The sequence below is a fragment of the Oceanicella sp. genome (assembly GCF_056449545.1).
The window spans coordinates 1-56,021 of sequence record NZ_JBWOMN010000059.1; the positions used below are offsets into that span (position 1 = coordinate 1).

The 56,021-nt window shown below is 70.7% G+C and carries 53 protein-coding genes (1 of these 53 running past the window's edge); 21 read left to right on the forward strand and 32 right to left on the reverse strand.

All coding sequences use genetic code 11. The annotated features are described in order from the left end of the window. Window positions 1-325 precede the first annotated feature (325 nt). Entirely contained in the window at window positions 326-979 is a 654-nt protein-coding gene (locus AC1HC7_RS07915; RefSeq protein ID WP_479498182.1) for a response regulator, read from the reverse strand. A gap of 382 nt (window positions 980-1,361) precedes the next feature. On the opposite strand from AC1HC7_RS07915, the gene AC1HC7_RS07920 reads away from it, so the two are divergent. Continuing rightward, window positions 1,362-2,150, forward strand: coding sequence for a pentapeptide repeat-containing protein (locus tag AC1HC7_RS07920; RefSeq protein ID WP_479498912.1), 789 nt, complete (start codon window positions 1,362-1,364; stop codon window positions 2,148-2,150). A 55-nt stretch (window positions 2,151-2,205) separates the two neighbouring features. Here the strand turns inward: AC1HC7_RS07920 and AC1HC7_RS07925 are convergent, their stop codons facing one another. The 5 genes from AC1HC7_RS07925 to AC1HC7_RS07945 all read right to left on the reverse strand — a co-directional run bounded on the left by AC1HC7_RS07925 (window position 2,206) and on the right by AC1HC7_RS07945 (window position 6,557). Continuing rightward, the gene (locus AC1HC7_RS07925; protein WP_479498236.1) at window positions 2,206-3,021 is read right to left on the reverse strand and encodes an ABC transporter permease; all 816 of its coding nucleotides are present in this window, start codon (window positions 3,019-3,021) and stop codon (window positions 2,206-2,208) included. Between the two features lie 23 nt (window positions 3,022-3,044). Further along, a complete protein-coding gene (locus AC1HC7_RS07930) occupies window positions 3,045-3,785 on the reverse strand; it encodes an ATP-binding cassette domain-containing protein (RefSeq protein ID WP_479498237.1) in 741 nt (246 codons plus the stop codon). 88 nt (window positions 3,786-3,873) lie between these two features. Beyond that, the gene (locus AC1HC7_RS07935; protein ID WP_479498184.1) at window positions 3,874-4,311 is read right to left on the reverse strand and encodes a cupredoxin domain-containing protein; all 438 of its coding nucleotides are present in this window, start codon (window positions 4,309-4,311) and stop codon (window positions 3,874-3,876) included. A gap of 48 nt (window positions 4,312-4,359) precedes the next feature. After that, complete coding sequence (locus tag AC1HC7_RS07940; RefSeq protein ID WP_479498185.1) at window positions 4,360-5,370, reverse strand: YVTN family beta-propeller repeat protein; 1,011 nt, start codon at window positions 5,368-5,370, stop codon at window positions 4,360-4,362. 20 nt (window positions 5,371-5,390) lie between these two features. Continuing rightward, window positions 5,391-6,557 carry an ABC transporter substrate-binding protein gene (locus AC1HC7_RS07945; RefSeq protein ID WP_479498238.1) on the reverse strand — a complete coding sequence of 389 codons (1,167 nt, stop codon included), beginning with the start codon at window positions 6,555-6,557 and terminating at the stop codon, window positions 5,391-5,393. A 561-nt stretch (window positions 6,558-7,118) separates the two neighbouring features. On the opposite strand from AC1HC7_RS07945, the gene xoxF5 reads away from it, so the two are divergent. From xoxF5 to AC1HC7_RS07965, 4 genes are all read left to right on the forward strand, one after another. Beyond that, window positions 7,119-8,921 (forward strand): lanthanide-dependent methanol dehydrogenase XoxF5, encoded by a 1,803-nt coding sequence (xoxF5, locus tag AC1HC7_RS07950; RefSeq protein ID WP_479498186.1) that lies wholly within the window; start codon window positions 7,119-7,121, stop codon window positions 8,919-8,921. A gap of 201 nt (window positions 8,922-9,122) precedes the next feature. Next, the gene (locus AC1HC7_RS07955; RefSeq protein ID WP_479498239.1) at window positions 9,123-9,593 is read left to right on the forward strand and encodes a c-type cytochrome, methanol metabolism-related; all 471 of its coding nucleotides are present in this window, start codon (window positions 9,123-9,125) and stop codon (window positions 9,591-9,593) included. Next, window positions 9,568-10,413, forward strand: coding sequence for a substrate-binding domain-containing protein (locus tag AC1HC7_RS07960; protein WP_479498187.1), 846 nt, complete (start codon window positions 9,568-9,570; stop codon window positions 10,411-10,413). The genes AC1HC7_RS07955 and AC1HC7_RS07960 overlap by 26 nt, the downstream gene beginning before the upstream one ends. Beyond that, window positions 10,410-10,955, forward strand: a complete 546-nt coding sequence (locus tag AC1HC7_RS07965) for a PQQ-dependent catabolism-associated CXXCW motif protein (RefSeq protein WP_479498188.1) — start codon at window positions 10,410-10,412, stop codon at window positions 10,953-10,955. Before AC1HC7_RS07960 ends, AC1HC7_RS07965 begins: the two co-directional genes overlap by 4 nt. A gap of 85 nt (window positions 10,956-11,040) precedes the next feature. On the opposite strand, the gene AC1HC7_RS07970 is transcribed toward AC1HC7_RS07965, so the two are convergent. From AC1HC7_RS07970 to AC1HC7_RS07995, 6 genes are all read right to left on the reverse strand, one after another. Beyond that, on the reverse strand, window positions 11,041-11,877 hold the full coding sequence (locus AC1HC7_RS07970) for a quinoprotein dehydrogenase-associated SoxYZ-like carrier (RefSeq protein ID WP_479498189.1): 837 nt from the start codon (window positions 11,875-11,877) through the stop codon (window positions 11,041-11,043). A 151-nt stretch (window positions 11,878-12,028) separates the two neighbouring features. Further along, entirely contained in the window at window positions 12,029-13,063 is a 1,035-nt protein-coding gene (locus AC1HC7_RS07975; RefSeq protein WP_479498190.1) for a YVTN family beta-propeller repeat protein, read from the reverse strand. Between the two features lie 29 nt (window positions 13,064-13,092). Beyond that, a complete protein-coding gene (locus AC1HC7_RS07980) occupies window positions 13,093-13,635 on the reverse strand; it encodes an SRPBCC family protein (RefSeq protein WP_479498191.1) in 543 nt (180 codons plus the stop codon). 61 nt (window positions 13,636-13,696) lie between these two features. Then, window positions 13,697-14,239 carry a DUF3280 domain-containing protein gene (locus AC1HC7_RS07985; protein WP_479498192.1) on the reverse strand — a complete coding sequence of 181 codons (543 nt, stop codon included), beginning with the start codon at window positions 14,237-14,239 and terminating at the stop codon, window positions 13,697-13,699. Window positions 14,240-14,295: 56 nt separating this feature from the next. Beyond that, a complete protein-coding gene (locus AC1HC7_RS07990; RefSeq protein WP_479498193.1) occupies window positions 14,296-14,697 on the reverse strand; it encodes an SRPBCC family protein in 402 nt (133 codons plus the stop codon). 31 nt (window positions 14,698-14,728) lie between these two features. Continuing rightward, entirely contained in the window at window positions 14,729-15,838 is a 1,110-nt protein-coding gene (locus AC1HC7_RS07995; protein ID WP_479498194.1) for an S-(hydroxymethyl)glutathione dehydrogenase/class III alcohol dehydrogenase, read from the reverse strand. 356 nt (window positions 15,839-16,194) lie between these two features. On the opposite strand from AC1HC7_RS07995, the gene pqqA reads away from it, so the two are divergent. Continuing rightward, the gene (gene pqqA, locus AC1HC7_RS08000) at window positions 16,195-16,287 is read left to right on the forward strand and encodes a pyrroloquinoline quinone precursor peptide PqqA (protein WP_479498195.1); all 93 of its coding nucleotides are present in this window, start codon (window positions 16,195-16,197) and stop codon (window positions 16,285-16,287) included. A 98-nt stretch (window positions 16,288-16,385) separates the two neighbouring features. Here pqqA and AC1HC7_RS08005 read toward each other — a convergent pair whose 3' ends face one another. Continuing rightward, the gene (locus tag AC1HC7_RS08005) at window positions 16,386-16,592 is read right to left on the reverse strand and encodes a hypothetical protein (RefSeq protein WP_479498196.1); all 207 of its coding nucleotides are present in this window, start codon (window positions 16,590-16,592) and stop codon (window positions 16,386-16,388) included. Window positions 16,593-16,759: 167 nt separating this feature from the next. Here AC1HC7_RS08005 and AC1HC7_RS08010 point away from each other — a divergent pair, with 167 nt between their 5' ends. Beyond that, window positions 16,760-17,401 carry a hypothetical protein gene (locus tag AC1HC7_RS08010; protein WP_479498197.1) on the forward strand — a complete coding sequence of 214 codons (642 nt, stop codon included), beginning with the start codon at window positions 16,760-16,762 and terminating at the stop codon, window positions 17,399-17,401. A 6-nt stretch (window positions 17,402-17,407) separates the two neighbouring features. On the opposite strand, the gene AC1HC7_RS08015 is transcribed toward AC1HC7_RS08010, so the two are convergent. Next, complete coding sequence (locus AC1HC7_RS08015) at window positions 17,408-18,481, reverse strand: quinoprotein relay system zinc metallohydrolase 2 (protein ID WP_479498198.1); 1,074 nt, start codon at window positions 18,479-18,481, stop codon at window positions 17,408-17,410. Window positions 18,482-18,746: 265 nt separating this feature from the next. Here AC1HC7_RS08015 and AC1HC7_RS08020 point away from each other — a divergent pair, with 265 nt between their 5' ends. After that, window positions 18,747-19,592, forward strand: coding sequence for a quinoprotein dehydrogenase-associated SoxYZ-like carrier (locus AC1HC7_RS08020; protein WP_479498240.1), 846 nt, complete (start codon window positions 18,747-18,749; stop codon window positions 19,590-19,592). A 131-nt stretch (window positions 19,593-19,723) separates the two neighbouring features. Here AC1HC7_RS08020 and AC1HC7_RS08025 read toward each other — a convergent pair whose 3' ends face one another. The 5 genes from AC1HC7_RS08025 to AC1HC7_RS08045 form a co-directional block, all read right to left on the reverse strand. After that, window positions 19,724-20,347, reverse strand: coding sequence for a DsbA family protein (locus AC1HC7_RS08025; protein WP_479498199.1), 624 nt, complete (start codon window positions 20,345-20,347; stop codon window positions 19,724-19,726). A gap of 34 nt (window positions 20,348-20,381) precedes the next feature. Then, on the reverse strand, window positions 20,382-22,430 hold the full coding sequence (locus AC1HC7_RS08030; protein ID WP_479498200.1) for a lytic transglycosylase domain-containing protein: 2,049 nt from the start codon (window positions 22,428-22,430) through the stop codon (window positions 20,382-20,384). A 170-nt stretch (window positions 22,431-22,600) separates the two neighbouring features. Next, on the reverse strand, window positions 22,601-23,593 hold the full coding sequence (gene acuI / locus AC1HC7_RS08035; protein WP_479498201.1) for an acryloyl-CoA reductase: 993 nt from the start codon (window positions 23,591-23,593) through the stop codon (window positions 22,601-22,603). A 42-nt stretch (window positions 23,594-23,635) separates the two neighbouring features. Further along, window positions 23,636-24,241: a DUF1326 domain-containing protein gene (locus AC1HC7_RS08040; protein ID WP_479498202.1), complete on the reverse strand. Its 606-nt coding sequence runs from the start codon at window positions 24,239-24,241 to the stop codon at window positions 23,636-23,638. A gap of 48 nt (window positions 24,242-24,289) precedes the next feature. Continuing rightward, window positions 24,290-25,099, reverse strand: coding sequence for a DUF2182 domain-containing protein (locus tag AC1HC7_RS08045; protein WP_479498241.1), 810 nt, complete (start codon window positions 25,097-25,099; stop codon window positions 24,290-24,292). Between the two features lie 231 nt (window positions 25,100-25,330). Here AC1HC7_RS08045 and AC1HC7_RS08050 point away from each other — a divergent pair, with 231 nt between their 5' ends. Continuing rightward, window positions 25,331-26,158, forward strand: coding sequence for a FadR/GntR family transcriptional regulator (locus tag AC1HC7_RS08050; protein ID WP_479498203.1), 828 nt, complete (start codon window positions 25,331-25,333; stop codon window positions 26,156-26,158). Between the two features lie 138 nt (window positions 26,159-26,296). Here AC1HC7_RS08050 and AC1HC7_RS08055 read toward each other — a convergent pair whose 3' ends face one another. The 4 genes from AC1HC7_RS08055 to AC1HC7_RS08070 form a co-directional block, all read right to left on the reverse strand. Beyond that, window positions 26,297-27,718, reverse strand: coding sequence for an amidase (locus AC1HC7_RS08055; RefSeq protein WP_479498204.1), 1,422 nt, complete (start codon window positions 27,716-27,718; stop codon window positions 26,297-26,299). A 27-nt stretch (window positions 27,719-27,745) separates the two neighbouring features. Continuing rightward, complete coding sequence (locus AC1HC7_RS08060; protein ID WP_479498205.1) at window positions 27,746-28,402, reverse strand: glutathione S-transferase family protein; 657 nt, start codon at window positions 28,400-28,402, stop codon at window positions 27,746-27,748. Between the two features lie 159 nt (window positions 28,403-28,561). Next, window positions 28,562-29,119 (reverse strand): MarR family winged helix-turn-helix transcriptional regulator, encoded by a 558-nt coding sequence (locus tag AC1HC7_RS08065; RefSeq protein WP_479498913.1) that lies wholly within the window; start codon window positions 29,117-29,119, stop codon window positions 28,562-28,564. 33 nt (window positions 29,120-29,152) lie between these two features. Then, on the reverse strand, window positions 29,153-30,202 hold the full coding sequence (locus AC1HC7_RS08070; protein ID WP_479498207.1) for a glycosyltransferase family 2 protein: 1,050 nt from the start codon (window positions 30,200-30,202) through the stop codon (window positions 29,153-29,155). A 216-nt stretch (window positions 30,203-30,418) separates the two neighbouring features. Here AC1HC7_RS08070 and fdhF point away from each other — a divergent pair, with 216 nt between their 5' ends. The 3 genes from fdhF (at window position 30,419) to AC1HC7_RS08085 (ending at window position 35,234) form a co-directional block, all read left to right on the forward strand. Then, complete coding sequence (gene fdhF, locus AC1HC7_RS08075; RefSeq protein ID WP_479498914.1) at window positions 30,419-33,199, forward strand: formate dehydrogenase subunit alpha; 2,781 nt, start codon at window positions 30,419-30,421, stop codon at window positions 33,197-33,199. 234 nt (window positions 33,200-33,433) lie between these two features. After that, entirely contained in the window at window positions 33,434-34,570 is a 1,137-nt protein-coding gene (locus AC1HC7_RS08080) for an aromatic ring-hydroxylating oxygenase subunit alpha (RefSeq protein ID WP_479498209.1), read from the forward strand. Between the two features lie 43 nt (window positions 34,571-34,613). Next, window positions 34,614-35,234, forward strand: a complete 621-nt coding sequence (locus tag AC1HC7_RS08085) for a hypothetical protein (protein ID WP_479498915.1) — start codon at window positions 34,614-34,616, stop codon at window positions 35,232-35,234. An 83-nt stretch (window positions 35,235-35,317) separates the two neighbouring features. Here AC1HC7_RS08085 and AC1HC7_RS08090 read toward each other — a convergent pair whose 3' ends face one another. The 5 genes from AC1HC7_RS08090 to AC1HC7_RS08110 all read right to left on the reverse strand — a co-directional run bounded on the left by AC1HC7_RS08090 (window position 35,318) and on the right by AC1HC7_RS08110 (window position 39,280). Then, entirely contained in the window at window positions 35,318-35,911 is a 594-nt protein-coding gene (locus AC1HC7_RS08090; RefSeq protein ID WP_479498211.1) for a LysE family translocator, read from the reverse strand. Next, entirely contained in the window at window positions 35,908-36,141 is a 234-nt protein-coding gene (locus tag AC1HC7_RS08095; protein WP_479498212.1) for a hypothetical protein, read from the reverse strand. The genes AC1HC7_RS08090 and AC1HC7_RS08095 overlap by 4 nt, the downstream gene beginning before the upstream one ends. Before the next feature lie 188 nt (window positions 36,142-36,329). Beyond that, complete coding sequence (locus tag AC1HC7_RS08100; RefSeq protein WP_479498242.1) at window positions 36,330-37,700, reverse strand: CCA tRNA nucleotidyltransferase; 1,371 nt, start codon at window positions 37,698-37,700, stop codon at window positions 36,330-36,332. Between the two features lie 26 nt (window positions 37,701-37,726). After that, entirely contained in the window at window positions 37,727-38,326 is a 600-nt protein-coding gene (locus tag AC1HC7_RS08105) for a CoA pyrophosphatase (protein WP_479498243.1), read from the reverse strand. 303 nt (window positions 38,327-38,629) lie between these two features. Further along, window positions 38,630-39,280: a DUF1285 domain-containing protein gene (locus tag AC1HC7_RS08110; protein WP_479498213.1), complete on the reverse strand. Its 651-nt coding sequence runs from the start codon at window positions 39,278-39,280 to the stop codon at window positions 38,630-38,632. Window positions 39,281-39,535: 255 nt separating this feature from the next. On the opposite strand from AC1HC7_RS08110, the gene AC1HC7_RS08115 reads away from it, so the two are divergent. The 4 genes from AC1HC7_RS08115 to AC1HC7_RS08130 are packed head-to-tail and all read left to right on the forward strand — an operon-like array spanning window position 39,536 to window position 46,621. Further along, the gene (locus AC1HC7_RS08115) at window positions 39,536-40,549 is read left to right on the forward strand and encodes an AAA family ATPase (RefSeq protein WP_479498214.1); all 1,014 of its coding nucleotides are present in this window, start codon (window positions 39,536-39,538) and stop codon (window positions 40,547-40,549) included. Further along, window positions 40,546-41,526, forward strand: a complete 981-nt coding sequence (locus tag AC1HC7_RS08120) for a DUF58 domain-containing protein (protein ID WP_479498916.1) — start codon at window positions 40,546-40,548, stop codon at window positions 41,524-41,526. Before AC1HC7_RS08115 ends, AC1HC7_RS08120 begins: the two co-directional genes overlap by 4 nt. Before the next feature lie 9 nt (window positions 41,527-41,535). Further along, window positions 41,536-44,499 carry a DUF4159 domain-containing protein gene (locus AC1HC7_RS08125; RefSeq protein WP_479498216.1) on the forward strand — a complete coding sequence of 988 codons (2,964 nt, stop codon included), beginning with the start codon at window positions 41,536-41,538 and terminating at the stop codon, window positions 44,497-44,499. Between the two features lie 16 nt (window positions 44,500-44,515). Next, complete coding sequence (locus AC1HC7_RS08130) at window positions 44,516-46,621, forward strand: hypothetical protein (RefSeq protein WP_479498217.1); 2,106 nt, start codon at window positions 44,516-44,518, stop codon at window positions 46,619-46,621. A gap of 300 nt (window positions 46,622-46,921) precedes the next feature. Here AC1HC7_RS08130 and AC1HC7_RS08135 read toward each other — a convergent pair whose 3' ends face one another. Continuing rightward, the gene (locus tag AC1HC7_RS08135; RefSeq protein WP_479498218.1) at window positions 46,922-47,425 is read right to left on the reverse strand and encodes a GNAT family N-acetyltransferase; all 504 of its coding nucleotides are present in this window, start codon (window positions 47,423-47,425) and stop codon (window positions 46,922-46,924) included. A 136-nt stretch (window positions 47,426-47,561) separates the two neighbouring features. Between AC1HC7_RS08135 and AC1HC7_RS08140 the strand changes: the two genes are divergently transcribed. After that, window positions 47,562-48,179 (forward strand): flavin reductase family protein, encoded by a 618-nt coding sequence (locus AC1HC7_RS08140; protein WP_479498917.1) that lies wholly within the window; start codon window positions 47,562-47,564, stop codon window positions 48,177-48,179. 911 nt (window positions 48,180-49,090) lie between these two features. On the opposite strand, the gene AC1HC7_RS08145 is transcribed toward AC1HC7_RS08140, so the two are convergent. Together AC1HC7_RS08145 and AC1HC7_RS08150 are read right to left on the reverse strand one after the other, a co-directional pair. After that, a complete protein-coding gene (locus AC1HC7_RS08145) occupies window positions 49,091-50,530 on the reverse strand; it encodes an FAD-binding oxidoreductase (RefSeq protein ID WP_479498220.1) in 1,440 nt (479 codons plus the stop codon). After that, window positions 50,517-51,566, reverse strand: a complete 1,050-nt coding sequence (locus AC1HC7_RS08150; RefSeq protein WP_479498221.1) for an L-threonylcarbamoyladenylate synthase — start codon at window positions 51,564-51,566, stop codon at window positions 50,517-50,519. Before AC1HC7_RS08150 ends, AC1HC7_RS08145 begins: the two co-directional genes overlap by 14 nt. A 100-nt stretch (window positions 51,567-51,666) precedes the next feature. On the opposite strand from AC1HC7_RS08150, the gene AC1HC7_RS08155 reads away from it, so the two are divergent. From AC1HC7_RS08155 to AC1HC7_RS08170, 4 genes are all read left to right on the forward strand, one after another. After that, entirely contained in the window at window positions 51,667-53,394 is a 1,728-nt protein-coding gene (locus AC1HC7_RS08155) for an acyl-CoA dehydrogenase (protein WP_479498222.1), read from the forward strand. Next, window positions 53,391-54,452: an MBL fold metallo-hydrolase gene (locus AC1HC7_RS08160; protein ID WP_479498918.1), complete on the forward strand. Its 1,062-nt coding sequence runs from the start codon at window positions 53,391-53,393 to the stop codon at window positions 54,450-54,452. The genes AC1HC7_RS08155 and AC1HC7_RS08160 overlap by 4 nt, the downstream gene beginning before the upstream one ends. Before the next feature lie 11 nt (window positions 54,453-54,463). Further along, on the forward strand, window positions 54,464-55,354 hold the full coding sequence (locus tag AC1HC7_RS08165; protein ID WP_479498224.1) for an SDR family oxidoreductase: 891 nt from the start codon (window positions 54,464-54,466) through the stop codon (window positions 55,352-55,354). Between the two features lie 108 nt (window positions 55,355-55,462). Next, complete coding sequence (locus AC1HC7_RS08170; RefSeq protein WP_479498225.1) at window positions 55,463-55,597, forward strand: aa3-type cytochrome c oxidase subunit IV; 135 nt, start codon at window positions 55,463-55,465, stop codon at window positions 55,595-55,597. 136 nt (window positions 55,598-55,733) lie between these two features. Here AC1HC7_RS08170 and AC1HC7_RS08175 read toward each other — a convergent pair whose 3' ends face one another. Continuing rightward, window positions 55,734-56,021: the end of a M48 family metalloprotease gene (locus tag AC1HC7_RS08175; RefSeq protein ID WP_479498226.1), read on the reverse strand. The gene runs 591 nt beyond the window's last position; only the last 288 of its 879 coding nucleotides appear in the window; its start codon lies off the right edge, out of view; it ends in the stop codon at window positions 55,734-55,736.

Here is a 56,021-nt window from a genome sequence, read left to right on the forward strand (position 1 = left end):
GGTGTTTGTGGTTTGCGGCCTACCCCAACCCCACCCCCCCCGCCGCGCCCCCGCCGCCGCCGCGGTTGGGGCGCCCCTGAGCGGCGGCGGCGGCGCGCGAGGTCTTGCGCCTCGACACGCCGCTGAGCAGCTTGTTCCTGAATTTGACCCGTCGCGGCCACAGCTTTGACAGCACGATTCACCCGTCGATCATGTGATGAAACTCCCCACGATGCCCCACTGCGCATTCGCGCGCCCGGCAGTCGCCGAGTAGAGGCCAAAGCCTCCGCCATTGCAATCGCCGCAGCCGCCGTCGCGATGCGTCCGCAAAGCGCCCGCCCCCGCGTCAGCCGGTCTGGAATGACAGCTGCGCCTTGTTGGCGACCAGCACCGCCTGGGTCCGGCTGTGCACCCGCAGCTTGCGCAGGATCGCGGTGACATGGGTCTTCACCGTGGTCTCGGCGATCGACAATTCGTAGGAGATCTGCTTGTTCTGCTGGCCCTTGCAGATCAGTTCCAGGATCCGCGTCTGCTGGGCGGTGAGGCTGGACAGCCGCTTGACCGCGGTCTCCACCGGTTCCTCCTCGCCCTCGTTCTGCAACGGCGAATAGCCCTCGGGGGTGTAGACGTCGCCCTTGCAGATGCGCTGGAAGGCGTCGATCAGGGTTTCGCGCGTGGCGTCCTTGCGGATGAACCCGGCGGCGCCGCCGGACATCACCGCGGAAATCGTCGCGTTGTCCCCGAAGGCCGAAACCACGATCACCGGGGTTCGCGGCGCGGCCGCCTTCAGGCGCAGCAGCCCGTCGACCCCGGACACGTCCGGCAGGTTCAGGTCCAGCACGATGGCGTCGGGTTCGAAATCCAGCGCCAGCCGCCCCAGCGCGCCGGTGAGGTTGTTGGCGGTGCGGATGGTGCTCAGCCCCAACGCGGTCTGCAGCGCGATGGCCAGCGCGTCGCGAAACAGCGGGTGATCGTCCACCACCAGCATCGAGCGGAACATGTCCTCGCCCCCGATCCCGGTGGGCTTGGGGGCGGATGGCCGCTGAACGGGCGGCCTCTGGGCCGATTGTCTTTGCACGCGGAGGCCTCCCGACATTGGCGCGCCGCCCCACAGGGGAACCGCGTGCCGAACGTCCGACGGGGCCGTTCGCGGGCGGGCGCGGCGCAACCGCAAGGACAGGGTAACACGTCAAATTCGCCGGGTCTCTACTGCGTTGGGATGACCCCGCAGGCAAGGCCGTCCGGGGGGCGCAAACGCCGGATTTCGTGATCGGCGCGGGCGATTCGCGGTGATAGTCTGCGCGTGAAACAATCTGTCGCCACACCTGTCGCGCCCCCCATTTCCGCCACCTTGTCGCGCGCGCTTTCGAAAGGCCCGAACCATGCTCCACTGGACCCTTTCCGCCGCGCTGGCGCTGTTGCTGGCCGCATCGCCGCCGCCGCTTCAGGCCCAAGGCGCCATGCGCGGCGTCGATCTGAAGTCCCCCGCCATGACCGAGGCCGAGATGACCCGCGCCGAGGTCGAGGCCGCGCTCGCCGCCCCCGGGCCCGCGGATTTCACCCGCAAGCGCCTGAACGGGCTCGACCTGTCGGGGCTGGATTTTTCCGGCGCCATCCTGCGCGCGGCGCGGCTCAACAACGCCTCCCTGGCGGGCGCGGTGCTGGACGGCGCGGTGCTGGATCAGGCGTGGATGCTGATGGCCGATCTCAGCGGCGCCTCGCTGCGCGGCGCCAGCCTGTTCCAGACCCAGCTGGGCCGCGCCGACCTCACCGGGGCCGACCTCACCAACGCCCGGGCGCCGGCGAATTTCGCCCGCGCCACGCTCATCGGCGCGATCTTTCACAACGCCGACCTGTCGGCGGACATGAAGAACCAGTCCATGGGGCTGATGCGCGGCGATCTGACCAAGGCGAAGCTGCAAGGCGCCGATTTCGAGGGCGCCAACCTGTCCCGCGTGCTGTTCGAATTCGCCGATCTGCGCGGCGCCCGGCTCAACAACGCAAACCTGACGGGCGCCAGCCTCGGCGGGGCCAAGCTGATCGACGCCGACGTCACCGGCGCCGATTTCCGCGAGGCCGACATGGGCGGCGCCACCCTCGCCGGGCTGATCGGCGAGGACGCAAGCAACCTCGACGCCGCCGCCAACATGGACCGCGCATTCCGCCGTTGACTGATCTGCTTCGGGACCCGGTCAGCCCCAAGGCCGGGAAAAACGCCGCGGGCGCTCAGCCCCGGCGCCGACGGCCGATCAGCCCCTTGGACGGATCATAGGCGTAGATCGCCGCGCCCAGAAACACCGCCATCGCCGCCAGCACCACCGCCAGCGCGGTCCAGTTGACCTGCCCGTAAAGCGCGAAGCGGATCAGTTCGACGGCGTAGGTGAACGGATTGTATTTGCAGATATCGTAGAGCAGCGTGCTCGATTCCGCCATGCGCCACAGCGGATACAGCGCCGAAGACGCGAAGAACATTGGAAAAATGACGAAATTCATCACTCCGGCGAAATTTTCGAGCTGCCGGATCGTCGAGGACAGGAACAGCCCCATGGCCCCCAGCATCATCCCCGACAGCACCAGCGCCGGCAGCACCGTGAGATACCCGTAAAGCGGCGGCTCCACCTCCCACAGATAGGCCACGGCGAGAAAGGCGTAGACCTGCACCACGGACACCGCCACCCCGGCCATCAGCTTGGATATCAGCAGGAACCAGCGCGGGAACGGGCTGACCAGCAGGGTGCGCATGGCCCCGGTCTCGCGGTCATGGACCATGGACAGCGACGATTGCATGCCGTTGAACAGCTGGATCATGGCGCATAGGCCCGGGGTCACGTAGACCTCGTAAAGCACATATGTTTCATAGGGTTCTGTGATCGACAGCCCCAGCACGGACCGGAACCCGGCGGCGAAGATGAACAGCCAGACCAGCGGGCGCACCAGCGCCGACAGGAAGCGTTCGCGCTGCCTGGCGAAGCGCAGCGCCTCGCGCCAGACCACGCCGCGCAGCGCGATCAGCCGCCCGCGCCAGCCCAGCCGCCGGGCGATCGAGGCGGCGACGGGCGGGGCGCTCACGCCGGGGCCTCCGCGCCGGTGAGCGCCAGAAACGCGTCCGACAGCGTCGCGGCGCCGGCGATGTCGCCCGCCGCGCCGCGCGCCAGCACCTCGCCCCTGTGCAGCACCACCGTGGCGTCGTCGGGTTCGACTTCGTCGAACAGATGCGTGGCCCAGAGCACGCCGACGCCCTCCTGCGCCGCCAGATCGCGCACATGGCGCACCACCTGGCGGCGGGATTTCACGTCCAGCCCCACCGTCGGTTCGTCCAGCAGCAGCAGGCGGGGTTCATGCATCAGCGCGCGGGCGATCTCGGCGCGCCGCGCCTGCCCGCCCGACAGCGCCGACACCCGCGCGTCCATCTGCGCCGACAGCTCCATGCGCGCGATCAGCGATTCGCCCCGGGCCCGGGTCTCGGCCCGGCTCAGCCCGTGCAGCGCCGCGTGATAGGCGAGGTTCTGGCGGATGGTCAGGTCGCGGTCCAGCGCCTGGCTCTGGAACACCACGCCAAGACTGGCCATGGCCGGACCGGGCCGGCGGCGCACGTCATGGCCGCAGACCAGAATGGCCCCCGAGACGTTGTCGTATAGCCGGGTGATCAGCGAAAACAGCGTTGTCTTGCCGGCGCCGTTGACCCCCAGCAGCGCCACGAACGCGCCCTCGGGCACGCCAAGCGACACGTCGCAAAGCGCCTTGACCCCGCCATAGGCGTGGCTGACGTTCTCGACGTTCAGTGCGTCGCGGGCTGGCGTCAAGATCCGGTCCTCCGTGATGGCCGCGCTGCGCGCCGGGGCGCCGGGGCGCCGGCCCCGGTCATGGGACCAGGGCGGCGGACCGCAAGATCGCTCACTCGATGATGAACAGCGCGCGCAGGCTGTCGCCCCGGGTGCGCAGCACCCGCAGTTCGTAGCGCCCGGGCAAGATGGCGACGAAGGTCATCACCGCCTCGCCCTCGTCGTCGAATTCAAGCGAATACACCCCCATGGGGCGAATTTCGACATCGTTGATGACGATCTGATCGACCCAGACGGCGCGGAAGAAATCAGCGCCGCCGACAGCGATTTCGGCGCTGCCGTCGGCGATGATCCTGATCCGGTAGAAGCCCCCGGATTTCAGCTTGTAGGGCGCCTCGGCCAGCGGCTTGCCCGACCCCAGCGTGATCGGCGCAAGATCGGTGCGGTTGCTTTTGGACAGCAGCCCGGCGAAGCCGAATTCATGGGCCCCGGCGGGGGCGGCGGCAAGCAGGCTCAGCGCGACGGCGCAGGCGGCGACAGATTTCAGCACGGCGGACTCCTTTACTTATTCGCGATCGTGAAACGTCATGCGGGCGGTTCATTCGGGCGAGATCGTCACGCCCCAGGGCTGCATCCCGACCTGGATCGACTTGATCACCTTCAGCCGCGCCACGTCGATGACCGATATGTCGTTGGAATTGCCGTTGGTGGTGACCAGGAATTCTTCGTCCGGGGTGAAGGCCAGCTGCCAGACCCGCTGGCCCACCAGCAGGTATTTCAGCACCTCGTTGGTCTCGCCGTCGATCACCGCCACCCGGTTGGCGGGGCCGAGCGCCACGAAGACCAGCTTGCCGTCGCGCGTCACCCGCAGCCCCACGGGCTGGATCGCCTCGGGCGCGAGGCCGGGGATGTCAAAGTCGATGGTGGTGGTGATCTCGGCCTTGACCGGGTCGATCACCGACACCGTGCCGCCGATCTCGGCGGTGACGTAGAGCTTGCCGCCGTCGGCGGAGAATTCAGCAAAGCGCGGGCGCTGGTCCACCAGCACGTTGGCCACGATCCGATAGCTTTCGGTGTCGATGAAATGCGCCATGTTGGTGGTTTCGGAGGTGTTGACCACGATGCGCCCGTCGGGGCTGGCGCCCAGGCCCTCGGGCTCGACCCCCACGGGAACCTCGGCCACCAGCCGATGGGTGTTCACATCCACCACCGTGACCAGATTGTCGTCCTCGTTGGCGATGTAGAGCGGGTTGCCCGAGGGGTGCAGCACCATCAGCTCCGGGTCCGGCCCCGAGGGCAGGCTGTGGGTCTGCTTCAGCGTTTCCGTCGAAAACACCCGCACCGTGTCGTCGTCGGACACGCAGACATACAGTTCCTTGCCGTCCTTGCTGATCAGGATGCCGCGCGGGCGCTGGCCCACGTCGATGGTCGCCGTCACCTCCCAGGTCTCGCTGTCGAGCACCGATACCGTGTTGCCCTTTTCATTGGTCACATAGACCGTGTAGGCGGCGGCCGGGACCGGCGCGACGCCCGCCGCGAGGCCGGCGACTATTCCCCCCGCCAACAGCGGCGCGGCCAGGGACGCAAGGCGTCGGGTCGATCGGATCATCGGTTCGGCTCCCATTTCAGTCAGCGTTTGCAGGTGGATTCGGGTTCGTCGAAGCCCAGCGTGTCGAGCCGCGACACCCGGTGCAGGAATTCCGCCTGCGGCGACACCGACACCAGCACCCGGTCGCCCACCAGGATGATCGGCTGGCGCAGCTGGCCGTTCCACGGGCGGAAAGTCAGCTTCTGGCCCTTGAAGGCGGCGAGTTCGAAATCCGGGCCAAGCATGAAGTCCCGCAGCGTCGCGGCGTCGGCGGATCCGGTGCGGGTCGCGGCCTCGCCCAGCACCCGGATCGCCGCCCATACCTGATAGTCGATCGGGCGCATGTAGCGCCCCGACTGGCGTTCGAAACGGCGCTGGAACTGGGTGGCGCCCCAGGCCTCCTGCGCCGCGTGCCAGGTGGCCGGGCGCAGCCCGGCGGAGCCTGTCACCGGGCGCGGGTCCCAGGTGTGAAACGGCAGGTAGGCGGCGAACACGTCGGCCTCGTCGGCGACCACCACCACGTCGTGATCCTCGGCGCGCTGGGTGAACACCGGCATCTGCTTTTGCACCTGCACATGCCCGGTGTCGGTGCGCCGCGCGCCGCCGGTGTCCTCGAACACCCGGCTTTCGACGATCTTGGCCCCGAACTTCTCGGCGGCGCGGCGATAGGCGTCGGCCATCAGCCGGTCGCCGTCATGCGACCCCTCGATCAGGAACCATTCGCGCCAGCGCTTCCAGACCAGGAACTGCGCCAGCGCGTCGGCCAGCATCGCCCGGCTCGGCGCCACGTGCAGCAGGTTGCCCCGGCACTGGTCGTTGCGCAGCGCGTCGTCGGGGGCCGAGGCGTTGACGATCAGCGCCCGCGCGCCCGCCGCGTCGGCCAGCGCCAGCGTCACCGGCGCGTCGGCGACGCTGACCACGAAGCCAACCCCGGCGGCGATCAGCTTCTCCAGTTCGGCGACGGCGGTTTCGGGGCTGGCGGCGACCTCGGTCAGTTCGAAATCCTGTCCCAGGAACCGCCCCGTGGTCTGGTTGTCCGCGATCGCCAGCCGCGCCCCGGCGAAGCCCAGGTCATCGGGCTTGAGGTCGAGCCGCGAGATCGGCTGCCGCGGCGGCCCGTCGACCCGGATCACCGCCGCGCGGATGATCTGCGCCGCCGCGCCGTCTTGCGCGGCGATCGCGCCCGGGGCCCCGGCCAGCAGCGCCAGCGACAAGCCCAAGCCCAAGCAGAAGTCAGGGGCGAACCGCGCCGCAAATGCCGAAAATCGCTGCATTATTCAACCCTCCCGCTCCATAGGCCGCATCAGCCGCCGCCCTGAATCCCGGCCCGGTCGCCACCCGCGATCCCGGCGCTTTTTCACCGACCCAACGCTGGTTGGGCGTTGAAACCGGGCCTCAAGCTAGGCATTCCGCCGTGGGGTCGGTCAAGCTGGCGGCGGGGGATTTATCCGCATAAGAACATAATAAGCCCCCTCCGCGCGCCCGCGACTCCAACCCGAGTCCAACTCCTGTACGCCCCGAAGCGGCGCCCGACCGGGCCCATTCTTTCAATCGCCGATTTCGACCCGTCGATACATACTACTTTAGGATCGATTCCCGGCATTGTTCTTGACCATGAGCGGGTCGCGGCCTCTCCTCGATAAATAATAAGAAGCATGGATTGCGCTCTGGGCGCGGATGCCGAGCACCTGTTCCGGCCTCCTGTCCGACTTCGCTGAAGGGCGCCCGCCATCGAGTGAAACAGGCATCCTGAGAAAGGGAGAAAAACGATGAAACACCTTGTTCTAGGCGCGGCGGCGGTCGTGCTGGCGGGAACGTCGGTCATATCGGCCAACCCCAGCCTGACGTCGGCGATGAAGAACCCGAATGACTGGGTCATCCAGACCGGCGACTACGCGAACACGCGCTATTCGAAGCTGGACGAGATCAACCGGACCAACGTGCGCGACCTGCAGGTGGCCTGGACCTTCTCCACCGGCGTGCTGCGCGGCCACGAAGGCGCCCCGCTGGTGATCGGCGACACGATGTACGTGCACACGCCCTTCCCCAACATCGTCTATGCGCTGGACCTCAACGCCGACGGCGCCATCAAGTGGAAATACGAACCCAAGCAGGATCCGGACGTCATCCCGGTGATGTGCTGCGACACGGTCAACCGCGGGCTCGCCTACGCCAACGGCAAGATCTTCCTGCACCAGGCCGACACCACCGTGGTGGCGCTCAACGCCAACACCGGCGCGGTCGAATGGTCGGTGGTCAACGGCGACCCGTCCAGGGGCGAAACCAACACCGCCACCGTGCTGCCGGTCAAGGACATGGTCATCGTCGGCATCTCGGGCGGCGAATTCGGCGTGCAGTCGCACGTCACCGCCTATGACATCGAAACCGGCGAGCGCCGCTGGCGCGCCTATTCCATGGGGCCGGACGACCAGATCCTGATGGATCCCGAAAAGACCACCCAGCTTGGCAAGCCCGTGGGCAAGGATTCGGGGCTCAACACCTGGGAAGGCGATCAGTGGAAGATCGGCGGCGGCTCCACCTGGGGCTGGTATTCCTATGACGCCGAGGCCAACCTGATCTACTACGGCACCGGCAACCCGTCGACCTGGAACCCGTCCCAGCGGCCGGGCGACAATCGCTGGTCCATGACCATCATGGCCCGCGACCCCGACACCGGCATGGCCAAATGGGTCTACCAGATGACCCCGCATGACGAATGGGATTACGACGGCATCAATGAAATGATCCTCACGGATCAGGAAATCGATGGCAAGATGAGGAAGCTCCTCACCCATTTCGACCGCAACGGCTTTGGCTACACGCTTGACCGGATCACCGGCGAACTGCTGGTCGCCGAGAAATTCGACCCGGCGGTGAACTGGGCCACGCATGTGGAAATGGATCCCAGCTCCGACCAGTACGGCCGGCCGCAGGTGGTGGCCAAATACTCCACCGAGCAGAACGGCGAGGACGTGAACTCCGAGGGCATCTGCCCGGCGGCGCTCGGCTCCAAGGATCAGCAGCCCGCGGCCTACAGCCCGCGCACCGAACTGTTCTACGTGCCGACCAACCACGTCTGCATGGATTACGAACCGTTCCGCGTCAGCTACACCGCCGGTCAGCCCTATGTCGGCGCCACCCTGTCGATGTTCCCGGCCCCCAACAGCCATGGCGGCATGGGCAACTTCATCGCCTGGGACGGCAAGAAGGGCGAAATCGTCTGGTCCCTGGCCGAGAAGTTCTCGGTCTGGTCGGGCGCGCTGGCGACCGCTGGCGACGTGGTGTTCTACGGCACCCTGGAAGGCTATCTGAAGGCGGTTGACGCGCGCACGGGTCAGGAGCTCTACAAGTTCAAGACCCCGTCGGGCATCATCGGCAACGTGATGACCTACAGCCAGAACGGCAAGCAGTACGTCGCCATCCTCTCGGGCGTCGGCGGCTGGGCGGGCATCGGCCTTGCGGCCGGTCTCACCAACCCCAATGACGGCCTGGGCGCCGTGGGCGGCTATGCGGCGCTGAGCAACTACACCGCGCTCGGCGGGCAGCTGACCGTCTTCGCCCTGCCCGACTGATCGGGGCGACGCAACGTCATGACCACCGGTTCGGCGCGGAACGCCAGTTCTGCGCCGAACCATTTGCAGAAACGAGACGCGCATCCAATCGCGCCGAAAAACAGCGCATTGGATCCGGCCGCGGGACCTGACCAATCGCGATCGAACGGGAGCCCATCCATGTCCTCAGCCAGAACCTTGATCGCGGCCTTCGCGGCCAGCATGATCTTCGCCGGCGCCGCCGTCGCCGGCGACAACCTCAAGGCCGCCTACAGCGAAGACGGCAAGTATTTCACCGAAGACGGCGTGCCCACCTTCAGCATCGCCGAGGACGGCACCGTCGACTGGCCCACCTATTCGGGCTTTCGCCGCTACCATTCCGAATGCCATGTCTGCCACGGCCCGGACGGCGAGGGATCCTCCTACGCCCCGGCGCTGAAGAAAAGCGCCATCGCGCTGGACTATTACGATTTCGTCGGCATCGTGGTGGGCGGTCGCAAGGTGGTGACCGCGTCCAGGGATTCGGTGATGCCCTCCTTCGGGCTCAACAAGAACGTGATGTGCTATCTGGACGATATCTACGTTTATCTGAAAGCCCGGGGCGCCGACGCGTTGCCGCGCGGGCGGCCCAAGAAGAAAGAACCCAAGAACGATGTCATTCGCGCGGATGAGAATTCCTGCCTCGACGGCTAGCCGCCTCGCCTGCCTGGCGCTGGGCGCCCTTGGCCTGGCGCTGGCGGCGCCGGTCGCGGCGCAGACCACGGACCTGGTGTCAAAGACCCATTTCCGCGTCTGCGCCGACCCGGCCAGCCCGCCGTTTTCCGATGAAAACGGCGGCGGCTTCGAAAACCGCATCGCCGAGCTGTTCGCATCTCAGATCGGCCTGCCGGTGCAATACACCTGGTTTCCCATGGCCACCGGATTCGTGCGCAAGACCCTGCGCGAATACCGCTGCGACGTGATCGTCGGCTTTGCCCAGGGCCATGAGATGGTGCTCAACACCAACCACTACTACACCTCGGCCTATGTGATCGTGACCACGCCCGACAGCCCGCTCGCGGCGGTCGACGCGCTCGGCGATCCCCGGCTCAAGGGCAAGATCCTCGGCATCGTCGCGGGCAGCCCCCCGGCGACGCATATGGCGCGCAACGGGCTGATCGGCAAGGCGCGCCCCTACAAGCTGATGGTGGATCGCCGCTTCGAAACCCCGGCGGAAAACATGATCGCCGATTTGCAGGCCGGCGAGATCGACGCCGCCGTGCTCTGGGGCCCGATCGGCGGCTATCTGGGCAAGCGGGCCGGGCTCAGGGTCACGCCGCTGCTCAAGGAAACCCTGCCGCCGCGCATGTTCTACCGCATCACCATGGGCGTGCGCCCCGGCGAGGTGGTCTGGAAGCGCAAGCTCAACTCGCTGATCCGGCGCAATCAGGGCGAAATCGACCGCATTCTGACCGAATACGGCGTGCCGCTGCTCGACGAAATGGGGCTGAAGCTGAAGGCTCCGGCGCAATGATCCGCCGGGCTGTCCTTGCCGCCGCCCTCGCCGCCCTCGTCGCCGCCCCGGCGGCGGCGCAGTCCGATGAGCCCGCGCAGTACCGCATGGAGCATTTCCGCGCCCCGGTCCCCGACACCCTCGCCGGCGCGGTCGTGGTCGATGACGAGACCGCGCACGCGCTGTGGGAAAGCGGCGAGGCGGCCTTCATCGACGTGCTGCCGCGCCCGCCCAAGCCCGCCAACCTGCCCGCGGGCACGATCTGGCGCGAAAAGCCCCGCATGTCGATCCCCGGCGCGATCTGGCTGCCCAATGTGGGCTACGGGGCCATTCACCCCACCATCCACGCCTATTTCAAGGCCGGGCTGGAGGCTGTCACCAAGGGCGACAAGTCGCGGCCGATCCTGCTGTTCTGCCTCGAAGACTGCTGGATGTCATGGAACGCCGCCAAGCGGGCGCTCGAATACGGATATTCGAAGGTCTACTGGTATCCCTATGGCACCGATGGCTGGGCTTTCAACGACTGGCCGCTGGTCAAGACCCCGCGCTTTCCCATGCCCTAGGGCCGCGGGCGCGCGGCGCGGACACGAAAAGGGGGCGCGGGCCGATACAGAGAGCCCGCGCCCCTTTTTTCGCCGGCCGGTCGGCTCAGCCGTTGACCAGCGAGAACACCTTGTCGAAGGCCGCGCCCTCGGTGTCCTCCAGATGCACCTCGACGGTCTGCGCCCCCGGGGGCAGGTCGAAATCGATCGCCGGGTTCTCGCTGAGGGAAATCGAACCGGTCATGGCGAAGATCGGCTGCCCGTCGGCGCCCACGTTCAGTTCGTAGACATAGCGCGCCGGGATATACAGCAGGGTGATCTGGTTCAGCTGCAACCCGGAATTGCTCGGGTGGCTGATGCTGAGCCGCGCCCGCGTCGTCGCCGCGCTCGATTGCAGCGCGTCGTCGCGCAGGGCGGCGAGCTTGGCCAGCGCGCCCTCCGCCTCGGGCTCCGGCGCCATGGCCAGCTGCATCTGGCCCAGCGTGGCCAGCGCCACCGCCGCGTCAACCCCCGGCGGCGCGGCGCAGGCCCCGACGCCCGAGGTCTTGACGAAAGCCTCGCTCATGTAAAGCGCGCCCGCGTCGGTCTCCAGCACCACCCGCACCGGGGTCGGCCCGTTGATGCGCATGGTGGCCGAGAACGAGAACTCGGCCCGCGGCTCGATCATCTCGAACACCGCCGAGACCGGCATCGGGTTGTTGTCGATGATCAGCGACACCGAACGGATCAGCGCCCCGCGCGGCGCGCGCACCGTGGCCCCGATGGGGGTGCGCGGGTCGGTCATGGTCCGATACGGCGCCTGCAGCGCCACCATGTCGCCGCCCGCGGCGATGGGGCGCTGTTCATAGAGATTGGGGCGCAGGTCGTCCCAGGCCTCCCCCGCCAGCGCGGGCAGGGCCATGAGCCCCGAAACCGCCGCCGCAATCGCCAATCCTGTTCTCATCTCATTCCCTCCATGCGCGCGGCTTGCAAGATCCGCGCGCCAATCGTTTCATCGTTCAATGTTCGGCCCATACTGGACCGGTCTTCGGGTCTCACGCAAGCTGCGGGGCGCGACTCCCGCCGCCGCGCGCCGTTCCTGTCGCCTTCCGGCGTCACTGCGCCGCCGCCGTCGCCCCCGCCCCCATGGTCATCGTCGTCGCGTCCAGCGGCGACAGGAAGGCGCCGAAAGCCCGCGGCCCGTCGCCCACCGCGATCTCGTCAATGACCCGCAGCGTCGCCACGTCGATGATCGAGATCGAATTCGAAAACCAGTTGGCCACCGCCAGCAACGACCCGTCGGCGGTGGCGGCGATGCCCTCGGGGTATTCGCCCACCTCGATCCGCCCCAGCGCCGCCAGGGTGGCGACGTCGAACACGCTCACCGTGTCGGCGTATTGGTCGGTGACGAACCCCATGCCCTGCGCCAGCGCCACCGCGTAGGGGCGTTCGCCGGTGGCGACCTCGCCCAGCGCCCGGCCCGCGGCGATGTCGATCACCGTTACCGAATTGGACCCCACATTCGCCGCGTAGGCCCGGGCGCCGCGATCGTCGATGGTGACCCCGAACGGGCGCGCCCCGGTCTTGACCCGGGCGCGCACCGCGCCGCTTTGCGCGTCGGCGATGGTCACCTGGTCGCTGTCCCGATCGGCGCTCAGCACCCATTTGCCGTCCGGCGTCACCGCGACGCCCGAGGGCGATTTTCCGGTGGCGATCTCGCCGATCACTCCGCGTTCGGGATCGACGATCCACAGCCGCGCGCCGTACCAGTCGGCGACATAGACCGGCGCGCCCGAGGGATGCACCGCGATCCCCAGCGGTCCGCCGGGCAGGTCGAAGCGGCGCAGCACCGTCGCGCCCGCAGGGTCGAGCACGCTCAGCGTCTCGCCCTCGGGGCTGACCACATAGACCGCGCCGCCGTCGCGCGCCACCGCCACCCCGGCGGGCTTGCCGCCGATATGGGTGACCCGCAGCACCTTGCCCGCGGCCAGATCGACCACCGACAGATCCTCGCTCAGCTGGTTGGTGACGAAGGCCATGTCCGCCGCCGCCGGGGCGCCCGTCCCGGCCAGCCCCAGGATCGCCAGCGCCAGCGCCGCGGCGCAGAACCCCGCGGGCCGGGTCAGCGCGCCGGCGTCCGCGATCGTCATCCGGCGTGCGTCACGGGCCACGGGCCGGGCTACTCCCCGGCGCCGAAACGGTCCCGCAGCGCGTCCAGCCCGGCGGCGTAGACCCCGGTGACCGCCTTGATCGCCGTCTCGTCGTTCAGTTCCTCGGGCGGATCGTTCAGCGGATAGCCCCGGTAGAAGGCGCCGCGCCATTCGACCTCGGACCCGGATCCCGCCGGGCGCACCGTCAGATGCGAGGAATAGTTGGTCACCGGCAGCACGCTCACGTCCTTGGAGATGATGCGGTAGGAATAGCTGCGCTTTTCATCCGAAAACTTGTAAAGCTGCTCGGTCAGCGTCGGCCCGTCGGCGGCCCCCAGCGTCAGCACCCGGATCGCGTCGATCTCGTTGCCGTTCTCGCCGGTGGTGGAAAACACCACCGGATGCCAGCTCATGTCATGAAAATTCCCGATCGCCGCCCAGACCTCGTCGGGCGGGGCCGCCAGCGTCACCTTCATGGTCACCTTCTGGCGCGTCGGCCCGTGGGCCTGCGCCGTGGTCGCCGCGCCGAAGGTCAGCGCCGCAAGCGCCGCAAGCATCGTCAGAAACCGCATGTCGTTCTCCACTCGTTGCCGCCGCCGCGCGAACCAACGCCGGCAACGCCCCCTGCGGGGGTCAGTCCGCGAAAACCGCCCGGCGCAGGATGTAATCCGCGCCGCGCCGCCAGGATTTGTCGGTGTTGCCCCGGATATCCACCGACAGCGCCCTGACGATGGCCCCGGGGGCCCCGGGTTCGGCGGCCAGCGCCGGCCCGGCCCGGCGCACCACCAGATTCACCGACAGGATCAGGTTGGACACCTTGATCACCTCGCCGGCCAGCGAATAGTCGGCCCCAAGCCCGAGCGCCGCGGTCACCTCGCAGCCGTTGCAGCGGGCCGGGTTGGCCATGCGCTCGATCCGGGCGCGCACCGCCGGGGGGATGTCGACGAAGCGGAACCCCCTGGCCTCGAACGCCGCGGCCACATGCGCGGTCAGCATGGCGATGCGCGCGGTCTCGTCCGCGCGCGCGCCGCGATAGGCGCCCTCGGTGGACAGATCGACGAAGGCGATGCCGACGAAGGCCAGCGACGCGCCCGGCTTCAGCGGCTCGCCCGACGCCTGGGCCAATCCCGACGCCAGGCCCGCGATCAGGATCGCCGCCGCCGCCAGAAACCGCATGGCCTGCATCCCCCATCCACTTCCGCTCGCGCCCGCGCGCGAGACCGCCGCCGCGATCAGACGTCGAAGCGGTTCTGCAGCGCCCCCAGCCCGGATTCGTAGATCCCCGCCACCGCGTCCTCGGCGCCGTCGCCGGTGGGTTCGAAGGTCGAGGACCAGACGACCATCGTCTCGTCGCCGGCGTCCACCACCGTCAGGATCGACCGGTAGCCGTCCACCGGCAGCGGCGATTCGATGATCTCGTAGCCGTAGGAGGCGCTGTCGCCGCCGAGATGCTTCTCCAGGATCTCGCCGCCGCCCTCCAGGCTGAGCCGGCGATGCTCGACCCCGTCGATGGTTTCCTTGGCCGAATCCGTCACCGCCGGGTGCCAGGTCGGCAATGACTGGAAACCGCCGATCAACGCCCAGACCATCGATGCCGGGGCCTTGATCGTCGCGCTGCGTGAAATCTGCGCCATTGTCGCCTCCTGCTAATGTGGATTCGCTCCGTCAGTAGATGACGACGCCGCGGATTGATTCGCCGGAATGCATCAGTTCGAAGCCCTTGTTGATGTCCTCGAGCGGCATGGTGTGGGTGATCATCGGGTCGATCTCGATCTTGCCGTCCATGTACCAGTCGACGATCCGGGGCACGTCCGTGCGCCCCCGCGCGCCGCCGAACGCGGTGCCGCGCCAGACCCGGCCGGTGACCAGCTGGAACGGGCGGGTGGCGATCTCGGCCCCCGCCGGGGCGACGCCGATGACCACGCTCTCGCCCCAGCCCTTGTGGGCGCATTCCAGCGCCGTGCGCATCACGCCGACATTGCCCGTGGCGTCGAAGGTGTAATCCGCGCCGCCCCCGGTGAGGTCCACCAGATACGGGACCAGATCGCCCTCGACCTCGGAGGGGTTGACGAAATGGGTCATCCCGAACCGCTCGGCCATGGCCACCTTGGCGGGGTTGAGATCGACGCCGATGATCTGGTCGCAGCCCGCCAGCCGCGCGCCCTGCACCACGTTCAGCCCGATGCCGCCGAGCCCGAAGACGATGACTTTCGACCCGATCTCGACCTTCGCGGTGTTGATCACCGCGCCGATGCCGGTGGTCACGCCGCAGCCGATGTAGCAGACCTTGTCGAACGGCGCGTCCTCGCGGATCTTCGCCGCCGCGATCTCGGGCATCACGGTGAAGTTCGAAAACGTCGAGGTGCCCATGTAGTGGTGGATCGGCTGCCCGTCGATCGAGAATCGCGAGGTCCCGTCGGGCATCAGCCCCGCGCCCTGCGTCGCGCGGATCGCCTGGCACAGGTTGGTCTTGGGGTTCAGGCAGTATTCGCATTCGCGGCATTCGGGGGTGTAGAGCGGGATCACGTGGTCGCCGGGTTTCAGCGACGTGACCCCGGGGCCGCATTCCACCACCACGCCGGCGCCCTCATGGCCAAGGATGGCGGGGAACAGGCCTTCGGGATCGGCCCCCGACAGGGTGAAATCGTCGGTGTGGCACAGGCCGGTGGCCTTGATCTCCACAAGCACTTCGCCGGCGCGCGGACCCTCGAGGTCCACCTCGGTGATCTCAAGCGGCTGGCCGGCCTGAACGGCAAGGGCTGCGCGGGTTTTCATGGCTGTCCTCTCAACTCTGCGCCCCCTGCCGTTTCGCAGGCGAACGGCAGGTAAGCGTCTATTACTGGGCAACTATAGCCAGTCTGGCGGCCGCCCCCGATAGGACTTTGGTCGCAAAAGTCGCGCCGTTCAACCCCCCCCAGCCGACGATGTGGAAACCGGCCGATTGCCCCCCCCCGGCGGCGCCCGCGCCGTTGCCCGGGCGCCGGCTCCAGAAAAACCGCCAACCACGCCCGGCATCGCGCGGCGCCGCCGTGTTCTTATTTTCTTATTAGCAAATTTCCTTTGACGCATGCTGGCGGACATGACTAGCTTCGAGCAATTCCCCGCTGTCAAAAATCCCAAGGAGCCGCCGCATGACTTGGAATGCCCCCAAGCTTGAAGAAATCGCCTGCGGAATGGAAATCAACATGTATTTCCCCGCCGATGACGACGGCGTTCTTTTCTAGGACCCGAATCCGGCGCAGTTGCGCCCCACAATGCTTGGCGCCGCTGCGAACGATGGTTTGCTGCGGCGTTTTTCATTTTGCGACGTTGCGCCCCGGGATCAGATATGCAGCTTGCGCCGATCGACGCTTTCGCATTTCCAGCGGGTCACGCGCCACCCGTCGCGTTGCGAGGCCCAGCGCGCCAGCAGCGGCTGGGCCCGGAACAGGCAGCTTCGGGGCGAGGCGAAGGCGACGAGCCCAAGGGTCTGCTCGCGGCAGACATCCGGGGCGTTCAGCAGGCAGGCGCTGAAGACAAGCGCGAACATCAGGTTTCCTTTTGCAGCGATCCGCACCCGGCTCCCGAGCCGAGCATGACCGCGAAACCATACCAAATCATTGGCTCCTACGCAGGCGCCATGTTCAGCCGGGGCCGACGGTTGCTAGACAGGGGCAGGCGGCGCGCGGCGGCGCCGGTTCGAAGAAAGGTGACGCCATGGCTTGGATGACGCGGCGCGCGGCCCCGCTGGCGGGTCTGGCGCTGGCCCTGCTGACCGCCCTGCCCGACGCGACGCGCGCGGCGGGCTACGACGACCCCGACTGGCCCTGCATCCAGCGCAAGGTGCCGCATCTGTCGGTGGGACAGATGTGGGCCGGTCCGCCGATCGACGCCGCCGCGCTCGACGACTGGCGCAAGACCCCCGAACTGGCGGCGCTGGCCCCGGCGCTGGCGGCGCAGCGCACCTCGATGGACGCGGCGCGCGCGGCCATCGACGCCTACGCCGCGCGCGGGGCCGACAGCGCCGACCGGCCCGGCCGCCTGTCGCTGCTGTTCGCCGGGATCTTCGCTTCCATCGAACGCGAACGTTCGGCGATCATCGACGGCATCGCACGCTACGCGCGCAAGCAGGCGGGGCTCGCGACCCGGATCGCCGCCATGCGCGACGCCCTCGCCGCCGCGCGCGCCGCCGAAAACCCCGATCTCGACAAGGTCGAGGAACTCGAGGACAACCTGAAATGGGAAGAGCGCATCTACGCTGACCGCGCCAAATCGCTCACCTATGTCTGCGAGGCGCCGGTGATCCTTGAACAGCGGGTGTTCGCGCTGGCCCGGCTGATCATGGCGCATCTGGACTAGGGCGCGTCACTCCCATTCCAGTTCCTTGTAGGCGACGGTGGCGTTGCGCTTGTTGAATTCGTCGAACAGCGCCCACTTGTCGCGCTGGCTTTCGCCCACATGGGCGATGGCGTCGCGCATGCTCTCGCCCTTGTCGATGGCGGCGCGGGTCTCGGCGGCCAGCGCCGCGAGATAGCCGGTCACCGCCGCCCCGCCCTCGGGCCAGGGCATCGCATGCGGGCCGTGGCCGGGGACGATGCGCGCCGCCGGCCGCGCCGACAGGATCCCCAGCGCCGCCTGCCAGCCCCGCAGCGACCCGTCGATGGCGGGGGTGTGCTCGGCGAAGACCAGATCGCCGGTGAACAGGGTGTCGGTCTGGCGGTCCAGCACCGTCAGGTCGTTGTCGGTATGGGCGGTGGGCCAGCCGCGCAGCTCCAGTTCCCGCCCGCCGATATCCAGCGTCAGCGCCTGCCCCGCCGCCGGATTGGCGCCCTCGGGATCGGGCGCGACCACCGCCATGCCCATGGCCGCGGCGGGGCCGACCAGCCGCCCGACCCGGGTCTCGTAGGTCTCGGCGCGACGCGCCAGCGCATCGGCGAGCTTGGCGTGGCCGAGGATCTCGGCCCCCGCCTCGGCGAACACCGAAGCCCCCAGCGTGTGATCGGGATGCATATGCGTCAGGATCAGCCAGCGGATCGGCAGATCGGTGCGCTGTCGGATGGCGGCGTAGAGCCGCTCGCCCGAGGCCCGCGACCCCCCCGCGTCGATCACCGCCACCCCCGCCTCGCCGATGACGAAGCCGGTATTGGCCAGATCGCCGACATTGGCGGGCGAGGGGATCTCGTTCAGCCCGCGATGCACGAACGCCCCCGGCGCGACTTCGACGGTCCCGGCCGGGGGGATCGCGCGCGCCAGCCCCGCCGCATCGACGCAAGCCCAATCGCCCGCGATCACGCGGTCCCGCGCCCCCGCCCATTGCCCCGCGCGCCCCGGCGCCGCCGCCGCGCAGGCCGCCGCGTCAGGCAGCGAGGGCGGCAGAACCCGCGTCGCGCAGACCGCCGGATCGGCTTGCAGACAAATCGCCAGCAGAATTTCGAACATCGGGGGACTCCTTGGCCGGGATCTTCACGGCGATTGCCAAAAACGTGGGAACATCAGTCGCTTGACTTGAAATCCCGAAGTTCGGCGCCGCGCCAACGGGTCATTTGACTGCCGATCCAGCCCGCGCGCAACCCGCGCGACTGCTGCGAAGGTCGTATTTCAAAGCAGTTGCGACTAAAGTAGGGGTGATTTGGAAAACATATGCAAGGATCGTGGATTCGACGCCGCGACTCGGTCGAATCAGCTGCAGGAGACACGCATGACCATGACCGCATCCCGCCTGTTCACGTCCGCCGCCTTCGCCGCCGCCATGGCGCTGAGCCCGGCCCTGGCCGCCGAACGCGACAACCCGATGGTCCCGGGCGCGACCTGGACCGATCTCAGGCCCGACGTGGTCGGCGACGCCGAGATCCTCGACGGGACCGGGCTGATCAGCCTCGACGCGCCCTACCGCGCCTTCGACGCGGCGACGGTGCCGGTGCGCATCACCCAGTCGCCGGATTCGGACGCGCGCATCGTGCGCCTGACGCTGGTGATCGACGAAAACCCCTCGCCGGTGGTGGCCGAATTCGATTTCGGCCCGGCCATGGGGCGGATCAATCTGGAAACCCGGGTGCGGCTCAACGACTATTCCAACATCCGCGCCATCGCCGAGACCGCCGACGGCAAGCTGTGGATGACCGGGCGCTTCGTGAAGGGCGCCGGGGGCTGCGCGGCGCCGGGGCTGAAGGACATGTCCGCGGCCATCGCCGCGGCGGGCAACATGCGCCTGAAGCTGTTCGGCGAGGCGGGCGAGGGCTCCTCCCCGCCGCTGCAATCGGGCGGGCGGCGCGAGGCGCAGCTGATGATCCGGCACCCGAATTTTTCCGGCATGCAGCGCAATCAGGTGTCGCTGCTGATCATCCCGGCCTTCTTCGTCGACGAGATCGACGTGTTCCTCGGCGAGGAAAAGCTGTTCCACATGGAGGGCGGCATCTCGATCTCCGAGGACCCCTCCTTCCGCTTCGGCTACAACGACAACGGCGCAGAGACCTTCCGCGTCGAGGCCGGCGACACCGAGGGCGCCCGCTACGAAAAGACCTTCCCGGCGATCGCCGGCCCCGCCAGCTGACCTGACGCCAGGCGCCGCCGGCGCGGCGGCGAAACCGAACCGGCCCCCTGAAGCTTCGCCCTTTGCAGCTTCGGGGGGCCGGTCGCGTTTCGCGGGGCCGCCCAGTCAGCCCGCCCAGTCAGCCCGCCCAGTCAGCCCGCCCAGCGCAGCGTGTAGGGGCGTTGCAGGGCGCGCTCCACCAGGTCCAGCCGGTCCTGCCCGTAGAACATGTCGCCATCGACGAAATAAGTGGGCGAGCCGAACACCGACCGGGCGATCGCCTCCTCGGTGTTGGCTTCGTAGGCCGACAGGATCTCCGGCGCGCGGGCGGCCTCCAGCAGCGGCGCCGGGTCCAGCCCGGCCTCGCGCGCCAGCCCGGCCAGCGCCGCCTCGTCGCCAAGATCCGCGTGCTCGGCCCAATGCCCGCGCAGCAGCGCATGGGCGTAGCGATCCGCGTCCAGCCCCTGCGCCGCGGCGGCGATGATCGAGCAATTGGCCAGCGTCAGGTCATGGCCGTGATTGGCGGGAATGCCGCCCTTCACCTTGACGCCGCGATGCTCGGACCAGCGTTCGATCTCGCGTCGGAAATAGTAATCCACATGGGCGGGGCTGCGTTCGCGGAACGACACCGGGTTGGCGGCCCCCACCACCCGGCGCAGATCCACCGGCCGGTGGACGATGCGCCGCCCCGCGGCGGCGGCGATTTCCGACAGCCGCGCCGATCCCAGATAGGCGAAGGCGGAATGCGCCGCATAGAAATATTCGATGTCCTTCATGCCGGTCGCTCCCTTCCGGTTTCCACTGATCGCCTCACCCCCCGAGCCGGGCGCTCAGGCGGATCGGCGTCACCCGGCCCGAAAGCCGCGCGTGATAGACATGCAGCCCCTCCATCACCCGCATCACGTAGTTGCGGGTCTCGGAAAACGGGATGGTCTCGATCCAGTCCACCATGTCGGTCTGCCCGACGCGCGGGTCGCCATAGGCCCCGAGCCAGCGCCGCACCCGGTGCGGCCCGGCGTTGTAGCCCGCCGCCGCCATGGGTTCGGAGCCGAATTCGTCGATCAGCCCGGCCAGATAGCTTTGCCCCAGCCGGGCGTTGTATTGCCAGTCCTCGGTAAGCCGCGCCCGGGAATAGGCGAGCCCCAGCGATTTCGCCACCTTCTTCGCCGTGGCGGGCATCAGCTGCATCAGCCCGCGCGCGCCCACCGGGCTGATCGCCAGCGGGTTCAGTTCCGTTTCCTGCCGGGCGATCGACATGGCCAGCGCCGGATGCACCCCGGCCCCGAACCGCCCCAGCGCGGTCACCGGGTAATAGGCGTCGATCAGCACCACGCCCTTGCGCGCGGCGATCTTGGCGACGCGAACGGCGATGTCCGGGCGGTCCAGTTCCAGCGCCAGCGCCCCCAGCGCCGCCATGTCGCGCGGCGTCGGGGCCACCAGCGCCGCATGGGTCAGCAGGCGATGCGCCAGCTTCGGGTCGCCCGCCCAATGCGCCAGCGCCCCGGCGCGCACCAGCGGGCCGCGCAGATACGGCGCCCGGCGCCAGTCGGGCCGCGGCCCGCCCCCGGCCAGCGCCGGATCCGGGGCCGCGCCGATCCGCTCGGCGGCGAGCTGGCCGTAAAAGCTGGTCTGGTGCATGGCGCCCATGGCGTAGGCGGCGCGGGCGCCCGACTGATCGCCCAGCGCCTCCTTGGCGCGTCCGATCCAGTAGCCCGCGCGCCCGAGGCTGATCGGCGTCGCCACCGCCCCCTGAAACCGCTGGAAATGCGCCAGCGCCGTGGCCGGATCGTTGAGCTTGCGCAGCGCCAGCCAGCCGGCCAGCCATTCCAGCTGCGCGAAGTCCGACCCTGCGCTCAACCCATGGCGCGCGGCGATCCGGTAGGCGGTCCGCGCCCGCCCCTCGCGCATGGCCCGATGCGCGAAACGCCGCCGCGCCGAGGCCCAGCGCAGCGGCCGCCCCAGCGTCGTCGCCGATTGCGACGCCGTGATCAGCATGTCCTCGGCCCCGGCGTCCAGCCCCTTGGCGGCGCGCCAGCGGAACCGTTCGTAAGCCAGCCCCGGATCGGATTTCAGCGCCCCGGGCACGGCGGCGATCAGCGCGTTGACGCCGGGCTTGCGCTTGCGCAGCGCGATGCGCGCCCGCGCCAGCGATATCCAGCCGGCGCTCACCAGCGGAGCCATGCGCATGCTCTCGCCCGCCAGTCCGCGCCACAGCAGCATGTCGAGCCGCGCCTCGTGCTGTCCGCTCAGCGCCCCGCCGTAGCGGCGCAGGAACCGCGCCTGCTCGCTGGGCGTCAGCGACAGGTCCCGCCAGGCCCGGATCGCCGCGTCGCGCGCCTCGGCCACGCGCCCGTCGCGCGACAGCGCGTCGGCGAACCGCAACGCCCCGGTCCCGGTTTCAGGCGCGGCCTTGGCGAAGAAATCGTAAACCGTGTCCCGGTGCAGCCCGGCGGGCATCTGGCGTTCGGCCAGACGGCGCAGCCGCGATTGCCCCGGCCAGTTGGGAAATTCTGCAATGAAACCGGCGTAATCCGCCCAGCCGCCCTCGCCGTCCGACAACCGCCGCCAGCGGATCAGCGCGGCGGCGGCGGGATCGCCGAGCCGCGCGGCCGCACGCTCGGCATTCACCCAGTCCTTCTGCGCCGCGGCCTCCAGCGCCGGTCGAAACCGCGCGCCCTCGCCGGGCCCGGGCATGTCCTGCGCCCGCGCCGCGCCGACGCTCAGCGCGGCGCCAAACCCGGTCGCCAACCCTGTCCCGAATCCAGTTGCGGCCGCAGCCGCAACGCCCAGAACCGCGCTCGCCGCCGCCGCCGCCAACACGGCGCGCACGCGCGCCGCCAGTCCATCGCCGCGTTTCATGACTGCTCCTGCCCGGTTGCCTGAAACTTTCTGATTTCCGGCAAGGTAGCACGGCGCCCCCCCTTCGCGCCATGCGCGATTGGATCCGGGCGCGGCGCTCGCAATCAGGCGCAGGGCGGATCCCGATCCGCCATTGGCGCGGCGCGCCCCCGAAAGGGGCGCGCCGCATGTCAGGCGTTCACGTCGACGACCACGCGGCCCCGCACCCGGCCCTTGAGGATCGCGGCCCCGAGCTCCGGCAGATCCGCAAGCCCCGCCGGCTGGATCATCGCCTCCAGCTTGTCCATGGGCAGGTCGGCGGCGATGCGATCCCAGGCGCGCACCCGGTCCGCATAGGGGCGCATGACGCTGTCGATGCCCAGCAGGTTGACGCCGCGCAGCAGGAACGGGATCACCGTCGCCGGCAGCCCGGCGCCGCCCGCCAGACCCACCGCCGCCGCCGAGGCCCCGTATTGCAGCTGCCCCAGCACCCGGGCCAGCATCGCCCCGCCCACCGCGTCGACGCAGCCGGCCCATTGCTCCTTCTCCAGCGGGCGCTTGACGGTCTCGTTGATCTCTCCGCGCGCCACGATCCGCGTGGCGCCGAGCCCGCGCAGATACGCCTCCGCCTCCGGCCGACCGGTCACCGCCGCGACCTCATGCCCGAGATGGGCGAGGATCGCGGTCGCCACCGAGCCCACGCCCCCCGCCGCCCCGGTGACCAGCACCGGCCCCCGCCCCGGCTTCAGCCCGTGATCCTCCAGCGCCATCACCGCCAGCATGGCGGTGAAGCCGGCGGTGCCCACCGCCATCGCCCGGCGCGTGGTCAGCCCCGCGGGCAGCGGAACAAGCCAGTCGGCCTTCACCCGGGCTTTCTGCGCATGGCCGCCCCACCAGGCCTCGCCCACGCGCCAGCCGGTCAGCACCACCCGGTCGCCGGGCTTGTATCGCGCGTCGTCCGAGGCCTCCACCACGCCGGCGAAATCGATCCCCGGCACATGCGGGTAGTTGCGCACCAGCCCGCCCCCGGGGCCGATGCACAACCCGTCCTTGTAGTTCAGCGTGGAATACTCCACCGCCACGGTCACGTCGCCCGCGGGCAGACGGCTTTCGTCGATCTCCTGAACCGAGGCCGAGGTCTTGCCCTCGTCATCCTTGTCGACGATCAGCGCCTTGAAATTCATGGCATGTCCTTTCGATGTTTCAGCGGCGGGGCGAAGCGGGGCTCACGAGCCCCAGTCGATCTGACATATCTCGGCGCTGCGCCCGTCGAAATCCCAGACCCGGCCGCGATCGCGCACCTTGCCCTGCAAGGCGGTGGCGACGGTGATGTCGGGCCCCATCCAGTAGCCGGTGTTGCTGAGCGTCACGTCGTGATCCGCATCGGCGCCGGCGATCGGCTCGACCGCGCCCCTGATCTTCCTGCCCACGACCAGCCGGCGGGTCTTGCCCTCGGTCTCGTAGCTCACCGGCTGGCGTTCATGGCCGAGGAACTCGCCCACAAGCATGCCGAACAGCCCGGTGGTCCCCCGCGCTTGCCCCGAAAAGATCCGCACCAGCCCGTCATAGGCGGCGTCCGAGGCGCGCTCGTCGATATAGGCCGCCGCCTTCCAGTTGCCTCGCCCCATGTTGCCGGGGATGTCCAGCAGCATGCCCACGTTCAGCCCCGACAGGCTTTCGCCGTTGATCCGGCCCTCGTCGATGCGCACCCCGAGCCAGGCCTGGCAATAACCCTCGGTGGGCGGGTGCTTCCCAAGGCTGACAACGCAGGGGCAGAACACGATGCAGTTGCAGTTGAGGATCAGCTCCCCCTTGATGTTCCAGTCGTCCATGGCTTTTCTCCCTCGGTGATCGGGTCTGGTTGTTCGGATCGAATTCGCTCAGATCTGGCCCAGCGCCGCCGCGCCCATGGCCAGCGCGCCGCCCAGCAGCGCGAAACCCAGCGGGCGGGTCAGCCAGCGGCCAAGCTGGGGCAGTTTCTCGAACGTCATCATCAGCGCCGCCAGCGCCATCCAGGCGAGGCTCATGGTCCCGCCGACGAAGGCCAGCAGCATCAGCGCCCAGCAGCAGCCGACGCAGACCGCGCCAAGCCGCGCCCCCATGGCCAGCCCGCCGCGGGCGCCGCCGCGCCAATGGGCCATGAAAAAGCTCATGGGGCTGCGGCACTGGCTGAGGCAGGACTCCTTCAGCCGGCTGAACTGATACAGCCCCGCGCCCCCCAGCAGCCCGGCGTTGAGCCCCAGCGTCAGGCTGCGCCCGGCCTGATCCACCAGCCCCGCCCCGGCCAGCGCCGCCTGCGCCCCGCCGCCCAGCGCCGCGAATCCCAGCCAGACCGCGACATAGCCCCCGATCAGCGCCGCGAATCCGGGGCCCGAGCCGGCGCCGGCGCGGATCAGGTCGTCATAGGTGCGAAAAGCCGGGATCGCGGTCGGCGTCATCATCGCCGCCGACATCAGCGCCCACATGGCCCAGAGCCGCGCCAGCGACGCGTCGGGCGCGCCGATCCCGCACAATGCGCGCCAGTACTCCAGCCCGGGCGCCCCGACGCCCGCCGGCGGCGACGCCGCCGGGTCCATGAAGAACACCCCGCCCCAGGCGAGGAGCAGCGCCAGATAGAACCCCATCCAGCGCAGGCCGCGCGCATGGAACAGCCCGGATCGCGCGCTTGGCGCGGCGACGCTGTGCGGCATGCTCAAGGCGCGGCCCTCCCCCTGCGACGCTGGCGCGGATGCGCGTGATCTTCGGGCGCAAGATTGTCCCGGGGCGGCGTGCTGTCAATAACTATTTGTCAGACAATTAGATGAATGGCGGTTTGACAGATCGCAGCGCCCCCCATACCGTTCCCCGAACAGGAGCCGTCCCATGAGCCGCCCCCAGACCCATCCGTTCCGGATCTCGCGCACGCCCCCCGGGATCCGCGCATGAGCATCGAATACACCGCCCTGTCGCGCGACGGGCTGTCGACCCAGATCGCCGAGGCGATCCGCGAGGCCATCGTCGAGGGCCGCCTGATGGTCGATGAACGCCTGCCCGGCGAGACCGAGCTCGCCGCCCGCTTCGGCGTGTCCCGCGCCACGGTGCGCGAGGCGTTGAAGCGGCTGGCGGCGCAGAACCTGATCCGCACCCGGCGCGGACCCAGCGGCGGCGCCTTCGTCAACCGCATGAGCCGGGTCGAGGCCCAGGAAACCCTGGTCACCGCCACGCGGCTGATGATCGGCATGAACGACATCCCCTTCGAATCGGCGGCCGAGGCCCGCTTCGCCATCGAGGCCGCCTGCCTGAAGCTCGCCGCCGCCCGCCGCCGCCCCGAAAACCTCGCCGCCATGCGCGCCGAGATCGCCGCCCAGCGCGCGGGATCGGATGCGCCGGGATCAGACCCGCCGGGATCGGATGCATCTGATGCATCCGGGGCCAAGGCGGGCGCGGGCGCGGGCGCCGCGACGGCGGCGCTGACCGACGAGGCCTTCTGCGCCTCCGACGTGCGCTTCCACCAGGCGGTGGCGGAGGCCACCGGCAACCCCATGCTGGCGCTTCAGGCCAGCGGCGCGGTGGAGGCCATGCAGCCGCTGATGAACATGCTCACCTACCGGATGCGCGACCGCACGGTGATCGCCGATCTGCACGAAAACATCGCCGACGCGCTGGAGGCCCGCGACGCCGGCGCGGCGCGCGCGGCGCTCGACGAACTTGCGGCCTACGCCTCGGACCTCGCCGCCCGCCGCCGCGCCCCGCCGCGATCCCCGGCCTGACCCCGCAGCCGCCCGCAGCGCCCGGAACGAGGCAGAGCGGCGCCGCCCGGGCCGCCGTCCCCAGAATGCCTGCGGCATTCATCGGGGCGAAGCCCCGGGCGCAGGCCCTGCCTGCGCGGGGACGGCCCGGCGCCCGGCTCAACCCTTGGCGCGCGGGTCGATGGGGCCGCGCCTGACGCCCAGATTGGCTTCGAGCCAGGCTGCGGCCGACAGCAGCTTCGCCTCGCCCCTGGGGGCGCCGATCAGTTGCAGCCCCACCGGCATCCCGTCATCGGTGAACCCGGCGGGCAGCGAGATCGCCGGCAGGCCGGTCACCATGGCCAGGAACGAAAAACTCAGCCATTCGGCGTAGTCCGCGATCGGGCGCCCGGCGACCTGCGCCGGATATTCCTGTTCCGCCGGCCCCGGCGGCGCGCCCATCACCGGGAAGGCGAACAGGTCGAAATCCTCCAGCAGCCGCTGCATGGCGGCGAATATCACCGTGCGCCCGATCCGCGCGTCGACGATGGCGTCCACCGTCAGATCCCGGCTCTGGGCGATGTTGGCCTTCAGCGTCGGCTTGAACCGCGCCTGCACCTCCGCCGGCAGCCGCCCCGGCCCGGTGGCGTAGAACAGCGCCCGCAGGGTCATGTAGGTGCGCCGGAGGTCCGGCAGCGGAGGGCAGGTTTCCTCCACCCGCGCCCCCGCCGCCCCGGCGCGCGCCATGGCCGCCGCCAGCGGCCCGGCGATCGCCGCCTCCACTGGCGCGAAGCCGTTCAGATCCGGGCTCCAGGCGATGCGCGGCCGCTCCAGCGGGCGGGCCGCGGCGGTCTCGAAGGGCGTCGCCGGGGCCTCCAGACTCAGCGGCTGGCGCGGATCGAACCCGGTCATCGCGTCCAGAAACAGCCCCAGATCGCGCACCGAGCGCGCCATGGGCCCCTGCACCCCCTCGATGGAAAACGCATGCGTCGCCGGTCCGCCGCCGGCGCGCCCGGCCGAGGGCCGCATCCCCACCACCCCGCAATAGGCCGCCGGGGTGCGCCCCGATCCCATCAGGTCCGAGCCGCTCGACAGCCAGACCTCGCCCGAGGCCAGCGACGCCCCGGCCCCGCCCGACGACCCGCCGGCGTTCAGCGCCGTGTTCCACGGATTGCGGGTCTGCCCCAGCACCGCGTTGAAGGTGTTGCCGCCGGCGCCCATTTCCGGGGTGTTGGTCTTGCCGACGATCACCGCGCCGCGCGATTCCAGCTTTTCGACCATGGGATCCGAGGTCTCGGGCACGAAATCCGCGAAGCCCGGCGTGCCGAAGGTGCAGCGCACGCCGGCCACCGGCACCAGATCCTTGATGCCGATCGGCAGCCCGTTGAGCCGCCCCGGACCCGGGCTCCGATCAGCGCGCGCCGCCGCGTCGCGCGCGCGCTCGGGGCAAAGGATCGGGATGGCGTTGATCGCCGGCTCCACCGCCGCGATGCGCGCCAGCGCGGCGTCGAGCATCTCGCCCGGCGACACCTCGCCGCGGCGCAGCAGCGCCACTGCCTCATGCGCCTCCAGCGCGCAAATCTCGGGTCCGGTAAAATCCATTCTGCGGCCTCCAGAAGAGCGGTGCGATCAGACCCTCAGGCCGTCATAGGACACCATCACATGCTCGGCATAGGCGGGACGTTCGGTCAGCCGCCGGTAATACTCGGTCAGGCGCGGGGTCGCGACCCGCTCGAATTCCAGCGTGTGATAGCGATACAGCCCGTGGCCCAGCATCACGTCGGCGAAGCTCAGATGGTCGCCGCCAAGCCAGCGCCCGTCGGCGATGCGCGCGTCGGCGATGCGCGCCAGCCCGGCCAGCGCCTCGGTCCCGCGCGCGATCGCCGCCGGGTCGCGATCGGCGGGTTTCTTGCGCACGATTTCCATGAACAGCACGCCGATCAGCGTCGCGCAAAAGGCGATCTTGGCCCATTCGGCCCATTGGTCCAGCGCCCCGCGCGCCGCCGGATCGCGCGGCCAGAACGCCGCGTCGCCGTAGCGGGCGCCCAGATAGCGCACGATGGCGGCGCTTTCGAACATGGTCAGGTCTTCGCCGCCCGGCCCGGCGCCCGCGTCGCGGATCGCCGGGATCAGCCCCTGGGGGCTCATGGCGCGATACGCCGGGTCGTCATTGCCGCCATGGGCGCCGCCCCAGTCCACGCGTTCATGGGCCAGCCCCAGTTCGGCGACGGTCCACATCACCGCCTGCACGTTGGACGAGGTCGCCCGCCCGAAAACCGTGATCATCCTCAGCCTCTCCCCCCGACGCCAAACGACGCCGACCGACCGCCCGTTCCCGGGCGCGACCGCCGCAGCATCGCCGCGGCGACGCGGATGCGCAAATGATTAATGCGCCCGGGGCCGCGGCCCCGGGCGCGGATCCCGGTCAAGTCGATTCGGTTCGGTTCAGGTCATCGCCGCCAGCTCGACGGGGGATTTGTCGATGAGCGGCCCGGCCAGCGGGGCCGGCGATGCATGGCCCTTTTCGCAATCGCCGACGCAATCGGGGCGGCATTTGTGCTTGTAGCGCGGATCCACCAGCAGCTCGGCGCGCGCCGCCAGCTTGCCCAGCACGCCCTCCAGCGCCGCGCGTTCCTGCGCGTCCAGCCCCTCCAGCAGATAGGCCTCGCGCTCGTTGACGATGCGCGTCACCTCGTCGAGCGTCGCCCGTCCGGTCTCGGTCAGATGCAGGATCTTGATGCGCCGGTCGTCGGGGGCCTCGGTGCGGTGGATCAGCCCGCGATCCTCAAGCTTCGAGGCGGCCCGGCTCAGCGAAACCTTGTCCAGCGAGGTGTGCGCGGCGACCTCGCGCGTCGGCATCTCCTCCGCCTCGCCGGCGGCGGCGAGGATGCGCCATTCGTCGCGGCACAGGCTGAAGCGCTCGCCATAGACCTGCGAGATCGAGTGGCTGACCACATCGGCGAGCCGCGCCAGGCGGTAGGGGAAAAAGGTTTCGAGTTGCATCTGAGGCTCCCTTTTCGTTTCAGATGCATCATTTCACGTTTGAGACGGTTCCGAATTGACATGGGTCAAGCCGCGACGGTTTTGCCCAGTCGCCGCGGCGCCGCCGGCGCGAGGCGAGCCCTCCCCCTCCTCTCCCGCCCGCAGCTGCGCGATCTCCGCCGTCAGCGCCCGGCTGCGGATCTCGGCCAGCAGCATCCGGTTGGCGGCCACCATGTCCGCCAGCACGCCGCCGATCAGCGTCACCGCCCCGACCGCCAGCAGCCCGGCGCCCATCACCAGCGACTGCACATGCCCCGCGCCGTTGCCCGCCAGCGCGAAGATCAGGAACCGCAGGAACGCCCAGGCCCCGGGCAGCAGGAAAACCAGCGAGATCAGGGCAAAGAACCGGAACGCCCTGTAATAGGCGAAAATCCGCAGGATCGTCGTCCCGGATCGCCACACATACCCCGCCACCGAGCGGATCAGCCGGGAGTCCCGGGTCGGCGGGTGGGTGCGAATCGCCGCCCAGCTCACCGGAATCCCCAGCCGCCCGGCCTGGATCAGGGTTTCAAGCGTGTAGGTGTGGCGGTTGAACACATACAGCCGCACCGCCGCGTCGCGATGGATGGCGCGAAACCCCGAGGGCGCGTCCTGCGCCTCGATGCCGCTGGCCTGCTGCACCGCCCAGCTGCCCAGCCGCTGCAACGCCTTTTTGAGCGGCGAGAAATGCTCGATCTCGGCGATCGGGCGGGCGCCGATCACCATCTGCGCCTCGCCCGACAGGATCGGCGCGGTCAGGTCGGGGATGCAGGCGGCGTCGTACTGGTTGTCGGCGTCGGTGTTGACGATCACGTCGGCGCCGCGGCGCAGGCAGGCCTCCAGCCCGGCCATGAACCCGGCCGCCAGCCCGCGATTGCGCGGCAGGCGGATCACGTGATCGACGCCATGCGCGCGCGCCGCATCCGCCGTGCCGTCGCTGGACCCGTCATCGATCACCAGCCACTCCACGCTGTCGAATCCGGCGACCTCGCGCGGCAGGTCGGCGAGCGTGGCCGGCAATTGCGCGGCCTCGTTGTAACAGGGAATCTGTATGATGAGCTTCACGACGCGGGGCTCCTGACGCAAACGCGGATGCGTCGAGCATGCCCGCTGGCGGCCCAGTCTTCAATGCGCGCCGGGGCGAATCCCGCCCCTGCGCCGCGCCTACGACCAAAATCGGAATGGATCCGTCGTTTTCCGCGTTTCGCGTCACGGCCCATTCGGTGCATAAACGTCTGGTGATTTCGCGGGCGCGACGCGCCCCGGCATGCAGGAGGCCACATGTCCGACACCATCCGGTTCACGCTCGACGGCGACGAGGTCGAGGCCAGCGGCGGCGAGACCATCTGGGAGGTCGCCCTGCGCCGGGGGACCCGCATCCCGCATCTGTGCCATTCCGGCGAACCCGGCTACCGCCCGGACGGCAATTGCCGCGCCTGCATGGTGGAGATCGACGGCGAACGGGTGCTCGCCGCCTCCTGCGTCCGCGCGCCCACCCCCGGCATGAAGGTCACCACCGACAGCGCCCGGGCGAAGAAGGCCCGCAAGCTGGTGATGGAACTGCTGGTCGCCGACCAGCCGCCGCGCGACGCCGCCCATGACCGGTCCTCGCAATTCTGGGACATGGCCGACCTGCAGGGCGTCGCCGCCAGCCGCTTCCCGGCGATGGCCGCCGACCGCGTGCCGCTGCTCGACGCCAGCCATGTGGCGATGCGGGTCAATCTCGACGCCTGCATCCACTGCAATCTGTGCGTGCGGGCCTGCCGCGAGGTGCAGGTCAACGACGTGATCGGCATGGCCGGACGCGGCCATGACGCGAAGATCGTGTTCGATTTCGACGACCCCATGGGGGCCAGCACCTGCGTCGCCTGCGGCGAATGCGTGCAGGCCTGCCCCACCGGCGCGCTCACCGCCGCAACGGCGGTCGATTCAGACCAGCGCGGCGACAGCAAGGCCTATGACCGCGAGGTCAAATCCGTCTGCCCCTATTGCGGCGTCGGCTGCCAGCTGTCCTACAAGATCAAGGATGACCGCATCGCCTGGGTGGACGGGGTCGACGGCCCCGCCAATCAGCAGCGGCTCTGCGTCAAGGGGCGCTTCGGGTTTGACTACGTCAGCCACCCCCACCGCCTGACCAAACCGCTGATCCGCCGCGCCGACGCGCCCGCCAAGGGGCTGAACGTCGACCCCGCCGACCCGCTCACCCATTTCCGCGAGGCGACGTGGGACGAGGCGCTCGACGCCGCCGCCAACGGCCTCGCCGGACTGCGCGACCAGCACGGCGGCGAAGCGGTGGCCGGCTTCGGCTCGGCCAAATGCTCCAACGAGGAAGCCTACCTGTTCCAGAAGCTGATCCGTCAGGGGTTCGGGCACAACAATGTCGATCATTGCACGCGGCTGTGCCACGCGTCGTCGGTGGCGGCGCTGATGGAAAACATCGGCTCCGGCGCCGTCACCGCCACCTTCAACGAAATCGAGCACGCCGACTGCGCGCTGGTCATCGGCTGCAATCCGATCGAGAATCACCCGGTCGCCGCCACCTATTTCAAGCAATTCGCCAAGCGCGGCGGCAAGCTGATCGTCATGGACCCGCGCGGCGTCGGGCTCGGGCGCTACGCCGCGCACCGGCTGAAATTCCGCCCCGGATCCGACGTGGCCATGCTCAACGCCATCATGCACGTGATCGTCGAGGAGGAACTCTACGACCGTCAATACATCGCCGCCTTCGCCGAGAACTGGCCGGCGATGAAGGACCACCTCAAGGGCTTCGCGCCCGAAAAGATGGCCCCGCTCTGCGGCGTCGACGCCGAGACCCTGCGCCAGGTGGCGCGCCTGTTCGCCGGGGCCAAGGCGGCGATGATCTTCTGGGGCATGGGGATTTCCCAGCACATCCACGGCACCGACAATTCGCGCTGCCTGATCTCGCTGGCGCTGATGTGCGGCCAGATCGGGCGCCCCGGCGCCGGGCTGCATCCGCTGCGCGGCCAGAACAACGTGCAGGGCGCCTCGGACGCCGGGCTGATCCCCATGTTCCTGCCCGACTACCAATCCGTCGCCGATGAGGGCGTGCGCTCCGCCTTCGCGGAAATCTGGGGCGGCGATCCGGTCAACCCCGAACAGGGCCTGACCGTGGTGGAGATCATCAACGCCATCCATGCCGAGCGCATCAAGGGCATGTATGTCCTCGGCGAGAACCCGGCCATGTCCGACCCGGACGTGGAACACGCCCGCGACGCGCTGGCCAAGCTCGACCATCTGGTGGTGCAGGACATCTTTCTGACCGAGACCGCCGGTTACGCCGACGTCATCCTCCCCGCCGCCGCCTGGGCGGAAAAGACCGGCACCGTCACCAACACCAACCGCCAGGTGCAGATGGGCCGGCCCGCCACGCCGCCCCCGGGCGCGGCGCGCGCGGATTGGGCGATCACCGCCGACCTCGCCAACCGCCTCGGCCTCGACTGGAACTACAGCCATCCGCGCGAGGTGTTCGCCGAGATGAAACGGGCGATGAAATCGCTCGACAACATCACCTGGGACCGGCTGGAAAGCGAATCCTGCGTCACCTATCCCTCGCTCTCGCCCGAGGATCCCGGCCAGGCCATCGTCTTCGCCGACGGCTTCCCGCGCCCCGAGGGCCGCGCCCGCTTCACCCCGGCGCAGGTCACCCCCCCGGCCGAGACGCCCGATGACGACTATCCGTTCATCCTCAGCACCGGGCGCCAGCTCGAACACTGGCACACCGGGTCGATGACGCGCCGCGCCGCGACGCTGGACGCGCTGGAACCCGAGGCCAACGCCTCGCTGCACCCAAAGACCCTGCGCGCGCTCGGCGTCGAACCGGGCGAGATGCTGCGCATAACAACCCGCCGCGGCGCCATCGAGATCATGGCCCGGGCCGACCGCGCCGTGGCCGAGGACATGGTGTTCGTGCCCTTCGCCTATGTGGAGGCGGCGGCCAACGTGCTCACCAACCCCCAGCTCGACCCCTTCGGAAAGATCCCCGAATTCAAGTTCGCCGCCTGCCGCGTCACCAGGCCCGGGGGACGCGTCGCCGCCGAATGACCTTTCGAACGACTTGTCATGCGCCGCGCCGCGCCGACGTAACGCCGGGGGCGTTCGTCGGCGCCTGCGACGATCATGGCGAAAACCCCGCCGCCGCCCTTGCGCGACGGCGGGGTTTCAACCAAAAATATCCCGGCGGTCGCGACTGACAGGGACTCAGACCGCGCCGGGGGCGACGCGCATGGGTGGCGGCTTTCGACGCGCGCGCCGCGCAGACCCGCAAGGATCGCCCTCATGACCAGACATGGCTCCGACCTCGACCCGATCGCCGAATTGCGCGCCAATGTCGCCGCGCCGTTCGAGCAGGCCCGCGCCATGCCGCGCAGCGTTTACACCTCCGAAAGCTTCGTGGCGGCGGAGCTCGAACACATCTTCCGCAAGGAATGGCTCTGCGCCGGGCGGGCGAGCGCGCTCGCCAATCCCGGCGACTACGCCACCATGGAGATCGCCGGCCAGCCGATCATGGTGATCCGGGACCGCGACGGCGCGCTGCGCGCCCAGTCCAACGTCTGCCGCCACCGCATGTCGACGCTGCTGGAGGGGCGCGGCAACGCGCGCGCCATCGTCTGCCCCTATCACGCCTGGACCTACAGCCTCGACGGCAAGTTGCGCGGCGCCCCGGCCATGACCCGCAACAAGGGGTTCTGCAAGGACGACCACCGGCTGCCGCAGATCCGCTGCCAGGACTGGCAGGGCTGGATCATGGTCAGCCTCAACGCGCACGCCCCCGACCTCGACGAACAACTCGCCGATGTGGACGCGCTGGTGGGCAAATACCGCATGCGGGATTACGTCGAAACCTTCCGCGAGACCCATCGCTGGAACACCAACTGGAAGGTGCTGGCCGAGAATTTCATGGAGAGCTACCACCTGCCGGTCTGCCACGCCGGCACCATCGGCGGCCAGGTGGATCTCGAGAAGATGACCTGCCCCGAGGGCGCCCCCGCCTTCAACCACCACTGGATCCTGAAGAATGACGATCTGGCCCTGACGCTGGCGCATCCCGACAACGCGAGGCTCGAGGGGCAGGAGCGCCGCACGACCTGGCTGCTGTCGATCTACCCGGCGCTGATGATCACCCTGACGCCCGGATATTTCTGGTATCTGTCGCTGCATCCCGACGGCCCGGACCACGTGAACATCATCTATGGCGGCGGGCTGGCCCCCGAATTCGCCGCCGACCCGGATTCGGCGGCGCATTTCGCGCAACTGAAAACCCTGCTTGATCACGTCAACGACGAGGATCGCGGCTGCACCGAAAAGGTCTATCGCGGGTTGCGCTCGGATCTGGCGGAGCCGGGGCCGCTGTCGCATCTGGAGCGCCCGAATTTCGAATTCGCCACCTATCTCGCATCGAAGCTCGGCGGATGACCCTTGCGCCTGAACGCGCCCGCCGCCGTCGATGACCGGCGCCGTGGCCATCATCGGCTGGGGCTCGCTGATCTGGGACCCCGACAACCTCGCGCCGCATCTGCGCGGCGATTGGCGCATGGGCGGCGGGCCGCGCATCCCGCTGGAATTCACCCGCATCTCGCCCAAGCGCAAGATGGGGCTGGCGCTGTGCATCGATCCCGCGCACGGCGCCCCCTGCCCGAGCCACGCCATCGCCTCGCGGCGCGCCGACGCCGTCGAGGCCCGCGCCGACCTCGCTGCGCGCGAACGCGCGCCGCTCGACCTCATCGGCATGGTGTGCCTGCGCACCGGCCGCGCCGAGGGCCGCAACGCCGCTCTGTTCGCCGAGTGGTGCGCCGCGACCGGCTTCGCCGGCGCGGTGTGGACCGACCTGCGCCCGAATTTCGCCGACCATGCCGGCGTCGCCTTCTCGCTGGAGCGCGCCGAAGCCCACTTGCTGTCGCTCACCGGCGCCAGCCGCGACGAGGCCGTGCGCTACATCCACAACGCGCCCCCCGACACCGACACCCCTCTGCGCCGCCGCCTCGCCGCGCGCGACTGGTGGCGCGCCGACCTGACCCGGCTTGAACTGAGACCGCCCGGACCCGATGCGCCGCAGGCGCGAGGGCGCGCCGAATCCTGACAAACCGGCCCCTGCCGCCGCCGGACCCTTGAAAAGCCTGGCGCGACAGCGCCCTCGCGCCTGCGGCGCATCGGGGTCTGGCCTCAGAGGAAAATCAGCGCGGCGGATGCGGCCATCAGCGCGGCCATCACGCTCATGAAAGCGCGGTAGGCGGGATCGGAGGTCAGCAGGCGGCGCAGCAGGCGCCCGGCGGCGGTCCAGAACAGGCAGACGAACAGGTTGAGCCCCGAAAACGCCAGCGCCAGCCGCAGCGCCGCCTCGGCCGCGCCGCCATCGCCGGGAAACCCGGCCGCCGCCGCCAGCGTCACCGCCCACAGCTTGGCGTTGACCGCCTGGAACAGCGCCGCCTCGGTCAGCGTCATGGGGCGGCCGCGATCCTGCGCGCGCGGGCGGCGCGCGGCGCGCGCCAGGCTGAAGGCCAGCCACAGGATCCACGCCGCCGCCAGCGCCCGCAGCGCCAGGGTCAGCGCCGGCGCCGCCAGCAGCAGCGCCCCGAGCCCGAGCCCGGAGACCCCGGCGATCGCCCCGACCCCGAACACCACCCCCAGCAGATGCGGCAGCGTCGCGCGAAAGCCGAATCGCGCGCCCGAGGCGGTCAGCATCACCACATTCGGTCCCGGCGTCGCCAGTCCGGCGAACACGAACAGCAGCAGCCCCGCCAGATCGCCGCCGGTCACGTTGCGCCCGCCTTCTGGCCGCATGCGTTGGCGCGCAGCGCAGCCAGTCTGCCGCCCGCCCGGCGCAGGGTCTCGCGCAGCAGGCGGCTTTCCCGAAACGCCACGCCGAACGCATGGCGCGGCGAGCGACGCAGCCCGAAGCGCGCCCCCGAGGCGGCGAGCGCGGCGTTGTCGGGCCCCGGCGTCCATGCGGCGGCGAAGGCCAGCGCGGTCAGCGCGTCATCGGTCAACTTGGCCCGCCTCCTGACGCGCGGGCCGTCGAGCCCGGGTTTCTGGTCACGTTCGATTATAGGTCATGAATGCTGACTATTAACGGAGACTTCGGCAAAGCCGGCGCCTTGTCAAGCAAATCGCGCGCCCCCGTCGGGCTGGTCGCGCCCGACAGGGCCCCGTTCAGGCCCCCATCGGGTCGGTCGGCTCAGTCATCGGGGGGCTCGGGAAACGCCTCCGCCAGCAACCCGCGCCGGTCCTGCGCGAAGCCCGAGTCGCGCCAGCGCGCCTCCAGGACCTTCAGCAGCCGCCCGAGCCCGGGCCCTGGCGGCACGCCCCGGGCCATGAGATCGGCGGCGGCGAGGGGAAACCGCGCCGCAGCGCCGCGCGCGATCTCGGCTTCGAGTTCCGGCGGCGGCGGCGCGGCGAGCGCCGCGGCGCGGATCAGCGCCGCGTGTCGCGTCGCGTCGGCGCCGTGGCGATGCGCGGCGCGGGCGATCTCGCCCGCCCCGCCGTGGAGATCGGCGAGCGCCCCGGCAATGGCCTCGATGCCGCGCGCCTCGGCGCGGGACAGGCGCAGGCGCTCGGCAAGCGCCGCGACGCCGGATCTGGGCGGCGGGGCGGCCACCTGTCCGACACCGCCGCCGACCCCGGCTTCGGTTTCGGCGTCGGCTTCATCCCCGGCCCCGACGCCAACACCGACGCCAACACCGGCCCCAACCCCAACCCCAAAGCCGAGACCAACGTCAGACCCGCCCCCCGAAACCGGCCCAAGCGCCGCCGCGCACAGCCCCGCCAGCCGGCGCCGCCAGTCCGGGGCGGCGTCGGCCAGGCGCTCGACCTCGACCAGCGGCCCGAGAATCGCCGCCTCGGCCCCCGGCAGCACCCGCGCCAGCGCCCCGCAGGCGGCCATCGCCGCCACGGCGGGGGCCGGATCCGGCGCCGCGAGCAACTTGCGCGTCTCGCTCCCCACCCGTTCACGCGACAGCGTCGCCAGCCCGTCGAGCGTCGCGGCGCAGGCGGCCAGCCCCTCGGCGTCGACGCCGCCGGCGCCGTACCAGGCGTGAAACCGGAAAAACCGCAGGATGCGCAGATAATCCTCGCGAATCCGCGCCGCCGCGTCGCCGATGAAGCGCACCCGCCGCGCTCGCAGATCGCCAAGCCCGCCCAGCGGGTCCAGCACGACCCCGCGCGCATCGGCGTAAAGCGCGTTCATGGTGAAATCCCGGCGCGCGGCGTCCACCGCCGGGTCATCGGCGAACGCCACCGCCGCGCGCCGTCCGTCAGTGGCGATGTCGGCGCGAAAGGTGGTGATCTCCATGGCCCGCCCCAGCGCCACGGCGGTGATGGTGCCATGCGCGATCCCGGTCGGGACGGCGCGCAGGCCGGCGGCCTCCAGCAGCCGCCGGGTCTCGGGCGGGCGGGCGTCGGTGGCGATGTCGAGATCGGCCGCGGGCAGCCCCAGCAGCGCGTTGCGCACGCAGCCGCCGACGAAATACGCCCGCGCGCCGCCCGCGGCCATCGCCGCCATCACCGCCGCGGCGCCCGGATCGCGCAGCCAGTCGGCGTCGATGCGCAGCGGCGCCGCGCCGCCGGACGCGGCGTTCATTCCGCGTCCGGCAGGGCGGCGAGCCGCATGCTCAGACCCACCAGCATCCGCGCCGTGGCCCCCCAGATATGGCGCCCCTGCCAGGGCATCTCGTAGAACCAGCGCTTTCGCCCCTGCCACATGCGAAATCCGCGTCGGTGATTGGCCGGATCCATGAGAAACGCCAGCGGCGTCTCGAACACCTCGGCCACCTCGTCCGGATCCGGGCGCGGAACGAACGTCGCCGCGACCAGTCCGACGAAGGGCGTGACCGCGAAACCGGTGACGGTCTCGTGGCCGTCGATGGCGCCGAGCAATTCCACCTGGCCCGGATCAAGACCGATCTCCTCGCGCGCCTCGCGCAGCGCCGCGGCGGCGAGCGAGGCGTCCCCCGGCTCCTGCTTGCCGCCGGGAAACGCCACCTGCCCGGGATGATGCTTGAGATGGTCGGCGCGGCGGGTGAGGATCACGTGCAGCCCGTCGTCGCGGCGGATCAGCGGGCACAGCACCGCGGCGGCGCGCAGCCGGCGCCCGGCGGGCAGCGCGGCCTGCGCGCCGGGGTTGAGATCGTAGTCCGAACTGGGGATCGACGGCCCGTCGCGCACCGCCCGGCGCAGCCGCGCCTCGGTGGGCGCGCGGCGCGCGGCGGCGGTCGCGATCTCGACCGGCAGCGGCGAGGCCCCGGGGTCGATGGCCGGATCATCGGCCGGGGCGAGGTCGATTCTTCGCGCGGCGCCCTCGGCATCGGGTCGGGTCACGTTCTCGGGCGGATCACTGTCTGGCGGGGCGTTTCGCATGTGAAACATGTGGCGCAACTGCGCAGGCGAGGCAAGCGCCCAAGGTTCTGGGGGCTGGTCGCGGGCGGGCGATCGGGAAGGGGCCTGCGCCCCAGCGCTCGCGGCTGCGCCGCCCCGCGCGGCTCAGATGTCAAGCTCGGCCGAGGGAATGATCGGAAAGAACGCCCCGCCCGACCACAGGCCGAACCAGCTCTCGCCCTCGTGCGGTTCATGGGCGCCGATCTCAACCAGCCGGTAAAAGCTCTTGCGGTCGATCAGGGCTTCGAGATCGGCGCGCACATGGACGTAGGGCGCGGGCTCGCCGGACTCGGGGTCGCGGACGACGCGGATCGGATGGGCGGGGCCGGCCTCGGTCTCGTCGCCCACATTGGTCTCGAAAATCAGCCGCTGGTCGCGCCCCGCGCCGAGCGCGCGGAAATCCACCGCCACGAAGGGCGCGTCATCCACGGTGATGCCGATCTTTTCAACCGGCGTGACCAGGAAATACTTGTCGCCGTCGCGGCGCAGCACCGAGGCGAACAGCTTCACCAGATTGAGCCGCCCGATCGGCGTGCCCAGATACCACCACGTGCCGTCCCGCGCGATGCGCATGTCCAGATCGCCGCAGAATGGCGGGTTCCACAGATGCACCGGCGGCGGCCCCTTCTTCGCCGCCTTGCCGATGGTCCTGGCGAGGCTGTCATAATCGACCCGCGCCGCGCCCCCGTCGCCCCCGTCGCCCCGATCGGCGCCGTCGCCCCGATCGGCGCCGGCGCTCCGCTTCGCTTTCGTCATCGCATGTCCCGCCTCTCTGGCGCCGCTGGCCGCGGACCCTGCCGGGAAGCGGCCATGATTGGCGGGCAAGATCCCGCCCGCGCCGCCGCCCAAGCGCATTTCCGCGCGTTCGGCCATTGGACATGCTATCGCTTCGGCTTACAGTTTCAAGCGCCGCCGCCGCCGGCGGATCCGGCGCGGCGCCGGCGACGCCGACCGCAAGGCCCGCATGACGACTGCATGAATGCCGCGCACGCGGCGCCAGGGAGCGACCAGATGAACAACGCCACCGACAGCCTGCTGACCGACATGGAGGCGCTGGGCGACGCCCTCGAACAGGCCCGCGCGCAAATCGCCCGCCGGGTGATCGGACAGGAACAGGTGGTGGATCTGACCCTCAACGCCCTGCTCTCGGGCGGGCACGGGCTGCTGGTGGGGGTGCCGGGGCTGGCCAAGACCCTGCTGGTGGAAACGTTGGGCGTGGTCATGGGGCTGGCGACCAGCCGCATCCAGTTCACCCCCGACCTGATGCCCGCCGACATTCTCGGGGCCGAGGTGCTGGAGGAGGCCGAGCACGGCGGCGGCCGCGCTTTCCGCTTCATCGAGGGGCCGATCTTCTGCCAATTGCTGATGGCCGACGAAATCAACCGCGCCTCGCCCCGCACCCAGTCGGCGCTGTTGCAGGCGATGCAGGAAAAGCACGTCACCGTGGCCGGCGAACGCCGCGACCTGCCGCCGCCCTTCCACGTGCTCGCCACCCAGAACCCGATCGAGCAGGAAGGCACCTATCCGCTGCCCGAAGCCCAGCTCGACCGTTTCCTGCTGCAGATCGACGTGGATTACCCGACCCTTGACGCCGAACGCGCCATCCTCATGGCCACCACCGGCGCCGAGGACGCCGAGGCCAGGCCGGTGATGACCGGCGCCGACCTGATCCGCGCCCAGCGCCTGGTGCGCCGCATGCCGGTGGGCGACAGCGTCGTCGACGCCATTCTGGCGCTGGTGCGCGCCGCCCGCCCCGGCGAGGCCGAGGCCGGCGCCCAGGTCAACGAAACCGTCAGTTGGGGCCCCGGCCCGCGCGCCGCCCAGGCGCTGATGCTGTGCTCGCGCGCCAAGGCGCTGCTGGAAGGGCGGCTTGCGCCGTCGCTGGCCGACGTGGCGGCGCTGGCCCGCCCGACCCTCAAGCACCGCATGGCGCTGACCTTCGCCGCCAAGGCCGAGGGCGCGACCGTCGAACAGGTGATCGACGCGCTGGTGGCCCAGGTTCTGGACCGGGAGGCCGCGGCTTGAGCCACCCCGCCCCGCAGGCCGGCGCCAAGGTGAACACCCGCTCCGGCGCGGCGTGGCTGCGCCGCGACGCCGAACGCATCTCCGGCGCCCTGCCGCCGCTGATGGCCGAGGCCGAACGCCTCGCCGCCTCGGTGGTCGCCGGGGTGCATGGCCGCCGCCGCGCCGGGCCCGGCGAAACCTTCTGGCAATACCGTCAGGCGATGCCCGGCGACCCGGCCAGCGCCGTGGACTGGCGGCGCTCGGCGCGCTCGGACCACCTCTATATCCGCGAGATGGAATGGGAGGCGGCGCAAACCGTGTCGATCTGGGCCGACGACGCGCAGGCCATGGATTACCGGTCCTCCGACGCGCCGCGCTCCAAGCGCGACCGCGCGGCGCTGCTGGCGCTGGCGCTGGCGGTGCTGCTGATCCGCGGCGGCGAACGGGTCAGCCTGCTGCGCTCGGACGCCGAACGCCCGCTATCGGGCGAAACCCAGCTGCGGCGCATGGGCGCGGCGCTGAGCAAGCCCCCCAAGCCCCGCCCCAAGCCCCCCCCCGAGTCCCGTGCCGAGTCCGACGTCAAGACCGCCGCGAACAACCGCGCCGATTTCGGCGTGCCGCCGCGCCGCGCCTATCTGCGCGGCGGCAAGGCGGTGTTCCTGTCGGATTTCATGGGCGACGGCGACGCGATCTTCCCGGCGCTGGCCCATGCGGCGGAACGCGGCGTCACCGGCTGCACCATCCAGATCGTCGACCCGGCCGAGGAAAGCTTCCCCTTCGATGGGCGGCTGGTGTTCGAATCGCTGGGCGGCGGCGTCGAATTCGAAACCCATCGCGCGCGCGGGCTGAAACAGGCCTATCAGGCGCGGCTCGCCGAACGCCGCGCGGCGCTGCGCGACATGGCGCGGCGCTGCGGCTGGCGCTGCATGATCCACCGCACCTCGGATTCCCCGCGCATTCCGCTGCTGTGGCTCTACGCCGCGATGGCCGGACAATAGGAGACCGCGATGCTCGATCTCGGCGCGCTCGCCTTTCTCAACCCCTGGCTGCTGCTGGCGCTGGCCGCGCTGCCGGTGCTGTGGTGGCTGCTGCGCGCCACCCCGCCCAGCCCGCGCCGGCTGGCGTTTCCCGGGGTGCGGCTGCTGCTGGGGCTGGCGGACAGGGAACGCATGCCCGACCGCACGCCGTGGTGGCTGCTGGCGCTGCGCCTCGCCGCGGTGGCGGCGGCGATCCTCGCCTTCGCCGACCCGGTGATGAACCCCAAGCGCCAACTGACCGGGGCCGGCCCGGTGCTGATCCTGCTGGATGGCGGCTGGGCCTCGGCCCCGGATTGGGAGGACCGCCGCGCAAGGGCGCTGGAACTGCTCGAACAGGCCGACCGCGCCGGGCGCCCGGCGATGGTCGCCTCGCTGGCGGCGCCCCGCGCCAAGGCCTTCGCGCTGGCCCCGCGCCCGGCGGATGACTGGCGCGGGCTGGTCGAGGACCTCGCCCCCCTGCCCTGGGCCCCGGACCGCGCCGGCTTCGCCGCGGCGCTGGAAAAACTGGCGGATGACGGGCTGAAGACCGAAGGCCTGGAAACCATGTGGCTCACCGACGGGCTGGCCCATGCCGACCCGGAAGGGGAGTCGGGCGGGGATTCGGGGGGGGATTCGGGGGGCGACCCGGACGGGCTCGCCGACACGCTGGCGGCGTTCGGGCCGCTCACCGTCATCGGCCCCGAACGCCTGGCGCTGGCCCTGCGCCCGCCGCGGCTGCGCGACGGGGCGCTCATGGTCACCGCCATCCGCGCCGAACCGGGCGACGCGCGTCCGGTCTCCGCCGTCGCCATCGGCCGCGGCCCCGAGGGCGGCGAGCGCCGGCTGGCGATCGCCCGCGCCGATTTCGTCGCAGGCGAGACCGCCGCCGACCTGGCCTTCGACCTGCCGCTGGAACTGCGCAACCAGGTCGAGCGCGTGGCGCTGGTCGCGGGGGGCAGCGCCGGCGGCGCGGCCCTGGCCGACGACGCGGTGCGCCGCAAGCGCGTGGGGCTGCTCTCGGGCGAGGATGACGGCGGCGCCCGCCCCCTCACCTCGCAGCTGCATTACCTGCGCAAGGCGCTGGAACCCACCGCCGAGGTGATCGAGGGCGAATTGACCGCGCTGATCGAGGCCGCCCCCGACGCGCTGGTGCTGGCCGATGTGGGGACCTTCACCGCAGCCCAGCGCGATGCGCTCGCCGCCTGGCTCGACGATGGCGGGCTGCTGATCCGCTTCGCCGGGCCGCGCATGGCCCGCGCCCAGACCGCGCTTGCCGCCGAACGGGCGCGCGGCGGCGCCGGGGCGTTCCCCGCCGCCGATCGCGCCCCCGGCGCCGACGAGGACCCGCTGCTGCCCGTGCGCCTGCGCGCCGGCGGCCGCGCGGTGGGCGGCGCCATGAGCTGGGGCGCCCCGCAATCCATCCGCCCCTTCGCCCCCGGCAGCCCCTTCGCCGGGCTGGTCCCGCCCCAGGAGGTCGAGATCACCCGTCAGGTGATGGCCGAACCCGGCCCCGAACTGTCGCGCCGCACCCTGGCGGCGCTGGCCGACGGCACGCCGCTGGTCACCGCCGCGCAGCGCGGCGCCGGCAGGGTGGTGCTGTTTCACGTGACGGCGAACGCCGAATGGTCATCCTTGCCGCTGTCGGGGCTGTTCGTGCAGATGCTGGACCGCCTGGCGCTGTCGGCCTCGGGCAACGCCCGGGCCGCGCTGACCGCGCTGGAGGGCGCGATCTGGACCCCGACGCTGCTGCTCGACGGCTTCGGGCGCCCGGCGCAAACCGGCGCCATGCGCGGCGTGCCCGGCGAAAGGCTGGTCAGGGGCGTCGGCCCCGACGCGCCGCCGGGGGTCTATCAGGCCGAGGATCAGGCCGTCGCCATCAACGTCATGGGCCCCGAAAGCGCGCTCGCCGCCGCGCCGCCGCCGCCGCTGGGGGCGACGCGGGATTCGCTGGGGCGCATGGTCGAGACCGCCTTCAAGGGCTGGCTGCTGGCGCTGGCCGTGGGGCTGCTGGCGCTGGACGCGGCGGCGACGCTGATCGCCTCGGGCCGACTCGGGCTGCGCGGGATCGCCGGCGGGACCGGCGCGGCGGCGCTGGCTTTCGCCGCGCTGGCCGCACTCGCCCCCGACGCCCAGGCCCAAAGCGCCGGCCAGACCGCCGACCAGTCCGCCCCGCAACCCGCCCGGCAAAGCGCCGACGCCCGGGCGCTGGCGGCGACGCTCGACACCGTGCTCGCCTATGTGATCACCGGCGATCCGCAGGTGGATCGGGTCAGCCGCGCCGGGCTGCTGGGCCTGTCCCGGGTGCTCGCCGCGCGCACCGCCATCGAACCCGCCGCGCCCATCGGCGTCGATCTGGAAACCGACGAACTGGCCTTCTACCCGTTGATCTACTGGCCGGTGACGCCCAGGCAGAAAACCCCCTCTGACGCCGCCTATGAAAAGCTCAACGCCTTCACCCGCACCGGCGGCATGATCGTGTTCGACACCCGCGACGCGCAATTCGCCAGCGGCCTGGGCGCCGGCACCGAGGAAGGCCGCGCCCTGCGCCGACTCGCCGCCTCGCTGGACCTGCCGCCCATCGAACCGGCGCCCCGGGACCACGTGCTGACCCGCGCGTTCTACCTGCTCACCGATTTCCCCGGGCGCTGGCGCGGCGGCGCGTTGTGGCTGGAGGCCTCGCCCCAGAGCGAGGCGCAGGCCGACCCCGCCGACGGCGCCCCCTTCCGCAACCTCAATGACGGGGTGTCCCCGGTGATCATCGGCGCCAATGACTGGGCCGCGGCCTGGGCGGTCACCGACAGCGGCGATTTCATGTTCCCCGTGGGGCGCACCGGGGCGCGCCAGCGGGAAATGGCGTTCCGTTTCGGGGTCAATCTGGTGATGTATGTGATGACCGGCAGCTACAAGTCCGATCAGGTGCACATCCCGGCGTTGCTGGAAAGGCTGGGCAATTGAAAATCGGGCATTCGACATGAGCGCCGCGCTCGACTTCTCGCCGCTGCTGCCCTGGTCGGCGATCGCCGCGCTCGCCGCCCTGTCGCTGGCGGCGGCGCTGCTGGCGCTGTGGAAGGGCGCGCGCGGCTGGCCGCTGCGCGGGCTGGCGGCGGCGGCGCTGCTGGCGGCGCTGGCCAATCCATCGCTGAAGCGGGAATTGCGCGACCCCCTGCCCGACATCGCGCTGGTGGTGGTGGACGAAAGCGCCTCCAACCGCATCGGCGCGCGCCCCGGCCAGACCGCGGCAGCTGAAGCCGGCCTGCTCGCTCGGCTCGAGGCGCTGGCCAGGGGCGGGGCCGCGGGCCGCGCGCCGCTGGAATACCGGGTCTCGCGCCTGTCGCCCGGCAATGACGGGAATGGCGATCAGGGCACCCGCCTGCTCAACGCGCTGGAAACCGCCGCCGCCGAAGTCGCGCCCGACCGCATCGCCGGGGCGATCCTGATCACCGACGGTCAGGCCCATGACGCCGACGCGCTGACCGCCTTCCCGGCGCCGGTGCATGTGCTGCTCTCCGGCGAAGCGGGCGAATGGGACCGGCGGCTGGTGCTGGAAACCGCCCCCGCCTTCGGCATCGTCGGCGAAACCGCGACCATGGAATTCCGCATCGAGACCCTCGGCCCGGCCCCCGAAAGCGCGCGCGGCGCCGCCGAGATCCTGGTCTCGGTCGACGGCGCGCTGGTGGCGCGCCGCGCCATGCCCATCGGGCGCACCCTGCGCCTCGACCTGCCCATCGAACATGGCGGCCAGAACGTGATCTCGCTGGAGCTTCCGGCGCTCGACGGCGAACTCACCGACCGCAACAACGCCGCGGTCTTCGCGGTCAACGGCGTGCGCGACCGGCTGCGGGTGCTGCTGGTGTCCGGCGAACCCCATCCCGGGGAACGCACCTGGCGCAACCTGCTGAAGGCCGATCCCTCGGTCGATCTGGTGCATTTCACCATCCTGCGCCCGCCCAACAAGCAGGACGGCGTGCCGGTGTTCGAACTGTCGCTGATCTCGTTCCCGACGCGTGAATTGTTCATGCAGAAGATCGACGAATTCGACCTGATCATCTTCGACCGCTACCGGCGCCGCGGGGTGCTGCCCAACGCCTATATCGAAAACGTCGCCCGCTATGTGCGCGACGGCGGCGCGGTGCTGATCGCCTCGGGCCCGGCCTTCGCCGGGGTGGAAAGCCTGTATCGCACGCCGCTGCGCCAGGTGCTGCCGGGCAAGCCCACCTCGCGGGTGTTCGAACAGGGGTTCTGGCCCGGGGTCACCAAGCTTGGCGAACGCCACCCGGTCACCGCCGGGCTGCGCCCCGACGCCCCCGAGGGCGCCCCCCCCTGGGGGCGCTGGTTCCGCCAGATCGAACTGGAGCCCACCTCCGGCCAGATCGTGATGCAGGGCGCCGAGGACGCGCCGCTGCTGATCCTCGATCGGGTCGGCGAGGGCCGGGTGGCGGCGCTGGCCTCGGACCACGCCTGGCTGTGGTCGCGCGGCTTCGAGGGCGGCGGCCCGCAGGCGGAACTGCTGCGCCGCCTCGCCCATTGGCTGATGAAGGAGCCGGAGCTGGAGGAAGAGGCCCTCACCGCATCGGTCAGCGGCGCCGTGGTCGACGTGTCCCGCCGCTCGGTGACCGCGACGCCCGAGCGCATCACCGTGATCGCGCCCTCGGGGGCCATGCGCGAACTGGCGCTGGTCGAGGACGGCCCGGGGCGCTGGTCGGCCAGATTCGAGGCCGAGGAACAGGGGCTCTACACCCTCAGCGACGGGCTGCTGGAGGGCGTGGCCGCGGTGGGCCCTCCGGCGCCGAAGGAATTCGAGAACCCGATCTCCTCGCCCGAGCCGCTGGCGGCGCTGGTGGCGGTGACCCGCGGCGGCGCGCCGCGTCTGGCGGCGGATGGCGGCGGCGTCGATATCCCCGATATCCGCCGGGTGCGCGAGGGCCGCAGCGCCGCCGGTCGCGGCTGGATCGGCCTGGCGCGCCGCGACGCCTACACCCTGCGCGACATCACGCTGACCCCGCTGGCCCCGGGCTGGCTGATGCTGCTGCTGAGCGCCGGTCTGATCCTCGCCGCCTGGCGGGTCGAGGGCCGCTGATCCGTCACGCCCGGCCCCGGCGCAAGCCTGACCCGGGGGCGGCGCGGGGCGGGCGACGCGGGGCGGGCGACGCGAAGGACGCGACCGCGGGCGATCGCCGCGCAAGCCGACGCCCCCGGCGCGCCCGGCGCCCGGAGGCCAACCCTCCCGCCCGTCGTTCCCCCCCTGAAGGGGGGTCCTCCCGTTGGGCCCGGCCGCGACGGCTGAACGCCGCGCGGCCCGCCTGGCGCTGCGCGCCGGCGGGAAGAAGGGCGACGGGGGCGGAGACGGGGGCGGGGGCGGGTGCGGGTCAGGAAAAGACTACTCCGACGCAGCCTGATGCGGGCTCGTCACCATCCCGCTCACGCCCTTCATGGCGCCGGGGATCAGTTCCCGGGCCAGGATGCGGTCCGGATTGGTGGGCGGCGGGAACGCCAGCCCCCGCGCCAGCGCGCGGCGAAACCCGAAGCGGCGGTAATAGGGCTCGTCGCCCACCAGGATCACCCGCGCCCAGCCCAGCGCCCCGGCGCGCGCCAGGCTGTCGCGCATCAGCAGCGCCCCCAGCCCCTCGCCCTGCCGCGTCGGATGCACCGCCACCGGGCCCAGCAGCAGCGCCGCCGCCGCGTCGATCATCACCGGCCAGTAGCGGATCGCGCCCACCACCGCATCGAATTCGTCGCGCGCCACCATGGACAGCTCCGCCACCGGCCCCCCGGCCCGCAGCCGGTAGCTGCTCAGCGCCGTGCGCCCCGGCCCGAAGGCCAGGTCGTAGAGCCATTCGACCTCCTGCCGGTCGGCCTCGGTTTCAATGGTCAGGCGGAACATCGGCGGGATCCGGGATTTTCACGATGCGGGACCGGCGATAGGGTCGCAGCGGGATCAAGCCCGTAGCACGGGCGCGCGACCTTCGTCTAGGATCGCCGCCCGTCACCCCATGCGGCTCGCCAGAAGGAACCCGCCGATGCATTACCGCCCCTCCGAAGGCCACGGCCTGCCCCATGACCCGTTCAAGGCCATCGTCGCGCCGCGCCCCATCGGCTGGATATCGACGCTGGACGCGCAGGGCCGCGCCAATCTCGCGCCCTACAGTTTTTTCAACGCCGTCGCCGACCGCCCGCCGGTGGTGATGTTTTCGACCACCGGGCGCAAGCTGGGCCGGGACGAGCCCAAGGACAGCCTGTCCAACATCCGCGCCACCGGCGAATTCGTCGTCAACATCGTCAGCTGGGACCTGCGCGAGGCGATGAACGCGTCGGCCGCGCATTATCCGCCCGAAACCGATGAATTCGACATCGCCGGGCTTGAAAAGGCCCCCTGCGTCGAAATCGCCCCGCCCCGCGTCGCCGCCGCCCCGGCCGCGCTGGAATGCCGCCTGATCCGCGAGGTGATCCTGCCCTGCGACGACCCCGAGGGCATGAATGTCATGGTGCTGGGCGCGGTCGCGGCGGTGCACATCGCCGACGATCTGCTGGTGGACGGGCGTTTCGACCTCACCCGCCACCGCCCGGTGGCGCGCTGCGGCTACATGGATTTCGCGGTGGTGAGCGAGCTTTTCACGATGAAGCGCCCCGATGCGTGACGCAGGGGCCCGACGACTGACGCCCGATACCCTGCCCGGGCGACCGGCGCGGCGCCCGCCGCAATGCAGCCGATTTCGTTAAAATCCGGGCAATTCTCCGGCGCGCGTTAAGTTTTTGAAAACCCCGACAGGGCTAAATTATCTGCGTGAGGTCGAAGTCGAGTGGCGCTTGACCAAGACCAGTTGGCGTAGGGGCTCAGGCGCCGTGTTCGGCGCGATGCGTAAATGGTTCGGTGTAAGCTTGTGTCAGCCCCAGGAGTAACGATCGGCGCGGTATGCGCGGTCGCAGATGTTGTAAGCGTAGCAGATCCGCCTAGGGAGTTTTTGCGTGCGAGGCGACTGTTGCGCCGTTGACCAGGAGTTCGGGTGCTCCAACGGCGCGACATGTATCAGATGTGACAGACGCGTTGCGAGGCGCCCCCCGGCGCTACCGGGGGGCGGTCCTCGTATTTGGGGTCTTTCGGGCGGCGGCGCGTGCGGCCCGGCCCGGAAAGCGCCCGGCGCGCGATGGCGACCCGGCGCCAGAGGCCGGCAGGCGCCCGCCGAATCGGCTCCCCGGTTGCTTGCGCGCTGACGGCGGCGCGTCGCGATGCCGCCGGCCCGGCGCGATTCGCCGCACATGGCGCGATTCGGCCCGCCACGCCCGTCCTCCGCTTCCAGCGCCCAGAATCTTCGCGCGCAATGCGCCATGCCCCCGGCGAATCGCTCGCGCCTCACGCGCCCAGCCGCACCCGTGACAATCCGGCCTCGGCCCGCGGCCTTTGGCCGAATGAGAAGCAATCACCCCCCACATCCCCCATCCCACCCCGGGGCCGCCGGCGCAGGTCATCCGCGCGCCACCCGCCGCGCCCCCGAAACCATCCGCGAGAAAACCCCCGCAGCGCGCCCCTCACCCCCTTAGCAAAATGGAATCAGCCGCCCGCCGCCAGAACCGCGCCCGGATTCATGATCCCCGCCGGGTCCAGCGCCGCCTTGATCGCGGCCATGGCCGCGAGCTTCGCCGGGTCGCCATAGCGCGCAAGCTCCCCGCGTTTGAGCCGCCCGACCCCGTGCTCGGCGCTGAACGAGCCGCCCATCTCCACCGCCAGATCATGCAGGATCCGCGTCGCCTCGGCCTTCAGCCCGGCGTAATCCTCGCGCCGGCGCCCCTCCGGCGGGAACAGGTTGTAATGCAGGTTGCCGTCGCCCAGATGGCCAAAGCAGTTGATCCGCAGCGCCGGGTCGAGCCGCGCCACCGCCGCGTCGCCCGCGGCGATGAACCCGGCGATTCGCGACAGCGGCAGCGACACGTCATGCGAGGCCACGGCCCCGACCTTGCGGTTGCCCTCGGGCATGGCCTCGCGCAGCGCCCACATCGCGGCCCGCTGCGCGCCGGACGCGGCCAGCGCCGCGTCGCTGATCAGCCCGGCCCCGAACGCCGCCTCCAGCGCCGCCGACATCCGATCCGCCTGCGCCGAGCCCGCCGGGCCGCCGGTCTCCACCAGCGCCGCCCAGCGCGGCGCCGGGCTGATCGGGCAGCGCAGCCCCGGCATGTGCGCGGCGAGGAAATCGAACCCGACCCCGCTCATCAGTTCGAACGCCGAGACCGTCTCGCCGAACCGCCCGCGCATCAGATGCAGGAAGTCCAGCGCCGCCGCGGGCGAGGGCACGGCGCAGAACGCGGTTCCCACATCCGCCGGACGCGCAAACAGCTTCAGCGACGCGGCGGTGATCACCCCGAGCGTCCCCTCGGCGCCGATCAGCAGATGCCGCAGGTCATAGCCGGCATTGTCCTTGCGCAGCACGCTCAGCCCGTTGAACACCGCGCCGTCGGGCAGCACCGCCTCGATGCCCAGCGTCAGATCCCGGGCGTTGCCGTAGCGCAGCACCTGCACGCCCCCGGCATTGGTCGCCAGATTGCCGCCAATGCGCGCCGAGCCCTCTGCCGCCAGCGACAGCGGAAACAGCCGCCCGGCGCGCGCCGCCGCCGCCTGCGCGTCGGCCAGGATCACCCCCGCCTCGACGATCATCGCGTCGTCGTCGGGCAGCACCGCGCGGATGCGATTCAGGCGTTCGACCGACAACGTCACCGCATCCGCGCCGTCGGCGGCCACCTGCCCGCCCACCAGCCCGGTGCCCCCGGCATATGGGATCACCGCGACCCGCGCGGCGGTGCAGCGGCGCAGGATCTCGGCCACCTGCGCCACCGAATCGGGGCGCAGGACCAGGGCCGCGCGCCCCCGGATCAGATCGCGCGGTTCGGCCAGATACGGCGCCGCGTCGGGCCCCTCGCGCAGCCCGGCGGGGCCGAGCAGGTCGCGCAGCCCGTCCAGGAACGCCGCGCTCGGGCGGGCCAGTTCAGGAGGTGACATCAAAATTCCCTTCCGGGTCGGGTCTTGGCGCCGCCGCGCGGCGCAGTCGGTCGTTGATGGCGCGCCCCAATCCGCGCTCGGGGATCGGGGCCACGGCGATCACCCCGCGCCCGCCCATCTCTGCGTCAAGCGCGCGCAGATCCGCAAACAGCGCCGCCGCCGCCTCCGCCAGATCCCCCGCGCGCGACAGTGACCGCGCCGGCCCGTCGCCGGGCGCCGCATCGGGCCCGAACCCCAGCCAGCCCTCGCCCGGCCCCGGCGCGCCGGCGTTCAGCCGCAGCCGCGCGCCCGGCGCGTAATGCGAACTCAGCTGCCCCGGCGCGTTCGGCCGCGCCCCGGTTGGCGAATTCGCCGCCGGCCGCACCGCCGCGCCGACCCCGCCCAGCCTTTCGCCAAGCGCCGCCTCGATCGCCTCCGCCGGCAGCCCGCCGGGGCGCAGCAGCACCGGCGCGTCGCCCTCGAACCCGACGATGGCGCTTTCCAGCCCCACCGCGCAGGGCCCGTCGTCGAGAATCGCGGCGATGCGCCCCGCCAGCCCCTCGGCCACGTGGTCCGCCGTGGTCGGGCTGACCGCGCCCGAAACATTGGCCGAGGGCGCCGCCACCGGCCCCCCCGCCGCGCGCAGCAGGGCGCGCGCGGTCTCATGCGCGGGGCAGCGCAGCGCCACGGTGGAGAGCCCGGCGCTGACCAGATCCGACAGCCCCGCGCCCGCCCGCCGCTTCAGCGCCAGGGTCAGCGGCCCGGGCCAGAACGCGGCGGCCAGCGCGCGCGCCGCCGGCGGCATCTCGGCCAGCGCCTCGGCGGCCGCCGCGTCGGGCAGATGCACGATCAGCGGGTTGAAGCGCGGCCGCCCCTTGGCCGCGAAAATCGCCGCCACCGCCGCGTCGCTGCGCGCATCGGCGCCCAGCCCGTAGACGGTCTCCGTCGGGAACGCCACCAGCGCCCCGCCCGCCAGCAGCGCGCCGGCGCGCGCGATCCCCGCCGCATCCGCCCTCAGCCGCTCCGCGGCCCTGCCCTCGCCATCATCGCCCCGCACGCGCCGACCTCTCTGTTGCACCGCCCCCTGTTTCTCTTGTATCGCTCGCCACGGCAACTTAACGTTTACGTCAATCCTAAGCGAAGGGGGAGAACACGCCATGAGCTACGCCGCACCGCTCCGGGATATTGCATACTGCCTTGAAAACGTGGTCGGCGCCGACCGGCTGGCGAAGACCGCGCTGTTCGCCGAGGCCAGCGCCGACACGCGCGACGCCATCCTGACCGAGGCCGGCAAGCTCTGCGAAGACATCCTCGCCCCGCTCAACCGCGCCTCAGATCTTCAGGGCGCGACCATGGAAAACGGCGTGGTCCGCGTCACCCCCGGCTTCAAGCCCGCCTTTGACGCCATCGCAGAGGGCGGCTGGATCGGCATCAGCGCCGCCGAAAGCTCCGGCGGCATGGGCCTGCCGCTGACGCTGGCCACCTGCGTCAACGAAATGATGGCCTCCGCCTGCCTGTCGCTCAGCCTCAATCCGCTGATGAGCCAGGGCCAGGTCGAGGCGCTGGAACACCACGCCTCCGACGAGATCAAGGCGCTGTATCTGGCGAAGATCACCTCCGGCGCGTGGTGCGGCACCATGAACCTCACCGAACCTCAGGCCGGGTCGGACGTGGGCGCGCTGCGTTCGAAAGCCGTGCCCAACGGCGACGGCAGCTACGCGGTCAGCGGCCAGAAGATCTTCATTTCCTGGGGCGATCACGATCTGGCGGAAAACATCTGCCACCTGGTGCTGGCCCGCCTGCCCGACGGCAAGCCCGGCACCAAGGGCATCAGCCTGTTCATCGTGCCCAAATACATCCCCGACGAAACCGGCGCCCCGGGCAAGGCCAATGCGCTGCGCCCCATCAGCCTCGAACACAAGCTCGGCCTGCACGGCTCCCCCACCGCGGTGATGGAATTCGACGGCGCCGCGGGCTGGCTGGTCGGCGCGCCCCATGCCGGCATGGCGGCCATGTTCACCATGATGAACAACGCCCGCCTCGGGGTCGGGGTGCAGGGGCTCGGCATCGCCGAGGCCGCCTATCAGCAGGCGCTGGCCTATGCGCGCGACCGCAGGCAGGGCCGCAGCCCGATCGCCGACGGGACCGGAACCATCCTCGACCACGCCGATGTGCGCCGCATGCTGATGCGCATGAAAACCCTCACCGGCGCGGTGCGGGCGATCTGCCTTGACACCGCCGTCAGCCTCGACATGGCCCGCGCGGCCGATGAGGACGAGCGCCCCGCCTGGGCGGCGCGCGCCGCCTTTCTCACCCCCATCGCCAAGGCCTTCGGCACCGATATCGGCAACGAGGTCGCCTATCTCGGCGTGCAGGTGCATGGCGGCATGGGCTTCATCGAGGAAACCGGCGCCGCGCAGTATTCGCGCGACGTGCGCGTCACCTCGATCTACGAGGGCACCAACGGCATCCAGGCCATGGACCTCGCGGCGCGCAAGCTCGGCCATGACGGCGCCGCCGCCCGCGCCCTGCTGGCCGAGATCAACGAAACCGCGGCCGCGGCCGGCGATCTCGCCGAGCTGGGCCAGAAGCTCGCCGCCGCCGCCGCGACGCTGGAAGCCGCCACAGACTGGATGCTGGCCGCCGAAATCAACGACCGCTTCGCCGGCGCCGCGCCCTATCTGCGCATGTGGGGGCTGGTGCTGGGGGGCGCCTATCTGCTGAAAGGCGCCGCCGCCGCGACCGGGGTCGAGGCCCCGCGCCGCCGGGCGCTGGCCGACTACTTCATCCGCGCCGAACTCGCCGGGGTCGCGGCGCTGGCCGAGGCGGCGACGCTGGGCGCCGCGCCGCTCTACGCGCTCGACGCCGATCAGCTCGCCTCATGAGCCTCGACGCCGACGACCAGACCGCCCGGCGCGGCGTGCGCCATCCCTTTGACGCCCCGCCCGCCCCGGGCGAGGTCATCGAGGTCGCCCCGGGGGTGCTCTGGGCCCGCATGGCCCTGCCCATGCGGCTCGACCACGTCAATGTCTACGCCATGGACGACGGCGACGGCTGGACCGTCATCGACACCGGGTTTCGCGGCGAACACGCCCGCGACGCCTGGACCGCGCTGCTTGCCGGGCCGCTGTCGGGCAAGCCGCTGAACCGGGTCATCGCCACCCATCACCACCCCGACCATATCGGCATGGCCGGCTGGCTGATGGCGCGCACCGGGGCGGAATTGTGGACCACCCGCACCGCCTGGCTGTTCTCGCGCATGCTGCAGCTGGACCACCACGACCTGCCCCCCGACGAAAGCGTCGCGCATTACATCCGCTGCGGCGCGCCCGCCGCGCTGGTGGAAAAATACCGCTCAACCCGGCCCTTCAACTTCTCGCGCTCCGTCGAACCCATGCCGCTGGGTTTCCGGCGCATCAAGGAAGGCGACCGCCTGACCATGGCCGGGCGGCGCTGGACCACCCGCATGGGCGACGGCCACGCGCCCGAACACGCCACCTTCTGGTCCGAGGACGACAACCTGGTGATCACCGGCGATCAGGTGATCCCCGGCATCTCCTCCAATCTCGGGGTCTACGCGACGGAACCCGAAGCCGACCCGGTGGCCGACTGGCTCGCCAGCTGCGACAAGCTGCTGCGCTACGCGCGCGAGGACCATTTCGCCCTGCCCGGCCACAAGCTGCCCTTCACCGGGCTGCCGGTGCGCCTCGTGCAGCTGATCGAAAACCACCACGGCGCGCTCGACCGCCTGCGCCTGCATCTGAAAACGCCGAAATCCGCCGCCGAATGCTTCATGCCGATCTTCAAGCGGGAACTGGAGGAAAGCGCCTTCGGCCTCGGCCTGATCGAATCGCTGGCGCATCTCAACCACCTGCACCAATTGGGCGAGGCCGAACGCAGCCTCGACCCCGACGGCGCCTACCGCTTCCGCATGACAACCTGAGGAGACCCGCCATGGGCGCGCTTGAGGGAACCACCGTCTTCATGTCCGGCGGCAGCCGGGGCATCGGGCTGGCCATCGCCACCGCCTGCGCCGCGCAGGGCGCCAATGTCGCCATCGCCGCCAAGACCGCCGAACCCAACCCCAAGCTGCCCGGCACGGTGTTCACCGCGGCCCGGGACATCGAGGCGGCGGGCGCGGCCCATGGCGCCGGGGCGCTGCCGCTGGTCTGCGACATTCGCGACGAAGACCAGCTGCGCGCCGCCGTCGACGAAACCGCAAGAACCTTCGGCGGCGTCGATATCGTGGTCAACAACGCCTCGGCGATCCAGCTCACCCCGACCGCGATGACCGAAATGAAGCGCTACGACCTGATGACCGGCATCAACAGCCGCGGCACGTTCCTGGTCACCCGCACCTGCCTGCCGCATCTGCAGAAATCGACGCATGCGCGCATCCTCACCCTGTCGCCGCCGCTCGACTTCAACCCGATCTGGTTTCGCAACCACGCCGCCTATTCGCTGGCCAAATACGGCATGAGCATCCTGACCCTCGCCTGGGCCGCCGAATTCGCCGGCAAGATCGCCGCCAACTGCCTGTGGCCGCGCACCACCATCGACACCGCCGCGGTGCGCAACCTGCTGGGCGGCGCCAAGATGGCCAGCGAATCCCGCACCCCGGCGATCATGGGCGACGCGGCGGCGGCGCTGCTGGCCCGCCCGGTGGATTTTTCCGGCTGGTGCTGTCTCGACGACCTGCTGCTGGCCGCCGAGGGCGTCACCGATTTCGACCGCTACGCGGTGACCCCGGGCGCCGTCCTGCAAAAGGATTTCTTCTTTCCCCAGGACGCGCCTGAACCGGGCGACGCCAACGGCATGGTCGGCTGGCGCCAGCCAAGGCTGTAGTCCCGCGCGCAGCCGACAAAAAACCTTGCCAAACCGGGGCCGCCAAGGCTACGGAATTTCAACGACAGTGACAGCGGGCGCAACGCGCCGCCAGACGGGAGCGACGCGATGAGCGACTACAAGCACGGCCAGATGGATGTGAGCGAGCACGAAAAGACCTTCGAGGGCTTCATCAGGGTCGGCACCATCCTCGCCACCATCGTCATCGCGGTGCTGGTGTTCCTGGCGCTGGTCAACAGCTGACGCCCCCCCCCCGACCAGTCAGAACGCCGACCAGTCAGAACGCCGGCCAGTCAGAACGCCGGCCAGCCAAGGTCGCGACCAGCCCGGGTCGCGGCCAAGCCGAGCCGCGGCCAGCCAGATCCCCCCAAAAAACCGCTCAGCGCAGCGCCTGCATGTTGCGCCTCAGCTGGCTGGCCTCGCGCGCCCGCCCGGTGGCTTCGTAGTAGCGCAGCACGTCGCGGCGCAGCTTGCTCGTGCGTCGCAGATATTCCTGCGCCGCCACCCGGCCCCGATCGGCGCCCTGCGCGCGGGCCATGCGGGTCAGCAGCGCCTCGCGCTCGGATGATTGCGGGTGCGAGGACAGGAAGAAACTGGTCGCCGCATTGCCGTTGCCGAACAGCCGCCGCAGCACCCGGAACGACTGCGCCCCCTCCGCCGCGTTGTA

Excerpts from the sequence above, each read along its gene's own strand:
- AC1HC7_RS08030 (WP_479498200.1), bottom strand. The coding sequence starts at position 22,430 with ATGAAACGCGGCGATGGACTGGCGGCGCGCGTGCGCGCCGTGTTGGCG.
- pqqA (WP_479498195.1), top strand. The coding sequence starts at position 16,195 with ATGACTTGGAATGCCCCCAAGCTTGAAGAAATCGCCTGCGGAATGGAA.
- AC1HC7_RS08145 (WP_479498220.1), bottom strand. The coding sequence starts at position 50,530 with ATGTCACCTCCTGAACTGGCCCGCCCGAGCGCGGCGTTCCTGGACGGG.
- fdhF (WP_479498914.1), top strand. The coding sequence starts at position 30,419 with ATGTCCGACACCATCCGGTTCACGCTCGACGGCGACGAGGTCGAGGCC.
- xoxF5 (WP_479498186.1), top strand. The coding sequence starts at position 7,119 with ATGAAACACCTTGTTCTAGGCGCGGCGGCGGTCGTGCTGGCGGGAACG.
- AC1HC7_RS07975 (WP_479498190.1), bottom strand. The coding sequence starts at position 13,063 with ATGACGATCGCGGACGCCGGCGCGCTGACCCGGCCCGCGGGGTTCTGC.
- AC1HC7_RS08140 (WP_479498917.1), top strand. The coding sequence starts at position 47,562 with ATGCATTACCGCCCCTCCGAAGGCCACGGCCTGCCCCATGACCCGTTC.
- AC1HC7_RS08080 (WP_479498209.1), top strand. The coding sequence starts at position 33,434 with ATGACCAGACATGGCTCCGACCTCGACCCGATCGCCGAATTGCGCGCC.
- AC1HC7_RS07920 (WP_479498912.1), top strand. The coding sequence starts at position 1,362 with ATGCTCCACTGGACCCTTTCCGCCGCGCTGGCGCTGTTGCTGGCCGCA.
- AC1HC7_RS08130 (WP_479498217.1), top strand. The coding sequence starts at position 44,516 with ATGAGCGCCGCGCTCGACTTCTCGCCGCTGCTGCCCTGGTCGGCGATC.
- AC1HC7_RS07990 (WP_479498193.1), bottom strand. The coding sequence starts at position 14,697 with ATGGCGCAGATTTCACGCAGCGCGACGATCAAGGCCCCGGCATCGATG.
- AC1HC7_RS08155 (WP_479498222.1), top strand. The coding sequence starts at position 51,667 with ATGAGCTACGCCGCACCGCTCCGGGATATTGCATACTGCCTTGAAAAC.
- AC1HC7_RS08040 (WP_479498202.1), bottom strand. The coding sequence starts at position 24,241 with ATGGACGACTGGAACATCAAGGGGGAGCTGATCCTCAACTGCAACTGC.
- AC1HC7_RS08110 (WP_479498213.1), bottom strand. The coding sequence starts at position 39,280 with ATGACGAAAGCGAAGCGGAGCGCCGGCGCCGATCGGGGCGACGGCGCC.
- AC1HC7_RS08060 (WP_479498205.1), bottom strand. The coding sequence starts at position 28,402 with ATGATCACGGTTTTCGGGCGGGCGACCTCGTCCAACGTGCAGGCGGTG.
- AC1HC7_RS08160 (WP_479498918.1), top strand. The coding sequence starts at position 53,391 with ATGAGCCTCGACGCCGACGACCAGACCGCCCGGCGCGGCGTGCGCCAT.
- AC1HC7_RS07995 (WP_479498194.1), bottom strand. The coding sequence starts at position 15,838 with ATGAAAACCCGCGCAGCCCTTGCCGTTCAGGCCGGCCAGCCGCTTGAG.
- AC1HC7_RS07985 (WP_479498192.1), bottom strand. The coding sequence starts at position 14,239 with ATGCGGTTTCTGGCGGCGGCGGCGATCCTGATCGCGGGCCTGGCGTCG.
- AC1HC7_RS07915 (WP_479498182.1), bottom strand. The coding sequence starts at position 979 with ATGTTCCGCTCGATGCTGGTGGTGGACGATCACCCGCTGTTTCGCGAC.
- AC1HC7_RS07980 (WP_479498191.1), bottom strand. The coding sequence starts at position 13,635 with ATGCGGTTTCTGACGATGCTTGCGGCGCTTGCGGCGCTGACCTTCGGC.
- AC1HC7_RS08065 (WP_479498913.1), bottom strand. The coding sequence starts at position 29,119 with ATGCAACTCGAAACCTTTTTCCCCTACCGCCTGGCGCGGCTCGCCGAT.
- AC1HC7_RS08015 (WP_479498198.1), bottom strand. The coding sequence starts at position 18,481 with ATGTTCGAAATTCTGCTGGCGATTTGTCTGCAAGCCGATCCGGCGGTC.
- AC1HC7_RS08165 (WP_479498224.1), top strand. The coding sequence starts at position 54,464 with ATGGGCGCGCTTGAGGGAACCACCGTCTTCATGTCCGGCGGCAGCCGG.
- AC1HC7_RS07965 (WP_479498188.1), top strand. The coding sequence starts at position 10,410 with ATGATCCGCCGGGCTGTCCTTGCCGCCGCCCTCGCCGCCCTCGTCGCC.
- acuI (WP_479498201.1), bottom strand. The coding sequence starts at position 23,593 with ATGAATTTCAAGGCGCTGATCGTCGACAAGGATGACGAGGGCAAGACC.
- AC1HC7_RS07955 (WP_479498239.1), top strand. The coding sequence starts at position 9,123 with ATGATCTTCGCCGGCGCCGCCGTCGCCGGCGACAACCTCAAGGCCGCC.
- AC1HC7_RS08020 (WP_479498240.1), top strand. The coding sequence starts at position 18,747 with ATGACCGCATCCCGCCTGTTCACGTCCGCCGCCTTCGCCGCCGCCATG.
- AC1HC7_RS07940 (WP_479498185.1), bottom strand. The coding sequence starts at position 5,370 with ATGATCCGATCGACCCGACGCCTTGCGTCCCTGGCCGCGCCGCTGTTG.
- AC1HC7_RS08115 (WP_479498214.1), top strand. The coding sequence starts at position 39,536 with ATGAACAACGCCACCGACAGCCTGCTGACCGACATGGAGGCGCTGGGC.
- AC1HC7_RS08045 (WP_479498241.1), bottom strand. The coding sequence starts at position 25,099 with ATGCCGCACAGCGTCGCCGCGCCAAGCGCGCGATCCGGGCTGTTCCAT.
- AC1HC7_RS08005 (WP_479498196.1), bottom strand. The coding sequence starts at position 16,592 with ATGTTCGCGCTTGTCTTCAGCGCCTGCCTGCTGAACGCCCCGGATGTC.
- AC1HC7_RS08025 (WP_479498199.1), bottom strand. The coding sequence starts at position 20,347 with ATGAAGGACATCGAATATTTCTATGCGGCGCATTCCGCCTTCGCCTAT.
- AC1HC7_RS07960 (WP_479498187.1), top strand. The coding sequence starts at position 9,568 with ATGAGAATTCCTGCCTCGACGGCTAGCCGCCTCGCCTGCCTGGCGCTG.
- AC1HC7_RS08050 (WP_479498203.1), top strand. The coding sequence starts at position 25,331 with ATGAGCATCGAATACACCGCCCTGTCGCGCGACGGGCTGTCGACCCAG.
- AC1HC7_RS08055 (WP_479498204.1), bottom strand. The coding sequence starts at position 27,718 with ATGGATTTTACCGGACCCGAGATTTGCGCGCTGGAGGCGCATGAGGCA.
- AC1HC7_RS08125 (WP_479498216.1), top strand. The coding sequence starts at position 41,536 with ATGCTCGATCTCGGCGCGCTCGCCTTTCTCAACCCCTGGCTGCTGCTG.
- AC1HC7_RS07970 (WP_479498189.1), bottom strand. The coding sequence starts at position 11,877 with ATGAGAACAGGATTGGCGATTGCGGCGGCGGTTTCGGGGCTCATGGCC.
- AC1HC7_RS08170 (WP_479498225.1), top strand. The coding sequence starts at position 55,463 with ATGAGCGACTACAAGCACGGCCAGATGGATGTGAGCGAGCACGAAAAG.
- AC1HC7_RS08010 (WP_479498197.1), top strand. The coding sequence starts at position 16,760 with ATGGCTTGGATGACGCGGCGCGCGGCCCCGCTGGCGGGTCTGGCGCTG.
- AC1HC7_RS08135 (WP_479498218.1), bottom strand. The coding sequence starts at position 47,425 with ATGTTCCGCCTGACCATTGAAACCGAGGCCGACCGGCAGGAGGTCGAA.